The organism is Streptomyces sp. NPDC006393 (assembly GCF_040628575.1).
Lineage (GTDB): Bacteria > Actinomycetota > Actinomycetes > Streptomycetales > Streptomycetaceae > Streptomyces.
In genome coordinates this window covers 57,672-113,023 of the sequence record NZ_JBEXZD010000011.1, presented here as the reverse complement: position 1 = coordinate 113,023, position 55,352 = coordinate 57,672, and the positions used below count along the sequence as shown (strand labels likewise).

The window sequence follows — 55,352 nt, the reverse complement described above, 5'->3', positions numbered from 1 at the left end:
CCGGGTTCCCCCTCCGGGCGAATTGCCGACGCGGGTCCGGGTCGTCGGTGTGCGTGCCGGTGGTGCGGGCGTGCGGCGGGGTTCAGCGCCCGGGCCATCCGGAGCCCTGCCGGAGGACGTCCAGCCGGCGCCGGTACTCGTCCTCGTCGATCTCGCCGCGGGCGAAACGTTCGGCCAGCACCTGTTCGGGGGTGGGGCGTCCGGTACCGCCGTGCGCCCGCGACTGTCCGCCGCCGCGGTTCAGTGTGCGGAAGAGGAGCACACCGACGGCGATCAGCAGCACCCAGAACAACAGCATCCCCAGGCTCATGGCGAACCAGCCCCAACCGGGCGCGCCGTGCGGGAACCAGAACATCGTCACCACCCACTTCCTGGCGCACTCCCACCGCCTGGCGCACTCCCACCGCCTGGCGCCCGGCCGCCGCCTCGCGCGGCAGAAGTCCCCACTGCCACGGTCGCACCGCCCACGGTGCCGCGCGAGTGGCCGCGGCGGATCGAACGGAGGGAGGCTGGAGGAAGGCGACCGAGGTGGTCCGGCAGCTGGTCCCGATCGCCGAGAGGGCCGTGAGCAGACCGGCTGGCCGACGGAGAGGAGGCAGCTCATGAAGGTCGGAGTGCTGACCGGCGGCGGTGACTGTCCCGGCCTGAACGCCGTGATCCGCAGTGTCGTCCGCAAGGGCGTCCAGGAATACGCCTTCGACTTCGTCGGGGTGCGGGACGGCTGGCTGGGCCTGCTCCAGAACGCCGTGGTTCCGCTGGACATCCCCGCCGTGCGCGGCATTCTCCCCCGCGGCGGGACCATCCTCGGCTCCTCCCGCACCAACCCGTTCAAACACGAGGACGGGCTGCGACGCGTACGGGACACCCTGGCCGCGCACGACGTCGACGCGCTGGTGGTGATCGGCGGTGAGGACACGCTCGGCGTGGCGACCGAGCTGAACGCGCGGGGAGTCCCACTGGTCGGCGTACCGAAGACCATCGACAACGACGTCTCCGGCACCGACTACACCTTCGGCTTCAACACCGCCGTGGGTATCGCGACCGAGGCCATCGACCGCCTGCACACCACCGCCGAGTCGCACATGCGCACGCTGGTGGTGGAGGTGATGGGGCGGCACTCGGGCTGGATCGCCCTGCACGCCGGGATCGCGGGCGGCGCCAATGTGATCCTCGTCCCGGAGCGGCCGTTCGACCTCGACCAGGTCTGTGAACAGGTCAGGAGCCGATTCGAGATCAACTACGCGCCGATCGTCGTGGTCGCCGAGGGCGCCGTCCCCAAGGAGGGGCAGATGGTCCTCAAGGACCAGTCGCTGGACGAGTTCGGGCATGTGCGGCTGTCCGGCATCGGCGAGTGGCTGGCCCGGCAGATCTCGGACCGCACCGGGAAGGAGGCCCGGACCACGGTCCTGGGCCACGTCCAGCGCGGCGGCACACCGAGCGCCTTCGACCGATGGCTGGCCACACGCTACGGGTTGCACGCCATCGAGGCGGTCAAGGACGGTGACTTCGGCGTCATGGTCGCCCTGCGCGGCACCCGGATCGTCCGCATCCCCCTGGCCGAGGCCACCGCGCAGGCCAAAGTGGTCGATCCGTCGCTGTACGACGAGTTCGAGGTGTTCTTCGGCTGACGCGGCCCCCGCTGCGGCTCCCACCTGCGAGGCGCCTGCGAGGCGTCTGCGAGGCGTCTGCGAAGAGTCTGGGAGGCGCCTGTGAGGTGCGACCGCTCGGCTGTCATCCGGCATGCGGTACGACCGCCACCGGGCAGCGGGCGTGGTGCAGCACGGCGTGCGTGATGGGGCCCAGCCGGCCTTCACCCGCACGCGCCCGCGGGTCGGTGCTTCGGCCGACGACGAGCAGAGCCGCGCCCTGGGACGCGTTGAGGAGCGCCTGAGCCGGATGCAGCAGCAGGACATCGGCGCGGGCCGCGACGTGCGGGTACTTCTCGCGCCAGGGGCGCAGCGCGTCGGTGAGCCGCAGGACCTCCTGGTCCTCCCAGGTGGCGCGGTCCTCCTCGGTCACCACCAGGGTCTGCGCGGAGACGGCCTCGGCGGGCAACGCCCATGCCCGGACCACCCGCAGGCCCGCTCCCCGGGCCTCGGCGGCCGAGAACGCGAAGTCCGCCACCTCACCGACCGGGCGGTGCGCGTCGAACCCCATCACGACCTGGTCCGCGCCATGTGCCGCCCGGGGCCCTTCCCCGTAGACGCCGGGCTGTTCGGGAACCAGCACGACAGGGCAGGGGGCCGCCGCCGCGACGCGCAGCGCGACCCGGCCGACCGCCAGACCGTCGAACCCGCCCGTGCCGCGCGTCCCGACGACGAGGAGCCCGGCATCACGGGCCGCGGCGAGAAGGGCCGCGGCCGGGTCGTCATCGGTCTGCTCGCACAGCACCTCCACGTCCGGACAGCGGTCGCCGAAGTCGGCGGCCACCCGCCGGAGCATCCGCGCACCCAGGTCATGCAGTCGGTCAGCGGCCGTGGCCGGTAGGGCAGGGCCGGGCAGCGGTGGGGACGCATGCAGCAGGCGGAGCGGAACACCGCGCGACGCGGCCTCCCGCGCCGCCCAGCACGCGGCCGCCAGACCGCGTTCGGACCCGTCGACACCCGCCAGCACCGGCTGACTCATCACGTCCTCCTTCGCCCTGCCGGAGCCCTGGCCGGCCACACGCCCGTGTCCCTCGCGTCGCCACTGTTCGGCCCTTGCCCCCGGCCTCACCGGTCGGCGGCTGTGATCCGGCGCCCTGTCAGACGGGTGAGAGGCACTTTCACCCAGATCAGGCGCGAGCCGCCCGCCCATGGTTCGGAGTAGGCCCGCTCCTCCAGCCGGCGGACCATGTCCGGGTCGTCGACGACCTCGGCACGGCCCACCGCGAGCACGCTCCAGCCCTGGCTCATCGCCTCGTCGAGGTGGTCGACCTCGAAGGCGACGTCGGAGCCGACGGCCCTGGCGGGGGCGGAGCCGGGCACGCTGCGGAAGAAGAGGGCCTCGCCCAGCACGTCGTAGTTGACGGGGAACGCGACGGGCCCGTCCGGACCGGTGAACGCGATACGTCCCACTCCGTGCGTGGACAGCAGCGCCCGGCACTCGTCCCGGCTCAGATCCGTCAGCCGTGGGTGCAGCAGCGCCCGTCCCTGTCCCGGCGGGTACTCCTGGTCGCCGCCCCGCAGCGACAGGAGTGTGGTGCCGAGCGCGTCGGCCAGTCGCAGGATGGTGGTGATGCCCGGCTCCGACGGGTGCTGTTCGAGATAGGAGAGGTAGTGCGGCGACATACGGGCACGGCCGGCCGTCTCCTCCAGGCTGAGTCCCTGACGCCGGCGGGCCGCCGCCAGACGCCGTCCGAAGTCCCCCGGCCTCCCTGCCGGACCGACGGCGGGTGCCGCGGGAGCCGGCCCACTGGCCAGGGCCCCTTCCGGGCCCGCGCGCCGGGCCTCCCCCTCCCGGCCCCTGTCCCGGGCGTCCCCCTCCCGGCCCAGGTGCTGGACGTCCCCCTCCCGGCTCAGGTGCTGGACGTCCCCCTCCCGGCTCAGGTGCCGGACGTCCCCCTCCCGGCTCAGGTGCCGGACGTCCCCCTCCCGGCTCAGGTGCCGGACGTCCCCTTCGTGGCCCAGGTGCTGGACGTGGGCGTCCGGTCCCGGAAAGACCAGCGAGACCTCGCCCGTGTCCGACCAGCGCACGTCGTAGGGCGGTGTGCCGTCGTCGTGGTGCAGGCCGACGATCTCGCCGTCGCGCCGGGTGACCCCGGTGACCGGGCTTTCCACGACCAGTCGATCACCTAGCTGAGCACGCATGGTCATGCCTTCCCTCAGGCGTCCGTCTCCCAGAATCACCCGCGCCCGTCGCCCGCACCAACGGACCCCGGATCACCAGGCCCTCCGGACCACCTGGGTACCGCCGTGCCGTCAGCGTCCGACGGCGGCGAGCGCCGCGGCGTACTGCTCGTCGGTGACCGGTTCCAGCCAGGTGGTGCCGTCGCCGGCGCCGTCACCGACGACCATGGCGATGTGGGCCATGAGGTGGGTGTCGGTGGCGCCGTGCCAGTGCTCCTCGCCGGCCGGGCACCTGACGGTCTCGCCGGCGCTCACCCGGACGACGTCGCCGTCGCGGGTGCCGACCAGGCCGACACCGTCGGTGATCCGCAGGACCTGGCCCAGGGCGTGGGAGTGCCAGTGGGTGCGGGCGCCGGGGGTGAAGCGCACGAGACCCGCGGCCAGGCGGGCCGGCTCGGTGGGAACCGAGATCAGGTCGAGGTAGACGTCGCCGGTGAAGCGTTCCGCCGGGGCCTTGAGGGTGGGGGTGTCGGTGAGGTGTTCCACGTCTGAGATTCCTTGATCGAGCTTGGGCGGTGGGCGCGGTGCGGTGCCGTAGTGCGGTGCCGGGGTGCCCGGGTGCCGGGGTGGAGGTGGTGCGAGGGTGGCGGTGGCGCCGAGGCGGCGGTGGTGCCGAGGTCGCGGTGGCGCCGGTCAGGCGCCGCGCTCGTCGGCGATCTGCTTCAGCCGGGTGATCGCGGTCATGGCGTTGGGCCAGCCCGCGTAGAAGGCCAGGTGCGTGATCGCCTCGGACAGCTCCTCGACGGTCAGCCCGTTGTCCAGGGCCACCCAGAGGTGGTGGCCGAGTTGCTCGCCGCGGTACAGGGCGGCCAGCGCGCTCACGGTCACCAGGCTCCGGTCCCGCGGCGACAGCCCCGGCCGCTGCCAGACGTCACCGAAGAGAACCTCGTCGGTGACCTCGACGAGCCTGGGCGCGATCCCGGCCAGCTCCCGGGGTGCGGACTGCTGCGGCATACGAACGACTCCTTGGTCATGGATCACATCGGGACGGGCCGCCACGACCACTGTGCGGCGGGGGCGGCCTTCCGGCAGCCGCCGGCGCCCGTGTCCCGGGCTCTCCGGTGGGCACGGCCGCTGCCGCTATCGACAAAACCGCAGGTCGATGCGGCGAAGAAGGGTCTGCCGTGCCAGGTACTGACAGGACCCCCCAGAGGTGGACCGTCCGGCCTAGCCTGGAATCCGTGACCACGCAGAGCGACATCCGAGCGTTCCTGGCCTCCCGCCGCGCCAGGATCACCCCACGGCAGGCGGGTCTGCCGGCCTACGGCGGCAACCGGCGCGTGCCGGGCCTGCGCCGCGAGGAAGTCGCCCTGCTCGCCGGTGTCAGCATCGACTACTACGTACGCCTGGAACGCGGGCATCTCGCCGGCGCCTCCGAGGAGGTACTCGACGCCGTCGCGAACGCCCTCCAGCTCGACGACGCCGAACGCGCCCACCTCCACGACCTGGCCCGCGCCGCCGCCAGGCGCCCGGTCCGCCGTACCAGACGGGTCCACGGGCCGCTGCCGGACAGCGTGCTGCGCGTGCTGCGCTCCATGACCGACTCCCCGGCCTTCATCCGCAACGGCCGCCTGGACATCCTGGCCACCAACACCCTCGGCCGCGCGCTGTACGACCCGCTGTTCCCCGACGGCACCGCTCAGACGGTCAACATCGCCCGCTCGCAGTTCCTCGTGCCGGGCGGCCGTGACTTCTTCCCCGACTGGGAGGAGTCCGTGAACACCACCGTCTCGCTGCTGCGCACCGAGGCCGGCCGCGCCCCGCACGACACGGAGCTGACGGGACTCATCGGCGAACTCGTCACCCGCAGCGAGGAGTTCCGCGTCGCCTGGGCCCGGCACAACGTCCGTCTGCACCACACCGGCCGCAAGTCCTTCAGGCACCCCGCCGTCGGCGTCCTCACCCTCGACTTCGACGCCATGGAGCTGCCCGCCCGGCCCGGCCTGACCCTCACCGCCTACAGCGCCGCCCCCGGCACACCCGACCACGACGCCCTGCGGCTCCTGGCCGCCTGGGCCGCGACCGAGGGCACCCGGCCCACCGGCAGTCCCGCCGCGTCCGGCCCGCGCGACCGGCCTGCCGCCGGTCCGCGCGGCCGCGGCAAGTGAGACTCCCCGTGCGGGAGTTCGGTGTGATGTTGGCCCCCGCGTGGTCCGCCGTCCCGGGACCGGCGGACCAACGCCTCGGTGGGCGCTGCCGCGGGGTAAACGGAACCTAACCCTCCGGCCGCCGGAACGGAACCCCCATAGATGTGTGGCGCAGCTCATATCGATCGGCCGGGCCGGCGAGGAGAAGGTTCCTCGATCATCGCCTTTAGGTCAGGACCTGACCGCTTGTACGGCTAGCGTCTTCCTCACCAGAGCAACCCACTCCCGGAAGGCGACGACGATGACCGAGACCACGCCCGTCCATGAGCACGCCACCCGCGACCTCGGCGAGGCACAGCCCGTCACCGGCGAGCGTGCCGACCTGCTGGAGACGCTGGCCAAGCACCGGCAGTTCCTGCGTTTCACCACCCGTGACCTCGACGACGAGCAGGCCGGGCGCCGGACCACCGCCAGTGAGCTGTGTCTGGGCGGCCTGATCAAGCACGTCACCGCGGTCGAGCGGAACTGGGCGCGGTTCATCGTGGAGGGCCCTTCGGCGATGGGCGACTTCACCGCCATGACCGAGGCCGACTGGGCCCGGCGGGTCGACGAGTTCCGGATGCTGCCCGGCGAGACGCTGGCCGGCGTTCTGGACGACTACGCCGAGGTGGCCGGCCGGACCGATGAACTGGTCCGCACCCTGCCCGACCTGAACGCCGCGCACCCGCTGCCGAAGGCCCCGTGGTTCGAGCCGGACGCGCGGTGGTCGGCCCGCCGGGTGCTGATGCACATCATCGCGGAGACCGCGCAGCACGCCGGCCACGCCGACATCATCCGCGAGTCCCTGGACGGCGCCAAGAGCATGGGGTGACGTCCGCTCGCCGCCGGGAAGGACCGCCGGCCGGTCATCCCTGCGTGAAGCGTACGGGCGTCCCCGCGCGGGCCTGCGCCGCCTGGGCGAGGGCGGCTTCCACGACCACTGCGATCACCGGGTAGCCGCCCGTCGTGGGGTGGTCGTGGAGGAACACCACGGGGCGCCCGTCCGGGGGTACCTGGACCGCGCCGAGGACCATGCCCTCGCTGGGCAGTTCGCCCGTCGTCCGGCGTTCCAGCGCCGGCCCCTCGGTGCGCAGGCCGATGCGGTTGCTGTGCGGGGACACACGGTAGGTCGCCGAGGTGAGGGTGCGCAGCGCCGCCGGGGTGAACCAGTCGGCGCGGGGACCGGGCCGGAGCGGCAGCACCAGTGCGGCGGGCGGCGCGGACCAGGGGGCGGCGGAGGGGAGCGCCGGCTGCCGGACGGGGGCGCCCAGCGGGAGGACGTCCCCGTCGCGCACGGGCGCCGGGCCGAGCCCGGAGAGCAGGTCGGTCGAGCGGCTGCCGAGGACCGGCTCGGTGGCGATGCCCCCGGCGACCGCCACGTACGAGCGCACCCCGGCGGTCACCGTACCCACGTTGAGCACCGCCCCCGCGGGCACCCGTACCGGCGCGCCCCAGGCCACCGGGCGGCCGTCGACGGTCACCGGGCAGGGCGCACCGCCGACCACGACGGTGACGCCGTGGTCGGGTCGCAGGGCGCAGCCGGTCAGGGTGGTTTCCAGGACGGCGGCGCCGGGGTCGTTGCCGAGCAGCCGGTTGGCGAGCGCCATCGCGGGTGCGTCCAGGGAGCCGGAGCGCGGAACGCCCAGGTGGGCGTGCCCGTGGCGGCCGGAGTCCTGGACCGTGGTGAGGGCGCCGGAGCGTACGACGGTGAGTTCTGCGCTCACGCCGCACCGTCCTCGGGGACGAACCGCACGCGTGTTCCCGGTGTGAGAAGGGCGGGTTCGTCGCGGGTGAGGTCCCACAGGGGTGCCGGGTCCGGCATGGTGCCGATGAGCTGCCAGCCGCCGGGCGTGGCGCGGGGGTACACCGCGCTGTAGGGACCCGCGAGTGCCACCGCTCCGGCCGGCACCCGGGTCCGCGGTGTGTCGCGGCGCGGGACGTGCAGGTGCGGGGGCAGTCCGGTGAGGTAGCCGAAGCCGGGCGCGAAACCGCAGAACGCGACCCGGTACGTGTACGAGGAGTGCCGGGCGGCGACCTCCTCGGGGCCGATCCCCCACAGGGCGGCCACGCGGGTCAGGTCGGGGCCGTCGTAGCGCACGTGTATCTCCACCGCTCCCCCGTCGTCGGGGAGGCGGGGCGGCACGTGCCAGTCGGCGAGGCGGCGGGCCAGGTCCCCGGGGTCGGGCACTCCGTCCAGCAGGACGGTGCGCGCCCCCGGCACGATCTCCGCGACCGGCGGCAGGGTTCCCGCGGCGCGGCGGCGCAGCAGTTCGGCGTGGAAGGCCGCGGTGCGCTCGGCGTCGGGCAGTTGGACGAGCAGCGCGTGCCGCCCGGCGGGCCGCAGTTGGAGCGACCGGTCCTCCGTCATGCGAAGGCCTCCACGCCCACCCCCGCCGTCCGGAGCGCCTCGCGCACGCGGGCGGCGATCCGGGCCGCGCCGGGGGTGTCGCCGTGCAGACACAGCGAGCGGGCGGCGACCTCGACGGTCGTACCGTCCATGGCCTCGACCGAGCCCTTCACCGCGAACTCCAGCGCGCGCCGGACGACCGTGTCGCCGTCGCTGATCACGGAGTTCGCCTCACGGCGTGGTACGAGCGTGCCGTGCGGGGTGTAGGCGCGGTCGGCGAAGGCCTCGGGTACGCCGGTGAGTCCCGCCTCCTCGGCGGCGGCGAGCAGATGCGATCCGGGCAGCCCGAGCACGGGCAGTCGCCCGCCCGCCAGTTGGACGCCGGCCACCACGGCGGCGGCCTGCTCGGCGTCGTGGACGGTGCGGTTGTAGAGGGCGCCGTGCGGTTTGACGTAGGCGACCTCGGCGCCGGCGGCCTCGGCGAACACCCGCAACGCCCCGATCTGGTAGGCCGTCTCGGCCGCCAGTTCGTCGCCGGGTACGTCCATGGCGCGTCGGCCGAAGCCGGCCAGGTCGCGGTAGGACACCTGCGCTCCGATCCGTACGCCCCGCTCGGCGGCGAGATCGCAGACGCGGCGCATCACCGAGGGGTCGCCCGCGTGGAAGCCGCAGGCGACGTTGGCGCTGGTGACGACGGAGAGCAGGGCGTCGTCGTCGGTGAGGCTCCAGCGGCCGAAGCCCTCACCGAGGTCTGCGTTGAGGTCGATCACGATCCTGAACGTAGACGATTGTTGAACGATCCGACAAGACCTCGATTCCGTGTTCCGTGACACCGTCGCGAACTCACCCCTTGTCCGGCCATCCGGCGATCCCCGTGGCGGCGCTCGACCCGCGAGAGGAATCGCCCAGGACCGCACAGGATCTTCGTGGCTTCTGCCACTGAGACGGCCTGCCGGGGTGCGGCAAGACTGCCCGTCAGGGGCCGCGGCGTGTCCGGTGAGCGGGCGCCGGGGCCGAGGACATGACGACGTACAGGGAAGGACCGCACGGTGAGCGTGCAGCAGTACGACGAGATCGGTGAGGCGTTCGAGGGCTTCAAGTCCCTGCCGCTGGCGCACTACGCCGAGGTACCCGGCTTCCTGGCCATGGTCGGGGACGTACGCGGCAAGTCGGTGCTCGACCTGGCCTCCGGCACCGGGTTCTACAGCAGGGAGTTCAAGCGGCGCGGTGCCGCGGACGTGCTCGGCGTCGACATCTCCGGTGGAATGGTCGCCGCGGCACGGGAGTCGGAGGAACGCGATCCGCTGGGGGTGCGCTACGAGGTGGGCGACGTGGCGGAACTGCGGCCCCTCGGGCGGCGCTTCGACGTCGCCACGGCCGTCCAGCTGCTCAACTACGCCGAGGGCACGGCCGCCATGGAGCGGATGTGCCGTCACGTGCACCGGAGCCTGGTGCCCGGCGCCGAGTTCTTCGTGCTCGCCCAGACACCCGACTACCGCTTCGACGGGCCGCCCCTGGACAAGTACGGGTTCCGCTGTGAGCCGACCGGCGAGGAGGCCGAGACCGGACCGCGGGTCCGCGTCACGGCGCTGCTCGACCCGCCGATCGAGTTCGTCACCACCTGCCCGCGCCGCGAGGTCTACGAACACTGTCTGCGGACGGCCGGATTCGGCGAGGTGACCTGGGTCCCCCCTCACGGTGTCCGACGCCGGCATGCGCGCCTTCGGCCCGGAATTCTGGGCGGACCTCCTCGCCAACCCTCCGCTGGAGATGCTGCGCTGCCGCGCCTGAGGCCCACCCGGACGTGACCGGCGCGTGCCCATGGCGCCGGTCACGGAGTGACCTGCGAGAACGTCCGCTGACCACATGTCAAGCAGCGACTCGCCGTCCGTTGCGATGCCCCGACCGTCGCGAGGGGTGAGGCGGCGTCAGAAGATCACCTCTAAGGGCTAATTGTCATTCAATCTGCCAGGTCAGCCACGAGTTTGATCCTCAGTCAGCTCTTCCCGGGGTCCCTCCAGGTACCCCGATCGGCCCTCTGGGGCCGGGACTCCGGATGCGCCCGATATGACAGGTATGAGTGGTGTTAGTACGTTCAATCTCGCGTCGGCTGCACAGCCGATCCCTCTCTCTGAGTTGAGACAGGAGAAGCGACATGATCATGACCCGCTCCAACGCCATCACCGCGGCCGTCGCCGCCGCAGCGGCCCTGGCCGCCACCGGCATCACCTACGCGGCAGCCGCCCCCGCGCCGGAGGCCGCCCCCGCCGCCGCCGTCCAGCAGGTGCCCGTCCAGGCACCCATGGGCGGCGAGACCGGAAACAACAACAACAGCAAGGGCAACGAGGGCAACAACGACCACGGCGACCGCGGCGGCAACCGCCACCGTGACTACGGGTGGATCCACATCAACGAGCGGTCCTACTCCGCCCACCCGAGCGGCTGCGTCACCGTGGTCAGCGGTCTCGGCTCCAACAGCCTCAACATCCGCAACGACAGCAAGAGGACCGTCGAGGTCTTCCGCGGGGTCACCTGCGACAACGGCGCCCCCATCGCCACCGTCGGCCCGCACAGCGAGAGCAACGGCGTGCGCCCCGGCTGCGTCAAGGACGGCCTGAAGGTCAAGGACGGCGTCGTGGCCAGCTTCCGGGTCGTGGAGCGCCACAAGGGTGACAGGGGCGACTACTGAGACCCGCCCCGCCACGTCCATCGCGCGGAACCCCGGCCCGCCGTAATCGGGCCGGGGCCCCGCGACAGGGCACATGACACAGAACCCCGGCCTGCCGTAATCGGGCCGGGGTTCTCGTCCGCGACTCGGCCCGGGGGCAACCCTCCTCGGGAATGCCCGGACCCGGCCGACGCCCGACGTTCTCGCGCCCGCAACGCCATCCTAGAGCCGGACAGCGGGCCCGTCGCGCCCGCTTCGGCCGTTTTCCCCACTCGTCGGCTCACCCACCCGGCGAGTTCTGCTGGAACACGCCCCGTTGGTGCTTGACAGCACCAGTCGCCACTGTCCCCCCACCGGTCATGGGCCACGCCCGATCGAGTGAGGTGAGCGACGGCCCGGTCACCGGCGGCTGAGGAGGCCGCTGCCCAGGGCGACGGTAGCGCGGACGCGCATCGGCCCGTCTTCCCGGCGGGAGAGCAGCACCACCTCGGTGACCTCGGCGGACAGCGTGCCCAGCCGGGCGGTGCACTCGGCGGCGAGCTGCCTGGGCTGCCGGGTCCGGCCCAGGGACAGATGCGGGGTGAACTCGGCGAAGCGGCCCGCGCAGCGCGGGAACCGCTCGACGAGGCCCTGATGGAGGCGGGCCCACGGCGCCGTGCCGGCCGCGGCCGGGTCGAGCCAGACGGTGGCGTACGCCCGGTGGCGGAAGAATCGCACCCCGGCCAGCCGCGCGGCGAACGGCGGGATCTCCGCCACGGCCGCGGACAGCAGCGGTGCCGCCCGCCCGAACTCCTCCTCGGGGACGAATCCGAACAGCACGTTGACGTGGGGCGGCCAGCGTCGCACCTGCGGGTCGTGCTCCCGGCGGATGTCCTGGATCGGGGCCCACAGTTCCGGCGGCGGGAGCCACGCCACCGCCGTCCGCGGCGTCGGCGCGACATCCAGGGCCAGGGTGGTCGCACCGGGCTGCCTTCCCATACCGTCATCCTCCGCCGCCGACGTCTTCCAGCGTCGCCCAGGGCCTTTCGTTCGGCCGGATCCAAACGCAAGGCCCTAGAGCAGGACCAGATCCGCGACATCCCGGTAGCGCAGCACGACGCCGACCCCGTCGGCCAGGGGCGTGTCGTCGTCGGCCGGCAGCACGACCAGTTCGGCTCCGGTGCGCAGGGCGGCGTGCAGCAGTGCCGTGTCGGCCGGTTCCTCTCGCAGCCCGCTCGCCCCGAACACCTCCAGCTCCGCTGCCGACAAGGCGATCTGGTTCGGCTCCGTGGCCGTCCAGAGCCGCTCGGGCAGGGCCGTGGGCGGCCGGACGAGCACTGCTCGGGCCTGGCCTCGCCGCAAGGCGCTGACGACGGCTCCGGTGCCCTCCGACCTCGCGGGGTGCCGGGCCCGCTGGGCGTGGAAGACGTCCATGTGACGCCGGTCGGCCTTGCTCAGCCGCCCGTGCAGCACATCGGCCACGTGTTCTTCGACGAGAGCGCGGCCGTCACCGCCGCGGATCCCGGTGTCCGGATCGTCCTCGACCACGGTGAGGCTGTTCTGGAGGTCGATGGGCAGCCGGTTGACGAGGACGCCGGACAGCCATGCGTCACCGGTGTCCCGGCGCAGTACGACGGTCTCGGCCTGGTTCCGCTCGGCCAGGTCCGCCAGCTCGGCGGCGTGGCGGCGGGCCGCGTGCTGCCACTCCTCCAGCGGCACCAGATGCGTCGTGCGCGGTCCCGGGGTGGTCCTGCTCGTGGGCCAGCGCCCGGCCTCGTAGGCGATCAGGACCTGGTCCACCGGGCCCTGCCCGTTCTCCTGGCCGGTGCTGCGGGGCTGGACGGTGCGGGTCACCGCGACGGCCAGGTACGCGATGTCCGGCGCGTGCTGGAGGGCGAGGGGCATGGCGTCGGGCAGTCCGCCGTACCGGGCGGTGTCCCGTGCGGGCGGTACGGGCAGTTCGTCGGTCAGGGCGATGTGCCCACGGGTGGCGAAGAGGGCCTGTCCGTGCGGGCCGGGAAGATCACGGTCCGTTGCGACCGCGGCCTCGAGCGCGGCGACGGTGGCCGGGTCGGCGCCCTGGGCTCGCAGGACGTCGCGCTGGTGCCGCCAGCGCAGGCCGATGGCCCGGTCGGGGTCGTCGATGTCCCGGGAGGTGTCCAGGTAGGCGCTGGCCCAGGGACCGGGCTCCTCGGCCAGCGGATGCAGGAACGACAGTTTCATGTCGCACCACCGTCGGTCGGCTCTCCGTCCGTCGCCGTGTGACACCCGTGCGGGTACCCGGCCCGCACGGGTGTCACCCACCCCACTGACGGGCGAAACGGCTGCTCGGGGGCCGTTTCGGGTGCGGTACGGCGGGAACCCGGCGGGGACTTAGCGGAAGGGGAGACGCCGTGCCCGACACCTATCCGGCCCGCATCAGAGACCAGGCGCTGCCCCTGACGGACGAGGCGTCCCTGGACCCGCTGATGGAGCGCATCGGCGACGCCCGCTACGTGCTGCTCGGCGAGGCGTCCCACGGCACCGCCGACTACTACCAGGTGCGTGACGTGCTGACCCGCCGGCTCATCGAGGAGAAGGACTTCTCCTTCGTCGCGGTCGAGGGCGACTGGCCGGACTGCCAGGCCGTGCACCGTTCCGTGGTCGCCGCGCCGGGCGCGCCCGAGGATCCCGTCGAGGTGCTGGAGGGTTTCGGGCGCTGGCCGACGTGGATGTGGGGCAACACCGACGTGGCGGCCTTCACCCGGTGGCTGCGCCGGCACAACGAACAGCGGCCGGAGGGACGGCGCGTGGGCTTCTTCGGGCTGGACGTGTACAGCCTGTGGGAGTCGCTGGACGCGGTGCTCACGCATCTGCGCGAGCACGACCCCGACCGGGTGGAACACGCCCTGGAGGCGTACCGCTGCTTCGAGCCGTACACCGAGGACCCGCAGTCCTACGCGCTGGCCACCCGCTATGTGCCCGAGGGCTGTGAACCGCAGGTCGTCTCACTGCTGACGGAGCTGCGGCGGCGGTCCACGCGGGCGGTCACCGCGGACGGTGCGCTCACGGAGTTCGCCGCCCGGCAGAACGCCGAGGTGCTGGCCGGTGCCGAGCGCTACTACCGGGCCATGCTCGACAGCGGGCCGGAGTCCTGGAACATCCGCGACCACCACATGGCCGACACCCTGGACCGGCTCATGGAGCACCACGGCCCCGACGCCAAGGCGGTGGTGTGGGAGCACAACACCCACATCGGCGACGCCCGCGCCACGGACATGGCCGACACCGGCCTGGTCAACGTCGGTCAACTGGTGCGGGAACGCCATATGGGCAGGGGCGTGGTACTGGTCGGCTTCGGCTCTCACTCCGGCACCGTGATCGCCGCGGACACATGGGGCGGTGCGCCCAGGATCATGGAGGTGCCGCCGGCCCACGCCGGAAGCCTGGAGGATCTGCTGCACCGGGCGCTGCCCGGTGGGCGGGCGCTGTTCGTCTTCCCGCACGTGCAGTTCCAGCGGCCGCCGGCCGGCGGCCGGGGCGAGTGGTTCCATGAAGAGCACGGGCACCGCGCGATCGGCGTGGTCTACCGGCCGCGGTTCGAGCAGGTGGGCAACTACGTCCCCACCGTGCTGGCCCAGCGCTACGACGCCTTCTGCTACCTCGACCGCACCCACGCGCTCACGCCGCTGCACCCCGTGGCCGCCGAGAGCCGGGAGGAGCAGACCTGGCCCGTGGGCGTCTGACGCCGGATCCCGGCGAGCATCGGGCATCCGCGTTCCACACTTTGCAGGCATACCGGAAGGGAAGATCCATGCCCCCCTCTACCCGCCCACCCGACTTCGAGCACGCCATCCACAGCGCGAACATCTGGCTCAAAGCGGTGTCGGAGGCCCTGGGAACGGAGGACCGCCACCTCGCCCACCGGATTCTGCGCGCCTGGCTGCACACCTTCCGTGACCGGCTCACCGTCGACGTGGCCGCGCACTTCGCCGCCCAGCTCCCCGAGCTGCTGCGAGGCGGCTACTACGACGGCTGGGATCCCAGCGTCGTACCGGTCAAGTACGGCCGCGAGGGCTATGTGGACCGTTTCGCGCAGGAGGCCAAGGTCTCCGCCGAGGACGTCTCCCGGTTCGCCCCCGCGATCACCATGGTCGTACGCGATCACGTCTCGCCCGGGCACCTGGAATCGGCGTTGGAGCAAGTCCCGCACGACATTCGCGCGTTGCTGCTCCAGCCGGCCTGACCGACCGCCGGCACGACGGGCGCGCATCGCGAGGTGTGCGGCATCGACACCGGCGTGCGGACGTGGGACCGAGCCGGTCCTCCGGGCGGGGCCGAGGCCGACGGGCAGGCGAGGTGCGGGACCACAACTCAGGTTGGACACTGACGTCAGAGCAGTGGCTGTCGGTGCACGAGACCAGGGCGCGATGACCATGAACCACGGCACGACACACTCCTTCGGCGGTGCGGACGTCGTCTACACGGATTCCGTGTTCGGCGCGCCCTGCTGGGTGAGCCTGACCAGTCGCGACCTCAGCGCCACGCAGGACTTCTACAGCGCCGTTCTGGGCTGGCAGTGGCGCGGCGCCGGACTGGGCGACCGCTTCCGGACCGCGCTGGTGGACGGGGTGCCCGTCGCGGGGGTCGCCGGGGTGGCCAGCATGTGGCAGATGGCCGTTGCCTGGATGCCGTACTTCGCCGTGAGCGACGCCGATGTGGCCGTGGCCCGCGTCCGGGAGCGCGGCGCGACCGCGGCGGTGGGGCCCATCTCCCTGCCTCCGGGAAGGGCGGCGCTGCTCGCGGACCGCGACGGGGCCGCGTTCGGCATCTGGCAGGGAAAGCTCGTCACCGAGTGGGAGGCGTGGCGGCAGGCGGCCTTGACATTCATCAGCCTGCACACCCGTGACGCCTTCGAGGCCGCCATCTTCTACGGCGAGATCCTCGACTGGGCCTCGGGACTGCCCGGCTGCTGCGAGGTCGAGTACGCCGGGGGCCAGGTGTTGTTGCGCAGCCGGGGCGACGTCGTGGCCCGCATCGAGTCGGGAGCGGTGGACATGCCGCCCGACCCCTCGGTCCGGCCGCACTGGCAGGTCCACTTCACGGTGGCCGACGTGGAACCGTGCGTCCGGGCCGCGGAGAAGCACGGCGGCAGCGTCCTGGAGGAGGGCGAGGGCGAGGCCGTGCTGCGCGATCCCGACGGCGCCCAGTTCACGGTGGCCTCGCGTCGGCAGCGCTGAGCACCCCGGGTACGTGGCCGTCCGCCGGGTGCCCATGCACGGGCGACGAAGGAGATGTCGGCCGTGGGCGCGACCGTCCGGCCCGGCCGGGTGGCGGGCGTCCACGTCGGGGTGCACTGAAGTGTCCTGGACGTCTTCGCGCTGACCAGCCGCTCCTCGGGCGGGTGCGGCAGTCCTCGCCGGCCGGTGCAGCAGGAGCTGCGCTGCTGCACCGGGGGCGGGCGTGCGGCCGGGACCTGTGCGGTGTCGTACGACCAGGATGTGCATTCGGTGTCGTACGACCAGGACCTGTGCGGCGTCAGTCCGTGCCGGACTCCATCGCGGCGCGGTCCAGCATCGTCTCCTCGGCCGCGGCCTCGCCGCGCGAGGCGATCACTTCGGCGCCGCCCTCGGGCATGGCGCCGATCAGGCCGGTCGAGGCGGCCTGCGCGGCGCCGATCGGAGTGGGGTGGCCGGTGCCGACCATGCCCAGGCCCGCGTACTGCTCCAGCCGTGCGCGGGAGTCGGCGATGTCCAGGTTCCGCATGGTGAGCTGACCGATCCGGTCCACCGGACCGAACGCCGAGTCCTCTGTGCGCTCCATGGACAGCTTGTCCGGGTGGTAGCTGAGCGCCGGGCCACGGGTGTCGAGGATCGAGTAGTCCTCGCCGCGCCGCAGCCGCAGGGTCACCTCGCCGGTGATCGCCGCGCCGACCCAGCGCTGGAGGGACTCGCGCACCATCAGCGCCTGCGGGTCCAGCCAGCGGCCCTCGTAGAGGAGGCGGCCCAGGCGGCGGCCCTCGGTGTGGTAGGCGGCCACGGTGTCCTCGTTGTGGATCGCGTTGACCAGGCGCTCGTAGGCGATGTGCAGCAGGGCCATGCCGGGCGCCTCGTAGATGCCGCGGCTCTTGGCCTCGATGATCCGGTTCTCGATCTGGTCGGACATGCCGAGCCCGTGCCGGCCGCCGATGGCGTTGGCCTCCAGGACGAGGTCGACCGGGGTGGCGAACTCCTTGCCGTTGACGGTGACCGGGCGTCCCTGGTCGAAGCCGATCGTCACGTCCTCGGTGGCGATCTCCACCGCCGGGTCCCAGAACCGCACGCCCATGATCGGGTCGACCGTCTCGATGCCGGTGTCGAGGTGCTCCAGGGTCTTGGCCTCGTGGGTGGCGCCCCAGATGTTGGCGTCCGTCGAGTACGCCTTCTCGGTCGGGTCCCGGTACGGCAGCCCGTGCTCGAGCAGCCACTCCGACATCTCCTTGCGGCCGCCCAGCTCGGTCACGAAGTCGGCGTCCAGCCAGGGCTTGTAGATCCGCAGGTGCGGGTTGGCGAGCAGGCCGTACCGGTAGAACCGCTCGATGTCGTTGCCCTTGAACGTGGAGCCGTCGCCCCAGATCTGCACCCCGTCCTCCAGCATCGCCCGCACCAGCAGCGTGCCGGTCACGGCGCGCCCCAGCGGGGTGGTGTTGAAGTACGGCCGCCCGCCGGACTTGATGTGGAACGCGCCGCAGGCGAGCGCCGCCAGTCCTTCCTCGACCAGCGCGGCCCGGCAGTCGACGAGCCGGGCGATCTCGGCGCCGTACGTCGTGGCACGCCCGGGCACGGAGGCGATGTCGGGCTCGTCGTACTGGCCGATGTCGGCGGTGTACGTGCAGGGGACGGCGCCCTTGTCACGCATCCAGGCGACGGCGACCGAGGTGTCGAGACCACCGGAGAAGGCGATGCCGACGCGCTCGCCGACGGGGAGGGAAGTGAGGACCTTGGACATAGCAAGACTATGCACCAGTTCGCATTTTCATGCAACACCGTCGAGGGGAGGACGTCACTCGTTCGACCGCACCGGAGTGCGGCGCCCGTCGGCGAGCGGTCGACTGTAGGCAGTCCTCCGCACCCGTGAAGGCAGCCCCATGCACGAAGGTCCCGCACCGTCCCGGCGCGCGTTCCTGCGCGACGCGGCCACCGCCGGACTGATCGCCGCCGTGCCCGGCCTCGTGGTCGCGGCGTGCACACCGCCCACCCGGACGGAGGCCGCTCCGGAATCGACCGGGTCGGGCAGGACCCGCGCCGCAGGCGATCTCACCTCCAACGCCTACGGCCACACCAACGCCGACCACGCCCGGGGGAACCTCAGGCGCGACGTGGTCGAGGCGTGGGAGGACGGGTTCCGCACCGTCGCCGGCAACGACGATCCGAACGTCTTCGAGGCGTGGCACTCCGCCTTCACCGGGGAGGACGGCACCACCGTGTCCTTCGCCCTGAGCACCCGGCTCGACGACGGTTTCGTCCCCGATCCGGGCGAGGCGGGCCGCAGGCCCAAGTCCGCCGTCACCGTCACCGACCCCGACGGCACCACGCACGGAGGAGTGCACACCTGGTCCTGGAAGGAGTTCGCCGGCGCCAAGGACCGCTGCGACGTACGGCTCGGCCCCTTCACCTGCGCCGGCGACCTGAAGACGTACCGCATGAGGGGCCGGTCGGGCGACGTCGGAGTCGACCTGACGCTGACCGGTCTGGCGCCGCCGTTCCGGCCGGGCACCGGCATCGTCTACCTCGGCGACACGGAGGACCACTTCGGCTGGCTGTGCGCGGTGCCGTCCGGGACCGCCACCGGGACGGTCACCGTCGGCGGAAAGAACCGGCCCTTCACCGGCCACGGCTACCACGACCACATCTGGGGCAACCGGCCCTTCCCGTACGCCGTGGAGCACTGGCGCTGGGCGCGCGGGAGCGTCGGGCCGTACTCGGTGATCGGCGCCGACCTCCATCTGCGCACGGAGTACGACTCCGCCGTCGTCCCGGTCTTCCTCGTCGACGACACCAGGACCCGGCGGCGTCTGGTCGGGGCGTTCGACCCCAGGACGGTGACGGCCACGGAGTCCGATCCCCGGCCGCACCCCGACGACACGTACTCCAAGGACTACTACAGCAAGGTCCACTGGATGTACCGGGACGGCGACGACCGGGCCGACTTCACCTTCACCGACACCGACCACCTGATCTTCACCAGGCAGTACGTCGCCGACCCCGCCCAGGCCCAGCGGGCGGCCCTGGACAGGCTCGGCATCGACGAGACCTGGTACACCCGCTACGCCACCACGAACGACCTCCACCTCTCCGTGGCCGCCACCCGTGTCTCGGGCACGGGCACAGGCGCCCTCGAAGCGGCGCAGTTCGGCCTGGCCACCGCGCCGCCGAAGAGCGGGCGGACGCCCACCGGTCCCTCCCCCACGTCCCGCACGCCGGCCCCTCAGGGGCCGTCGGCGCCGGCCGGGCGCCGCGGTTGACCGGACCGGGTCCTCAGCCCGACGTCACGGATCCTCAGCCCGACGTCACGGATCCTCAGCCCGACGTCACGGCGCACTTGCCCCGGTCGGCGCTCTTCGGGCCCTCCGCCGTGGGGCGGACGTCGAACTCGAAGATCCCCGTGGGGACGTAGAGGGTGCAGCAGGCGTTGGGGATGTCCACGATGCCGCTGATACGTCCCTCCACGGGGGCGGAACCGAGGATGAGGTACGCCTGCTCACCGGAGTAGCCGAACCGCTTGAGGTACTCGATGGCGTTGAGGCAGGCCCGGCGATAGGCCAGCGTCGCGTCCATGTAGTAGTTCGTGTCGGTGTCGTGGTCGACGGAGACGCCCACGAAGCTCATGAACTCCGAGTACCGGGGCTCGACGTTGCCCGGCATGAACACCGGGTTGGTGGAGATGCCGTACTTCTCCATGCCGCCTTTGATCAGGTCGACGTGGAGGTCGATGAAGCCGCCCATCTCGATGGCGCCGCAGAAGGTGATCTCCCCGTCGCCCTGGCTGAAGTGAAGGTCACCGGCCGAGAGCTTGGCGTCCTTGGCGTAGACGGGGAAGAAGACCCTGCCCCCGCGGGTGAAGTTCTTGATGTCCTGGTTGCCGCCGTTCTCGCGTCCGGGCACGGTACGGGCGCCTTCCGCGCAGATGCGCTGGGCGTCCTGTCCGGTGGCCTGGCCGGCGAGCGCGTGCTCGGCGGTCGGTGGCAGGCCGAGCGGGGGGACACGGTCGGGGTCGGTGTCGATCAGCGCCTGCTCGCGGCGGTTCCACCGGGCGAGCATGTCCGCGGACGGAGCGGTGCCGATGAGTCCGGGGTGGGTGATGCCGGTGTAGCGGACCCCGGGCAGGTGACGGGACGTCACCTGCTGGCCGTGCATGTCCCAGATCGCCTTGTAGGCGTCCGGGTAGTAGTCGGTGAGGAAGCCGCCGGCGTTGTTCTTGGCGAAGATGCCGGTGTAGCCCCACCCCTGTCCCGGGGCGTCGCCTACCTGCTGCGGGACGGGGCCGATGTCGAGGATGTCCACGACGAGGAGGTCGCCGGGTTCGGCCCCTTCGACGCCTACGGGCCCGCTGAGCATGTGGGCGTGGGTGAGGTCCACGTCCCGCACGTCGTTGGCGGAGTCGTTGTTGCCGATCTGGGCGTCGGTCCAGTCCCGGGTCTCCAGACGGAACTCGTCGCCGGGCCGGACCATGGCGACGGCGGGTACGTCCGGATGCCACCTGTTGTGCCCGGGAACCCTCTGCTCGCGCATGGACTTCGACTGGTCGACGCTGAAGATGACTTCTGGCATGACAGCTACCTTTCGTGACGGCTCGCGGCTCGGCTGACGGCTCGCGGCCCGGCTGACGGTTGGCGGCTCCACGGTTGGCGGCTCGACGGTTGGCGGCTCGGCTGTCGGATCGAGGCTCGGCGGTCGGACACGCGGCGGTGACACGGCCTCGGCCGCGTTCAGCCGCCGTACGCGTCCGCGGTGTTCTCGGCTTCCGGAGGCCGGCCGGCGGGGCCGCTCCGGCCGGTGAGCGGCCACAGGCCCCCGAAGACGAGCACGGCGAAGACCCCGAGCGCGATGGCGATCTCGGTGGTGTGCTTCCAGTAACCGGACAGCAGCAGGAACCCCGGGATGACTCCGGTGACCCAGCCCTCGATGGTGGTCACCCAGCCCGTGTACGAGGTCAGGGCTTCCCGTTTGAGCCCGAGCAGCAGGAAGAACAGGAACCAGAGGAAGGCCCAGTAGAGCCAGATGGCGCCGAAGGAAGGGTCCCGGACGAGATGGAAGTTCACGAAGGAGTAGCCGAGCGCGGCGATGGCGACGAGCAGGGAGAACCAGCCGACGCCGGTGGTGTCGAGCCCGGCGAGCAGGCCGATCCCCACGTAGAGGTAAGTGAATCCGAACAGGTAGAGGCCCGAGGCCGTGAGGATCTGACGCGTGTCGCCCTGAGCCGTCATGACCAGATACGTCGGAGTGACCACTTGCAGGACACCGACGAAGAGGTTGAACACTCCCCCGGCCTTCGCCTCGACCTTGCCGAGGAGGATCAACCCGTTCATGTAGAGGACGGCCCCCACATACAGCAGTCCGACGTTGCCCATGCTGACGCACACCTCCTGGTGGGTGTGATGTATGCCGGGCCGTTCTCGCGGCGTTGGGGGCGACTCAGGGCCGCGGCAGGTGTGCGAGGGCAGGATGAGGCGATCGCGACGCGCGTGCGGCCGGCGCCCCGCCTCGGACGACCACCTCCGGCGCCTCGCGGCTCCGCTCCTCCCGCTCACGCGACGCGACGAGGGAGGCCGGCGTGAAGGCCAGGCCGGGCGGCGAGTACACGCGTTTCGCGTCGCCGCCGCAGGTCGGGCAGTCGCGTGTGCCGGGGGCGCTTCCCATGGCCAGCCGTTCCTCGAACCGTCCGCAACGGGCGCAGGAGTATTCGTACACCGCCATCAGCCACCTCCGGTCCCCCGACGCGCTCGGGCACCGAGAACTCCCCTACTTCGACGGAACGCCTCAACAGAGACTTCCGCAACCCGAGCCCCTTGGGCACCGGGTGAGGACGTGTTCTTCCGCGGCTGCGACCTGCGTCTTCGGTGCTCCCGCGCCGTGACCGCCCCCGCGCCGTGACCGCGCGCGGGGGGGGCCGGCCCTACGCCGCGGGTTCCCCGGCGATGCCGCACGCCCGGCACGGCGGCCGGCCGCAGATGCACTGCATGAGGGCGTCCAGGACCTCGTGGTCGTGGTAGAGGCAGGTGTCCCGACAGGTGTGCCGGGGAACGAAGCCCGGCTGGATCTCGTCGGGCCACGGTTCCTCGCCCTCGCGGCTGCGCACGAAGCGCTCCGGGTCGGAGGAGTGCAGTTCTTGCAGGTTCGCCCGCGCCTCGTTCTCGAGGGCGCGCGCCTGTGAGAGCAGTTCGATCGTCTGGGCGCGCAGGGCGGAGTACCGCTCGTCGCCCGTCCGCACGAAGGCGGCCCGCATGGCCATCGCCGCATTGCTCAGGAAGCGACCGGCATCCTGAAGGTCCGTGACGTGATGCAGTTGGATTCCCGTGACACCGCGGACGTATACGGCATCCATGCTCATTGGTTCCACCTTCCATGGCCCGTGGCGGACCCGTCCCGAGGACTGGGCCATCGTGCCCGGCACGCGGACACGTCCGATGTCCGGAGAATACGACATCGCCTGGTCAGCGCCTATGTAAGATTCCCCACCCCGGAGCCCGCGAGGACCTTGGGGGACTCACGCCAGTTCCTCGAGGCGTGCCGTCAGGAACTCTCGCTCGGCGGGTGGCGGGCCGAGGGCGAGGGCCGTCCGGTAGGCGTCGGCGGCCTCGTCACGGCGGCCGAGGCGCCGCAGCAGGTCGGCCCGGGCGGCATGCAGGGGGTGCCAGCCGCGGACGCGCCGGTCGGCGGTCAGCCGGTCGAGCACGGCGAGCCCGGCGGCGGGCCCGTGGGTCTCGGCCACGGCGACCGCGCGGTTGGCCTGGATCACGGGGGACGAATCGTACTGGGCGAGCGTCTCGTACAGTTCCGCGATCCGGGCCCAGTCGGTGTCCGCCGCGGTCGGGGCCGTCGTATGGCAGGCGGCGATGGCGGCCTGCAACTGGTACGGGCCCGGCCGCCGCCGCGCCACCGCCTCGCCCAGCACGCGGACGCCTTCGCCGGTCCGCTGCCTGTCCCACAGCGCGCGGTCCTGCTCCGCCAGCGGCACGACGCGGCCGTCCGCGGTGGTCCTGGCCGCGCGGCGCGCGTCGGTGAGCAGGAGCAGCGCGAGCAGGCCCAGCGCCTCCGGGTCGTCGGGGCTCAGCCGGGTCAGCAGCCGGGCGAGCCGGATCGCCTCGTCGCACAGCTCGTCGCGGACCACGCGTTCGCCGACGCCGGCCCGGTGCCCCTCGGTGAACACGAGGTAGACCACGCGCAGCACCGCCGGCATCCGGTCGGGCAGTTCGTGGTCCTCGGGCACCCGGTACGGGATCGCGGCGTCACGGATCTTGCGTTTGGCCCGCACCAGCCGCTGGGCCATGGCCGGCTCGCTCACCAGGAACATGGCGGCGATCTCGGCGGTGGTCAGCCCGCACAGGGTGCGCAGCGTCAACGCGATGCGCACCCCGGGCTCCAGTGCGGGGTGACAGCAGGTGAAGACGAGACGGAGCCGGTCGTCGGCGACCATACCGGTCGGCCGCGGAGGTCCCGACTCGCCGAGCAGCCGCACGGCCTCCCCCTCCTTCGCGCTGCGCCGGGCCTCCCGGCGCAGCTGGTCGAGCGCGCGGTTCCTGGCCACGGTGATCAGCCAGGCCCGGGGCTCGTCGGGCGGCGGCCCCGTCGACCAGCGCTCCAGCGCCTGCGTGAACGCCTCCTGCACGGCGTCCTCCGCCGCGCCGAGGTCCCCGGTGACACGGGTGACCACGGCGACGGCGCGCCCCCACTCCCGCCGGAAGACGAGCTCGAGCTCACTCGTCATCGCGGTGTCATCGGGGCCCGGCCTGCGCCATCAGCGGACGCACCTCCACCGCTCCACCGGCGCGGACCAGCGGAATGGTCGCCGCCCACCGCAGCGCCTCGTCCAGATCCGCGCACTCGAGCAGGTAGAAGCCGCAGACCTCCTCCTTGAGCTCCGCGAACGGCCCGTCCGTCAGGACGGTCTCCTCGCCCGAGGCCCGGACCGTGGTCGCCGACGACTCGGACTGGAGCCGGCCGAGCTCGATCAGCACCCCGGCATCGGCCATGGCCCGGTTCGCGGTCTCGAACGCGTCCATCGTCGCCGTGAACTCCGGCGTGCCGGGCTCCGGCACCACCGCGTCCGCGCCCTTGGTCAGCAGACACAGGTAACGCATCGCGTGCCCCTTTCTTTCGCGCCGGCGCCCTTCGCCGGCCTTCACCCCTGGACGAACGGGGACGGCCCGGATCGACAAGCTCCGGTCCATCGCAGGGTATGACTCACGTCACAGTGGTGTCCCCCGGCGGGACAGGACGACGGGGCACGGCGTCGTCGACGACGCGGCTGACGGTGGGAGGCGGATGGCAGCCGAACGGCCACGGTGCGCGCAGGGACGCACCGTGGCCGTATGCCGCATGCCGCATGCCGCATGCCGCGGCCGGTCTCCGCCTACGCCGCCAGGCGCTCGGCGAGGGCCTTCGCCTTGGTGGCCGCATCCTGGAAGGCACGCTCGCGGGATGCCTCGAAGAGCGGCACCAGCTCCGACATCGCCGGGTTCTGCGGGGCCATGGTCAGCTCCGGGACGATGAAGTCGACATCGAGCGCGAGGGCGTCGGCGAGGACCGCCGTCAGGTAGTTCTGGACGTACTCGTACGACTCGCGCGGGGTGCCCGGGGCGTAGGAGCCGCCGCGGCTGGCCACGACGGTGACCGGGGTGCCCTTGGCGGAGGGGGTCTCGCCCGCGGTGCGGCCGAACAGGATCACGTTGTCCAGCCACGCCTTGAGGGTCGAGGGGATCGTGTAGTTGTACATCGGCGCCCCGATGAGCACCGCGTCCGCCTGCTCCAGTTCCTCGATCAGCCGCACGCGCTCGGCGAAGGCCGTGGCCTGCCCGGGCGTGTGCGAGGCCGGATCCGCGAAGCCGGCGGTGTGGGCGTCGGCGGTGATGTGCGGGACGGGGTTCACCGCCAGGTCCCGGTAGATCACCGCACCGCCGGGGTGCTGCTCCTGCCACGTCCGGCGAAAGGCGTCCGTCACGGCGCGGGAGGAGGACGCGGCGCCGGGGAAGAGGGAGGAGTCGATGTGGAGGAGGGTGGCCATGGCTGTCTCCAGACAGGACGAGCCCGTGGACAACGGGCTAAGGATTCGTACATCGCTATTTCTAACACAGGGACTTACTTTTTTTCACCCCCCTACAGCCGGGTAGTATCATGGGCGCATGGCGGTGGAGCAGACCCATGACGCGGCGGCATGCAAACGCGTGGACGACGGCATCACGCGCGTCTTCCAACTGCTCGGAAAGCGCTGGAACGGCCCGATCCTGTCGGTGCTCCAGGAGCAGTCCGCCTACTTCACCGACCTGCGGCGGGCCATCCCCGGCATCAGCGAGCGCATGCTCTCCGACCGGCTCGCCGAACTCGGCGCCGCGGGCCTGGTACTGCGCGAGGTCGACGAGGGACCGCCACTGCGGGTCTCCTACCGGCTGACCGGGGCGGGAGCCGCCCTGGAGCCCGCCCTGAGGGAACTGGGCGACTGGGCCAAGCACCACCTGCCGGACGCGCCGGGCTGCCCGAACAACGCATAGCGGCACCGCGCGACCCAAGACACGGACACCGGCGACCGGCCGGCCCGAAGAACGAGCAGCGGTGACCGGGCCGGCCGATGATCACAAAGCGGCGGCGCCGTGACGCGACCGCCGATGTCCGGGCACATCCGCATCCGTCCAGGGCATCTCCCGCCCCTCCCCTCCCTCCAGACACCCCCGGCCTGGCGGACTCAACTGCCGTGCCGGATCGCTGACTTCGTCGCGCGGGAACAGCGGGCCGGCCGGCCGAGTCCACGGCGACGGCAGTCGCCCCACCCCCTTGACGGGATCCCCGTAGCGGATAAGGTCTAGACCAACGGATCCGGCCCCGAGGCGTCCCTCGGTGGCCGGCTCCCAGTCGACGGCGCGCGAGGTGAACGCGGGGGCCTCACCCACCCCTGCCGCCGACATGCGTGCGCTCGACCTTGTCCCCACCGAGGAGGCCGCGGGAGCAGCACCGGCACGGGTTGCGCGTGGGCCGACCGCAACCGCCCTGCTCCGCGACGGCCTCCAGCGAAGGAGTTGACATGCACACGAAACGAAGACTGGCCGCCGTGATCGGGGCAGGGCTCGCTCCCTTCCTCGCGGTGAGCCTCCCGGCCGCCACGGCCAGCGCGCACGGCTACGTTTCCGCACCCATGAGCCGGCAGGCCCAGTGCGCCGCGGGAATCGTCGACTGCGGTCCCATCAAGTACGAGCCCCAGAGCGTCGAGGGGCCGAAGGGCCTGCACAGTTGCAGTGGAGGCAACGCGGACTTCGCCGAACTCGACGACGACAGCAAGCCGTGGCGCGCCACCGATGTCGGCAGCTCGACCACCTTCACCTGGAACTTCACGGCCCGTCACGCCACCAGCAACTGGCAGTACTTCATCGGCGGCACCAAGGTGGCGCAGTTCGACGGCGGCGGAGCCCAGCCCCCCTCGACCGTCAGCCACCAGGTGAACTTCGGCGGCTTCACCGGCCGGCAGAAGGTGCTCGCGGTCTGGAACATCGCCGACACCGCCAACGCGTTCTACGCCTGTATCGACGTGAACATCGGCGGCTCGGGCAACCCCGGTGACCCGGGCAACCCGGGCAACCCGGGCGACCCGGACCAGTGCACGGCGTCGACGTGGGACTCCGCCGCCGTCTACACGGGCGGCGAGGAGGTCACCTGGAAGGGCCACACCTGGCGGGCGAAGTGGTGGGTTCAGGGCCAGGAGCCCGGGGCCTCCGACCAGTGGGGCCCCTGGGACGATCTCGGCACCTGCACGACGGCGTAACGCCGCCGGGACCGCCCGCGCTCACCGCGCGCCCCGCCCGGCGGCAACCTGCTGCGGCGGGGCGCGCTCCAGAGGTCCTGGTGCGCGTCCGCGAACCGGCGCAGCGACGCTCGGGAGCCGGCTCGCGAGCCGGGCGGAGTGACCCTCGCGAGCTGTCGGGTGACCTGGGGTGACGGTCGGCGGCCCATGGGTCCCCCGGTCGTCGCCCTGTCCGCTCGAGGTGCAATCCTGGAAGGAGCACCCAAAGGACTCAACCATGATCCCTGCACGAATTCGCGATGCCCAGTGCAAACGGCGGGGGGGTCAAGAGCCATGGTGGGAGACGCACGGCAACACGCTCGACCGACTGCTCGCACGTTCGCCGGTCGCGGCGGCCGTGTTCGACACCCAGCTGCGCTACGTCTGGGTCAATGACCTTCTGCTCCTCCTGGGCGGCGGCACCCGCGAGGAGCGGCTCGGCCGACGCGTGACGGACGTGCAGCCCGGCCTCGACGGCGAGGCCCTCGAGGCCGCGATGCGGCAGGTGCTCAGAACCGGCCGGCCTGTGCTCGACCTGCGCCTGCGGGGCCGCCTGAAGTCCGATCCCGGCCGGGAGCGCGTCTGCTCCAACTCCGTCTTCCGGCTGTGCGACGCCTCGGACCGGCCGGTCGGTGTCTGCTGTCTGTTCCTCAATGTCACCGAGCGCGTCCGGGACCAGGAGCGGCTGGAGCTGCTCGACGCGGCCGAGACGAGCATCGGCAGCAGTGCGGACCTGAGCCGCACCGCCCAGGAACTGGCGGACTTCGCCGTCCCCCAGCTCGCCGACTTCGCCGCCGTCGATCTGCTGGAGCCGGTTCTGCGCGGGGACCAGGCGCTGCCGGGACCGGTCGGGGACACTCCACCGCTGCGTCGCGCCGCCGAGCGATCCACGCGTCGCGACCGTCCCGAGTCGGTGGCCGGGATCGGGCAGCGGATCGAGTTCACCGACCGATGGCCGGGCGCCCGGTGTGTCGCCGACGGCGTCTCCCTGCGGTGTCCCGTCGTCGCCACCGCCGACGCCCGCCCGTGGTTCCGCCTCGACCGGAGCCGGGCGGAGCGGATCCGGAAGCTGGGGCACGTCTCCCTGATGTGGGTGCCGATCCGCTCCCAGCAGGTCACTCTGGGCCTGCTGACCCTTCTCCGGCACCGGGAATCCGCCGCCTTCGGCCCCGAGGACCTCCTCCTGGCCGAGGACGTGGTCAGCCGGGCGGCGCCACGTCTCGACAACGCGCGCCGCGACACCCTCGCCCGCTCCCTGGCGCTGGCCCTTCAGCGCAAGCTCCTGCCGCCGGATCCGGGCGGCGGCACCGAGTTCGAGGTGGCGTCGCGTTATGTACCCGCCGACGACCGGGACGGCGCCGGAGGTGACTGGTTCGACGTCATCCCGCTGTCGGGCACCAGGGTGGCGCTCACGGTCGGCGACGTGGCGGGCCGTGGTGTCGACGCGGCCGCGAGCATGGGGATGCTGCGGGCCGCGGTGCGCACCTTGGCTAATCTGGAACTGCCGCCCGAGGAGCTGCTCGCACGCCTCGACGATCTCGTGATCCGCGCGATCGAGGAGGCCTCGGCGACCGACGGCGAGTCGGTCGCCGGCGAACTGCTGGGGGCGCGCTGTCTCTATCTCGTGCACGACCAGTTCACCCAGCGGTGCGTCGCGGCGCGGGCGGGACACCCGCCGCCTGCCGTGGTGGCCCCCGACGGCGACGTCGTCTTCCCCGATCTGCCCGCCGGACCGCCGCTGGGACTGGGCACGCTCCCCTTCGAGTCCGCGGAGTTCGACGTGGCCGACGGCGGCATCCTGGCGCTGTACACCGACGGACTGCTGCGGTCCGTCCACGGCGACCCCGACCTCGCAGGGGCGCGGATGAGAGCCGCCTTCGCCCGGCCCGACCGGCCGCTGGAGGAGTTGTCCGACCGTGTCCTGGGCACGTTCCTCAGTGGCCCGCCCCCGGACGACGTGGCGCTGCTGCTGGCCCGGGCCCAGCCCCTCGGCCCGGAGCGCGAGGTCTGCTGGGAGGTGTCCAGGGACCCGGCCGCCGTCGGCGAGTACCGGGCGAGGGTGGCCGACGTGCTGGCCGGCTGGGGCCTGGAGGAACTGCTGTTCACGACCGAGCTGATCGTCAGCGAGCTGGTCACCAACGCCATCCGGCACGCCACCGGCCCCATCGGCCTGCGCCTGATCAGGAACTCCACCCTGACGTGCGAGGTCTCGGACGGGAGCAGCGCCTCGCCCCGTGTGCGGCACGCCCGCACCACCGACGAGGGCGGCCGGGGCGTGTACCTGGTGGCTCAGCTCTCCCGCCGCTGGGGCAGCCGCCAGGCCGCCGAGGGCAAGACCATCTGGGCCGAACAGAACCTTCCGGCGGAGCACCGCGGCTGACGCGGGATCGCATGCGGGCTTCCGAACGCACAAGGGTGGGCGCTCACTTGACCTGGTCCTGGCGTCCCAGGAAGCGGAACGCGTTCCCCTTCGCCTGGAACAGGAAGTACGACCCGCCCAGTTCGGCGGTGCTGGTGTCGCCGGACGCGAAACGGAGGGTCTTGGCGAGCCCCCGGTACGTGACGTCACGGAGGCGCTCGGCCACGGCCCCCGGGGCGACGTCGGACGTTCCGCCCAGTGTCTCCAGGGTGCGCGCGACCAGGCCCACCGCGTCGTAGGCCTCCGGGGACCAGCGCCCCGGGGCGGCTCCGTATCGGGCGTGGTAGGCGGTCCGGAAGGTGCGGGACACACTGCCGGGGTCGGTGAAGGGGGCGCCGAACAGCCAGTCCTGGCCCGCGGCTTCGGCCTGCTGGAGGAACGCCGGGCGCATGATGTGCCAGGTGCCCAGGCGGGGTCCGGTGAAGCCAGCGCCGGCGAGTGCGCGGGCGCAGCGTGCGGCGCGCTCGGGCGACGTGCCGCTGAAGACGACGGCCTGCGCCTTGGCGGCGAGAGCGGCGCGGGCGGCGGAGGCGAAGTCGTCGCTGCCGGCTGCCACGGAGTGGACACTCGTCGTGCCCTGGTGGGGCGGCGTCCGCGACAGCGCGTTGGTGAGGTCCGATCCCGTCCGGCCCGCCGCCCGGTCGTCGATGACGGCGGTACGGTCGACCGGTCGTACGGAGGTCAGGTACGAGGTCAGCGGCAGCGCCAGGAAGGACTCGGGCGCCCGGGTGACGCAGAGGGTGCGCGCATGCGACGGGGTGAGGCTGCCGTCGTCGACGGAGATCAGCACCATGGCCGTGCGGGCGTCCTGGTAGACGGGAGCGGCGGCGAGCGCGGTGGTGGCCGAGCCGGGGCCGAGGACGGCGCTCACCCCGGCCGCGACGAGGTGCCGGGCCGCCTGCCGGGCGCGGGCCGCCTCGCCCCCGTCGTCGACGGTGTTCAGGGCGAGACGGAAGGTGATGCCCGAGCGCGCGTTGTGCTGCTCGACCGCGAGCCGCGCCGCGCGCTCCTGCGCCGTGCCGTCCGCCTTGCCCGGGCCGCTGAGGTCGGACTGGAAACCGAGGGTGTGCACGGGAAGGGCGCCGCGCGCACCGCCTCGCCCGGCCGTCAGATAGGCGGTGATCCCGCCGCCGGCGGCGATCGCGGAGGCCGCCGCGCCCCCCATCAGCAGCACGCGCCGTCGGGTCACGGGGCGGGCGTCCCGCGGGCGCGGTGGCCCGGGGTCGGTGGCCGGGCCGTCGCCCGCGGGCTGCCGTGGGGGGCGTCGGGGGGTGGGCACGTCCAGCGCCCGCGCGGAGCGTTCGGCGACCACGCGCAGGACCGCGGGCGGCAGCCACCGCTGCCCCTCGCGGGCCTCGGCAGCGCCCCGCGCGAGTGGGATCCGCGGGTCGCCGAGCGCCGCCGCGACCTCGGCGGCCGTCGGCCGCCGGGCCGGGTCCTTGGCCAGGCAGGCTCCGATCGGAGCCCGTAGCTCGCGGGGGACGTCCGTCAGGTCCGGCTCCTCGTGCACCGTGCGGAACAGGACGCCCGCCGCGTGTCCGGTGCCGAACGGGCGCCGGCCCGAGGCCGCGTACGCGAGAACGCAGCCCAGCGCGAACACGTCGCTGGGTGGGCCGACCTCCCCGGCGCGGGCCTGTGCCTGTTCCGGCGCGAGGAAGCCGGGCGTGCCGACGACGGCGTCCGGTGCCGTGAGCGCGGTGGCACCCGCGGCCCGGGCGACGCCGAAGTCGATGAGGCGCGGGCCGTCCAGGGCGAGCAGGACGTTGCCGGGCTTCACGTCGCGGTGCACCACGCCCGCCGCGTGTACGGCTTCGAGCGCGTCGGCCAGCCGGGACCCCAGGGTCCGCACGGAGGCGGCGGGCAGCGCGCCGAAGCCGTCGACGGCCTCGACGAGCGACGGTCCGGGGACGAACTCCGTGGCCAGCCAGGGTTCCCGGGCCTCCGTGTCGGCGGCCACGACCGGCACCAGCCATGTCCCGGTCAGCCCGCGCACGGCCGTCACCTCGCGCCGGAACCGGGTGCGGAAGGCCGGGTCCGCCGCGTGTTCGGCGCGGATCGTCTTGAGCGCGACGAGCGCCCCGCCCGGCGTACGGGCGAGGTAGACGACGCCCATGCCGCCCGCGCCGAGCCGGGCCAGCAGCAGGTGCCCGCCGATGTCCTCGGGGTCGTCGCCGGTCAGCGGCCGCATCAGAAGTCGACCTTGCCCGCGTAGGAGTACCGGCCGCCCTTCACCTCGTAGCGGAAGACCTCGTACCCCTTCAGCCACCCCTGGTTCCGCTCGTCGAACGCGTACGTCCGGACGAGTCCCTTGTACGTGCCCTTCGCCAGCAGGTCGTAGAGCCTGTTCCTGGAGGGCCGGCCGCCGGCCTCGGCGAGGCGGGTGATGACCATGCGGGCCACGTCGTACGCCTCGGCCGCCCAGTACGGGGGCGGCGCGCCGTAGCGCTTCCGGTACGCGGAGGCGAAGGCGCGGACTGGGGCGGCCGACGGGTCGATGTACGGAGCGAAGACCTGCCAGCCGTCGGCGGCCGTGCCCGCCGCGGTCAGGAACTCCGGGCCGGCGGCCGGGTAGCCGAGCACGCGCAGGCCGTCGTAGCCGCTCTGCGCCAGGGCCCGGGCGACGGCCGCGGCGCGGGCGGGGCTGCCCGTGCAGACGAACCCGTCCGGCCGGTGCGTGAGCATCTCGGCGACCACCGCCGCGAGGTTCCCGCTCAGCCGCGGCACGACACGCGGCTCACCGGCGATCTTGAGGCCACCCAGGCTCTGGAACATCGTACGGCCGAGCTGCCAGGCGGGGATGCCTCCGTCACGGTCGATCAGCACGCCCACGCGCCGGGCGCCCTGCCCACGCAGGGAAACAGCGGCCGTGACGGGCAGGCTCGTGTAGCCGGGGACGGCCTGGAGGAAGTGGCGGGGCTGCGCGGTCCCGTACACGGACTGCGCCGAGGAGGCCGTGAGCTGGGGGACGAGCTGTGCGTCGTAGCTCTCCAGGCTCGCCCCGGTGGTCTCGTCACCGGTGGAGCCGATGACGGCGAGCAGATCGCGGTCGGCCGCCAGGGCGCGGGCCACCTGGACGGCGCGGGCGGTGTCGCCCCGGTCGTCGACGGTCCTCAGGGTGAGGGTGAAGGGTTTGTCCGCACGGGAGTTGAACTGCTCGACGGCCAGCCGTATCCCGCGTTCCTGGGCCTGTCCGACGGTTTTCCGCGGGCCCGTCAGGTCGGCCTGGACCCCGAGGATCCAGCGGCGGGCACGGGAGGACGCGGTGGGCCGGGTGCCGTCGTCGCGCCGGGCGGCCCAGAGGGCGGCGCCGCCACCGCCCGCGAGCAGCGCCGCGCCGCCGAGCAGCAGGAAGCGGCGGCGGCCGGAGGTCCGTGACGTCACCGGTGCGGCTGCCGGGGCCTGTGCCGGCCGACCGCCCGTTGCCGGCTGCCCGTCCGTCGTCCCGTCGACGGCCGTCGCCTCGATGTCCGGCAGGGCGAGCATCGCGGCGGAGGTGTCCGCGATGAGCCGTACGACGGAGTCGGGCAGCCAGTCGGCGCTGTCCTCGGGCGTGTCGCCGGCCAGTGTCCCGGCCACCTCGCGGGCGGTGGGCCGGGCGGCCGGATCCTTGGCCAGACAGCGCTCCAGCAGTTCGCGCGTGTCGCCGGGGACACCGTCGAGGTCGGGCTCGTCGTGCACCGTGCGGTACAGGAGGGCGTCGACGGCACCGGTGCCGAAGGGCGGGCGGCCGGTGGCGGCGTAGGCGAGGAGACAGCCCAGGGAGAAGACGTCGCTCGCCGGCGAGGCGGGCCGCGCCCGGGCCTGCTCGGGGGCGAGGAATCCAGGTGTGCCGACGACCATGTCGGCCGAGGTGAGCGCCGTCTCCTCGGTGGCACGGGCGATGCCGAAGTCGATGAGGCGCGGGCCGTCGACGGCGAGGAGTACGTTGCCGGGCTTGACGTCGCGGTGGACGAGTCCCGCGTCGTGCACGGCGGTCAGGGCCCGGGCCAGCATGCGGCCCAGGACGCGCACCCCGCGCGGCGGCAGCGGGCCGCAGGCGGCGACGGCCTCGGCGAGCGAGGGGCCGGGGACGAACGAGGTGGCGAGCCAGGGCGCGGGCGCGTCGGGGTCGGCGCCCGTGACCGGCACCGCCCAGGGGCTGTCCACGCGCCGGGCGGCGGCGACCTCACGGCGGAAGCGTGCGCGGAACTCGGGTTGGTCGGCGTACTCGGGCAGGATCACCTTGACCGCGGCCAGCTCCCCCGACTCGGCGCGGCCGAGATAGACGACGCCCATGCCGCCGGAACCGAGCCTGGCCAGCAGACGGTGACCGCCGATCCGGGCCGGGTCGGAGGGGGTGAGCTTCTCGGTCATCGGCGCTCGCCCTTCGTGCCGGCACTCGGCCCCGGCGTGTCCCGCTCCATCACGGCTCTGAGGCGGGCGCGCATGCCCGCGTGGGGATCGCGCAGCCGGTCGAACAGGTCTGTGCGGGTCCAGCCCTTGGAGCCCTTCGCGGAGACGGCGAGGGTGAACCGGCCGATACGGGTCTGCTCCCAGATGTACGGGTGGGGGCCGCCGGTTTCGGCGCCCGTGTAGCTGCCGAGTTCGGTCAGGACGTCGTCGGCGTAGTCGTTCCCGGACTCACCGGGGGAGTTCGGCACGTCGTTGAGGGAGGTGACCACCTCGTCCGGGCGCAGCCGCTGCGCGGGGCAGCGCATCATCTCCTCCAGCACCTCGGCGTTCTCCCAGTCGGCCTGCTCGGCGGTGCGGTGCACCGTGACGACCGCGCTCAGCCGGAGCGGGCCCCTGGCGGCACTCGCCGGGATCTCGTAGGAGCGTGTCAGGGTCGCGAGGACGTCCTTCGGGAGCGCCTCCTGGCGCCAGACGCAGTCGTCGCCGAGGACCGGCCAGCGCCCCGGGTCGCTCTCGTACGGGCTCCGGCGGACGGCTCCGGGTCCGAAGGCGGAGGGTTCCGGGATGACGTCCCGGATCAACGCGGCGGCCTGGGCCCTCGTCGTGGGCGCGTCGGCGGGATCGATGTCCACGGCGGCGGTCGGCGAGGGGCCTTGGGTCGTCCTGGCACCGGCCGTCCCGGCCGGGGTCGGCCCGGGCGGCTCGCCGCCGGCCGAGGTGCAGCCGGCCAGTACCAGGCCGCACACCACGACGGCGCCGACGAGGCGTACCGCGTCCCTGATCACGACCACCCATCCCCCTGGCAGACCGGCTCACCCCTGCGTCCGCCGTGATGCTAAGCGGTAACCGGGCTTCCACGACAGCCGGTTGGGGATCAGGTCGACAGGCCGTGCCACACCTGTCACACGCCCGGTACGAACCGGCGGCACGACCTCGAGACGCCGGGAGCGGGACACGGCGCCCCTCGGGCCGCCGCGGGCCCGGCGAGGGCCACACCCGTCGGTCACCTCCGCGTCACCCGATCAAGGGGTCCTGGCAACTCCCCCGTGCCGCACCGGACATGTACGCTCACGAAACTCGGCGGTCGTGCGGTGCGCCGGCAGACGCACGGACCGGGAGGAACCGATGTCTCATCCGAGAAGGGCGATCGCCGCGGCCACCGCTGCGGTGGCCACCGCCGCGGCGCTGTCGCTGACCGGAAGCGGCGGCTCGGCGGGTGCCGCCGAGCCGGCCCGCCACGGCGTGGGGCCCGCGCTCACGGCGCGCCCCGACGCCTACGCCGCCCACACGGGGCGGACCCTGACCGTGCGGGGGCACGGTGTCCTGGGCAACGACAGCGGACGACCGGTCACCCTCGTCTCGCACACCAGGACGGCCCACGGGTCCCTGACGGTGCATCAGGACGGCTCGTTCAGCTACACCCCGGACGCGGGTTTCCGGGGCACCGACCGATTCACCTACAAGGTCAGCGACGCCGTCCGCCTGTACCGGACCCACCTGCCCCCGCTCGCCACCATCGGCGGAGTGAAGCTCTCCGCGGGGGCCTACGGTTCCTCGCTGTACCCGGTACCGGGCTCGAAGGACGAGTTCTACGGGATCACCGATCGCGGCCCCAACGTGGACACCCCGGACGGCAGGAAGGCCCTGCCGCTGCCGGACTTCGTCCCGGTCATCGCCAGGATCCGGCTCGTCGGCACGAAGGCCGAGATCCTCGGGACGATCCCGCTGCGCGCCGCCGACGGCACCCCCTACGACGGGCATGTCAGCACGCAGGCGGACACCGGTGAGTCCCTGATCGACCTCGCCGGCGACGCGCTGCCCGCCTCCCCCTACGGCTACGACCCCGAGGGGCTGGTCGCCCTGCCGGACGGCACCTTCTGGGTGTCCGACGAGTACGGGCCGTACCTCACGCACTTCTCCCGCGACGGCCGGGCGATCGAGCGCCTGTCGCCCTTCGACGGCTCGCTCCCGGCCGAGCTGGCCGCCCGGGTGCCGAACAAGGGCATGGAGGGCCTGACGATCACACCGGACGGGAGCACGCTCGTCGGCATGATGCAGTCCGCGCTCCAGGAGCCCGACCTGCCCGCAGACGTCAAGACCAAGAACGTCACCACGCTGCGCATCGTGACGTACCACCTGCGCACGCACGCCACACACGAGTACGTCTACCTGCTCGACGACCCGAAGAAGAACAGCGGCGCGGTCAGCGAGATCACCGCGCTGAGCGACACCACCTTCCTCGTCGACGAGCGGGACGGCGCCATGGAACCCGGCGCGTACAAGAAGCTGTTCCGGATCGACATCAAGGACGCGACCGACGTGGGCCCCTCGGCGCGCGTGCCGGGAAGCGTGTACGACGGGGCCAGGGGCGGGCTGCTCATCGGTGCGGACCGGCGGAGTGTCGACGCGTACGTCGGCCAGGACGACACAGCGACGGCAGCGGCCGCCCTGAGGGCGGCCGGCGTCACCCCGGTCGCCAAGAGCACGTATCTGGACCTGGGCGCCCTGGTGACCGGCCTCGACCCGGCGGGCGGCTTCTTCGGCCACGACAAGATCGAGGGCGTCGCCACCACCGACGGCGGACGCACGATCGTGCTCGGCAACGACAGCGACTTCGGCGTCGACGGCGTCTCCGGCGAGGCGGCACCCTACGGTCTGCACTCCAAGATCCTGCCCGACGGCCGGCAGGACGACGGCGAGTACCTGGCCGTGGACACCACCAAGCTGCCCGCCGCGACCGGCACGGCCACCGTCACCATCACCGTGCGCTGAGGGCACCGGGCACCGGCGGGCGCTCACGTTAGCCCGTGGGAATGATTCCCCTGCGCCGCGGGGTGAACCGTGCGTCGTGGCTCCGCGCCGACGAAAGCAGTCGGCGCGGGGCCGTTAGCGTCGGCTTCCGTGCCCCTGAGCTATGCATTCGTGAACCTCAAGCCCGGAGTGGGGAAAACGACCAGCGCCGTCTGGTTGGCCCACGCACTGCACGCATCGGGCTTCGCGCCGTTGCTCGTGGACAGTGATCCCGCGTCCTCGGCGCTGCGCTGGAGCGAACTGGCGGGCGGTTTCCCGTTTCCCGTGCTCGCCCTTCCGGTGGGCGACGTGCATCGGCGGGTGAACGACTTCCTCGACAACCGGCGGGCCGTGGTGTTCGACGCGCCGCAGCTGGAGGACCACGCCCCCATCGCCCGGAGCATCATGAGGTACGCGAACGAGTGGATCGTGCCCGTGACGCCGGCCCCCATCGAGCTGGACCGCATGGCACCCATCGACCGCGAGATGGACGACATGCAGTCCCTGCGTGCCCACCAGGCCCGCGCCGCCGTCCTGCTGAACCGCACGAACCGTCCCGACGCCACGCGCACCGGCCCCGACGCCGACGCCCGCGAGGCCCTCACCGAGCGGGGCTTCGACGTGCTGTCGACGCACATTCCGCGGCTCGACCTGTACGCCCAGTCGTTCGGCAGCCCCGTCGAGGCCAAGGGCACGGCGTACATGGACCTCGCCGAGGAACTCATCAACCGTCAGGACACGGTGTGAACCAGCGCAAGAACACCTACCGTGCCGCACTCCAGCGCCGGCCGGACACCACTGCCTCCGCCCCGGCCGGGGCCTCCGCCCCCGCCTCGACGCCCACCACTCTCACGCCGCTGACCACCCGCTATGTCAAGGTGGTCATCGAACTGGACCCCGCCCTGCCACGTGACCTCGGCCAATGGGTCGGCCGGCCCCTGTACGCACTCGTGCGCGCAGGGGCCGCCGTCCTGCGGCCCCTGCGACAGAACGACTGAAGACGCGGCCACGGGCGTCCTCGGCGGCAACCGGGCCGGGCAGGCGCGTGAAGCGGCCTCAGCCGATGCGGGCGCAGAGGTCGTCCGTGGTGCCGCGCACCAGGTTCACGGCCTTGTACCCGTCGGCGCCGAAGCTCATCGTGTACACCCCGTCGACGACATACAGGCCACGGGGCAGGTTGCCCTTGCCCTCACCGACGCCGATCAGCACCGGGCCGTGCACGGCCCAGAACTGGGAGCCGTCGGTCCGGTACTCGACGAGGGCCGAGCCGCTCGCGTCGGCGTCGTAGAAGGCGCCTGTCCCGGTGTTGGTGACCCGGACGACCAAGTCGCCCTTGTACACCACCCGCTTGACGGAACCGTCCGGATAGGTGTCCAGCACATGCTGCACGACCCGGTCGATGACGGGCTCGCCGTGAACGGGGAAGTCGCAGCGGAGCCCGGCGCCGATGTCGAACGGAGCGGTGGGTGCCGGTTCCCATCCGGCACCTGGACGGGGTCCCGCATGGGTGCCGTCGTTGGGACCGGCGGACGCGGGCGCGGCCACCGCCGGCTGTACTCCCAGGAGCACGGCGAGCAGCGACAGCGGCGCGAGAACGGTTCGTCGCATGATTCTCCCTGGTCGGAGGAGTGAACGAGGGTGTGCCGAAGAGGCGTGGCCGAGTGTCTCCCCTGCCGCTGACCAAACCCTCACCACCACGGCGTGGTCCTCGGGCTCCGCGCCCCGCTAGGGTGGCGAGCAGCCATGGACTTCCAGTTGCTCGGTCCGTTCGCCGCCCGCCACGAGGGACGGCAGGTGCCGGTGGGCAGTCGCCGCCAGGAACGGTGCCTGCTGTCGGTGCTGCTGCTGGAGGCGGGCCGCGCCGTGACGACCGAACGCCTCATCGACCTGCTGTGGGACGGCGATCCGCCCGCGTCGGCCCGCGCCACCGTCCACACCTACATCGGTCGGCTGCGCGCCGCTCTCTCACCGTACGGTGTGCTGGTCGAGACCCGGCACGACGGTTACGCCGTCGTACAGGGCCCCCACACCATCGACGCGCAGGAGTTCTCCCTCCTGGTCCGGCGGGCCGCCGACGCCCATGACCCCGCGGAGCGCGTCGGCCTCCACGACCGGGCCCTCGGGCTGTGGCGGGGCCCGCTGCTCGCCGACGTGGCCGACGACCGGCTCCGCGGCCGCCTCGGCGGCACCCTCGACGAGCTGCGCCTGTCCGCCGCGGAGCAGCGAGCGGAGGCGCAGCTCACCATGGGTCTGCACGACCGCGTCGTGGCCGATCTGACACCGCTGGTGGCGGAGCACCCCGGGCGGGAACGGCTCGTCGCCGCCCAGATGACCGCGTTGTACCGCGGCGGCCGTCAGGCCGAGGCCCTGGAGCTGTACCGCACCACGCGCACGGCGCTGGTGGCGGAGTTCGGCATCGAACCGGGCGCAGCCCTTCAGACGCTGCACGACCGTATGCTGCGGGGTGACCACCGGCTGGACCGGCCGCCCGGCCCCGTCTACGCGGTGCGGGTCGGCGACGAGTGGCTGCCGTGGAGCACCGGCGGGCACCCCGCGCTGGAGTTCTGCAACACCTACGCGGGCTGGGGCGGGAGACGGCTGCCCGGATCGGAGTGGCTGCGCGGATACGCCACGCTCGCCGTCTGGGCCGGCCATATGGACCTGGTCGACGACCCGATGGTCGGTCGACTGCGTGAGCAGGCGCGGCGGCAGCCGGAGGAGGCCGCCGCGGCGCTCGCCGAGGCCCGGGAGTTCCGTGCGGATCTGTACGCCTGCCTGACCGACCCGGCGGACCCCCGGGCCTTCGAAGCGGTGGCCGGTGTGGTGGAGGACGCCGCCGGGCTCTCGGTCTTCACGCGCGGCGACGACGGCCTCGGGCGCTGGCAGCCCTCCCCCGCCGCCGGTCTGCGGCTGCCCGTGTGCGCGGTGGCCCGCAGTGCCGGCGAACTCCTGGCGGATCCGCGCCGCTTCACGATCCGCAGCTGCCCCAGCGAGGACTGCGGCTGGTTGTTCCTGGACGCGAGCGGGCGGCGCAGATGGTGCAGCCTGGCGACCTGCGGCGCCAGGCGCGGCGCCGGCCGGCACTGTGCGGCGTCGGCCGGGTGGTGAGTGCCGCGCTCCGGGACTACTTGAGCTGCGCCTCGATCCACTGGACCGCGTCCGGCGTCACAGGGTCTGTGATGTCCGCGAACTCGTCGTGTTTTTCCAGGAATCCCTTGACGTAGGGGCAGACGGGGACGACCCGCCTGCCCGCACGGCGTACGTCGTCGAGGGCCCCACGCACGAGCCGCGACGCCAGCCCCTGTCCGGCGAACTGTTCGAAGACCTTGGTGTGGTAGAAGACCCGTTGACGCTCGCCGCGATCGCGGTAGGCGGTGAATCCGGCGGTCGTGCCGTCCACCTCGATCTCGTACCGGGAGCGGTCCGGGACGTGTCTGACGGTCGGGGCGGCCTGGTTCGTCATCGTGAGCCTTTCGCAGCGGGGCCGGGGTTCTTGCGCGGGGTGAGGACGGAGTGGGGAAGCACGGGGGCCGGGAGGCGGTCCCCGGGGTAGCCCTCGACGGTGCCGAAACGGTCCGTGGCGTTCTGCCAGGCGTCGCGGGCCTGGACGATGTCCTCGTGGGTGCGGCCGATGAAGTTCCACCACATGACGATCTCCTCCTCGAAGGGAGGCCCGCCCAGCAGCACCGTTCGCGCGGCTTCCGGCCCCTCGTTCGCGAGGGTGAGCGTCCTGTGCCCGGGGGCGGCGTATCCGAGTTCCGACGGCGCGAGGGCCGTACCGCTCATGCGGACGTCGCCGGTGTCCACGAGGACCCCGTGCTCGAACTCCGGATCCACGTCGAAGGTCACGGCCGCGCCGGGATCCACCGACACCTCGGCGCCGAGGAGGGGCGTGAAGGTACGTACGGGAGAGGTGTCGCCGGCCAGTGCGCCGAGGAAGACCCGTGCACGGCCCCCGCGCAGCGGCACCGGGGCCGGTACGTAGTGCTGGAAGTCCCGTTCGGCGTTCCGGTGGGCCTCGGGCAGCGCCACCCACAGCTGTACGCCGTGGAGCGTCGTCGTACGGGCCGTGGACACCTCCGAGTGGCTGATCCCGAAGCCGCCCGTCATGAGATTGAGCTCGCCGGGCCGGACGTAGGCGTGGCTGCCCAGGCTGTCACGGTGCTCGATCTCCCCGCTGAAGAGCCAGCTCACCGTCTGGAGCCCGGTGTGCGGGTGCGGGGCCACGTCCATGCCCCCCGTACGGGAGACGTCGTCCGGGCCGTAGTGGTCGGCGAAACACCAGGCTCCGATGAGGGTCCGGGCCCGCTGGGGCAGCGTGCGCCGTACCGTCATCGCCCGGGGGCCGCCGAGCGGGACCTTCCGGGCCGTGAGCACCTCGACGGCGGCGGGACGGTCGCCGGTGGACCGCCCGCCCGGTCTCGAATCGGCGGGACGGGCTTCAGTGCTGCTCACCGTTCCGGTCCTCCCCACGAGGAAATGTTCGACATTCAACATTCACTCGTCGATGATAGGCCGGAGAACAAGTGATCGCTCGACCAAGGAGATCATGTGACAGAGACGACAGCGGTGGGCCCCGGCAGCCGGGTCTTCGTCGACAAGCAGAGCCCGGAGGCGTACCGGGCGCTGGCCGCCACCGCGGAGACCGTGAAGGGCGTGGCGGCGGCGGCAGGGCTGGACCGCATCACCGTCGAACTGATCAACCTGCGCGTGTCCCAGCTCAACGCCTGTGCGTACTGTCTCAGTCTGCACACCCATGCGGCGCTGCGGGCGGGCGAGACCACCCAGCGGCTGGGAGTCCTGGCGGCCTGGCGCGACACCGGACTGTTCAGCCCCCGGGAACGCGCTGCCCTCGCCCTCGCGGAGGCCACCACACATCCCGCCGATGCCGCCGCCCAGGCCGCGGCGTACGCGGAGGCCCGGGCGGTGCTGTCCGACGACGAGATCTCCGCGGTGATCTGGGTCGCGATCACCATCAACGCCTTCAACCGGGTCTCGGTGATGAGCAAGCACCCGGTGCGGAGCAGACCCGTGGTCGTTCCGCAGTGACGCACCCCGGCCACGGCCGCACCCGACAGGCACGGCGACCGGGCTTCTCCGGCCCCGCCGGCCGGCAACCGCACTACAACCCCAGGTCGCTCAGCCCCGGATGGTCGTCGGGACGACGCCCGAGGGGCCAGTGGTACTTGCGTTCCTCTTCCCTGATGGGGAAGTCGTTGATGGATGCCAGGCGGACCCGCATCAGGCCCTCGTCGTCGAACTCCCAGTTCTCGTTCCCGTAGGAGCGGAACCAGTTGCCCGAGTCGTCGTGGCACTCGTAGGCGAAGCGCACGGCGATGCGGTTCCCGTCGAACGCCCACAACTCCTTGACGAGCCGGTAGTCCAGCTCTCTGGCCCACTTCCGGGTGAGGAAGGAGACGATCTCCTCGCGTCCGTCGATGAATTCGGCGCGGTTGCGCCAGTGGCTGTCGACCGTGTAGGCGAGGGCCACCCGCTCGGGGTCCCGGGTGTTCCACGCGTCCTCGGCGAGGCGGACCTTCTCGATCGCGCTCTCCCGGGTGAAGGGGGGAACAGGAGGCTTGGCGGCCATGAATTCTCCCGGAGCATCGCAGTGTCAAGAACCGGCGTCCGCCTCAAGCTATACACCGGACACACGGGCCGTGCGGGCAGGCGCGAGCGAGCTGGAGCATACCGCCGGGACCCGCATGCGCCATGCCCGCGGCCAGGGCAGCGACTCCCGGCTCCGTCATCGGCCCGCCCTGCCGTCGCGCCCTACTGCTTCGGCGGCGGAACCGGCCGACGAGTTCTTCATACTTTGCGGCAACGCCCCGCTGCTCCGCGGTCTTACCGTGCCGCTCACATATTCTGCGCCGCATGGTTTCTCAACGGGTCCATGAAGTGCTTCCCGAGTGGGAGGCATTCGTTCGCGCCGTGCAGGCTCGGCGGCCCGACTCGGGTACGTGGTGCGAGGCCTGGACCGCCCGGGACGTTCTGATCCATCAGGCCGGCAACGCCGAGGAACTCGCGCGGGTTCTCGCGGGCCGGCTGGCCGGGAATCCCGTCGAGACGCGTGGTTTTGAACGGGAGGACCCGTACCGGCGGCTGTCCGACGCGGAACTGTGGGCGGCGTTCACGGCTCGCTGCGAGGAGCTCACAGAGGTCGCGCAGACCGCTGCCACCGACCTGCCCGCCGACACCGAGATCGAGTGGACGGGCAGGACCGTGAAGGTTCCCTTTTTCGCGGAGCACATGCGGGAAGAGCTCATCCTGCACCGCTGGGACCTCACGGGGGACGACTCGACGGCCCGTGACGCTCTGTCCCACTCCTGGATGACGGAGCACAGTGTCCGCGAGGTGGGCAAGCCCCTTCTGCGGCTCGGCGCCTCCCTTCTGGGCCTCGGGCCGGACGAACGGATCGAGGGGCGGCTCCGCTCGCCCGGAACCGATGACATCGTCGTCGCGGCCGACCGGACCGGCGTCCACATCGGATTTGACGCGCCGACAGGCCCGGCCACGATCGAGAGCGATCCCGCCACCCGAAATCTGCTGCTGTGGGGCCGGCGCCCTGCCGACCCGTCACGTTGGCACAGCGACGCGGGCCCCGGAGAGCTGAACAGGGTGCGGAATCTGCTCGTCGGTTACCGACCCGAGCTGCTGGGCTCCCCGAAATAGGGCATCCGGGAGCCCGGAACCACAGGCCTGCAACGCTCCGCCAAGGGTCGTGGTCCGCATGTCAAGCAGCGACTCGCCGTCAATCTCCGGGATGCGGCTGCCGCGAAGAGTGAGCGGGCGTCAGAAGATCACCTTTAAGGGCTAATTGCCATTCAATACGACTGGAAAACAGGGGGACTTGACGAGTGATCGGCCCGTCGGGCGTCCCGTCCGAGGGCTTGCCGGGTACCCCGATCGGCCCCCGGAACCAGCCCGCCCGATACGCCCGATATGACAGCCATGTGAGGTGTCAGTACGTTCGATCATGCGTCGGCTGCACAGCCGATCCCTCTCTCTGAGTTGAGACAGGAGAAGCGACATGATCATGACCCGCTCCAACGCCATCACCGCGGCCGTCGCCGCCGCGGCGGCCCTGGCCGCGACCGGCATCACCTACGCCACCGCGGCTCCCGGGCCCCAGGCCGCCCCGGCCGCCGCCATCCAGCAGGCCCCCGCACAGGCCCCCATGGACGGTGGCACCCAGAACGGCAACGGGGGCAAGGGCAACGAGGGCAACGACCACGGCGGCAACGACCACGACCGCGGCGGCCGGGACTTCGACAAGGGCTGGATCCACATCAACGAGCGGTCCTTCTCCGCCCACACGCGGGGCTGCGCCGTCATCGTCAGCGGCCTGGGCTCCACGAGCCTGAACATCCGCAACGACAGCCGCAAGACCATCGAGGTCTTCCGCGGACTCACCTGCGACAACGGCGCCCCCATCGCCACCGTCGGCCCGCACAGCACCAGCTTCGGCGTGATCCCGAAGCGCACCAAGGGTGTGAAGGTCAAGAACGGAGTGGTCGGCAGCTTCCGGGTCGTCGACCGCCACGACGACGACTACGGCGACCGCGGCGGTGACAAGGGCGGCTACTGATCGCACCGCACCTCGCCGACGACGCAGAACCCCGGCCCGCCGTAATCGGGCCGGGGCCCTGCAACCAGGCACATGACACGGAATCCCGGCCTGCCGTAATCGGGCCGGGATTCCTGTCCGGGCCTCGGCCCACGAGCAACCCGTTCACCATGCCCGCGACCGGCCGCGGCCCGACAGCTCACGCGCCCGCGAACGCCATCCTAGAACCGGACCGTGGGCACGGCGCACCATCCCCGACGGCCGGGCCACCGCCGCACCGGCTCAACGGCCGGCCGATTCCTGCTGGAAAACGCCCCGTTGGCCCTTGACCCGGGCGGCGGCAGCCGTCCCTCACCGGCCGGCGAGCACACCCGGACGAGTGACGGGGCGGGTGCCACATGCGGCACCGTCGCCACCGCCCCGGGCGCCCGGAAGCCGGCTCGTCCCCGCCGCCTCATGATCCCGTCGGCCGCTGTTCGTGGCTGCCGTAGGGCCGTGTGATGATCTCCATCCCGTGTCCGGCCGGGTCCATGAAGTACAGACCGCGCCCGCCGTGGTGGTGGTTGATCTCCCCGGGCTGCTTCAGTCGCGGATCGGCGTAGTACGTGATCCCGGCCTCCCGCAGCCGCGCGAAGGCAGCGTCGAACTCCTCGTCCGAGACGAGGAACGCGTAGTGCTGCATGACGATCGACTCCGCCGGGACGGCCGCGAAGTCCAGGGTGACCCCGTTGCCGGTGGCCACGGGAATGAACGGGCCCCACTCGGCCCCGACCTCGAGCCCCAGGACGTGCGCCAGGAACTCGGCCGACTCCCGGTTGTCCCGGGCATGGATGATGGTGTGATTCAACTCGACTGACATGTGTGGATTGCCTCCGCAAGGCAAACTCACGGGCACCTCCATGCCTCACCCGGCCGGTGACCGACACGCGATGCCGTACCGGTGATCCTACGCCGGCATCAGCTCACGGCGTCCGGGACCGCTCACGCGGCCTTGTACAGCTGCCCCGCGTCGGGCCGGGGAGCCGGCCGGTGCCGGGCGGCGGGGCCTTCGGCGAAGGCACGGAGCAGGTTCTCGGTGGTGCGGGTGACGAAGGCGCGGGTGCGGCCGTCCATGCCGTGGTCGCGGCCCCCGTCGGACGTCCCGGCCTTCAGCGCCTCCACCCACCGCATCGTGCCCGTCGCGAAGACCCCGGCCCCGCCGGGTGCCGTGTAGTAGGCCGAGTCGCTGTGGCTGCGGGTGCCGGAGCACACCAGCGGCGAGTGCGCGGTGACCTCCAGGGGGCCGGGTCCGGGGACGGGCGCGCCGGGGGTGACCCGGTCGTACTCCACCCCGACCAGGTGGTCGAAGCTCTCCCCGGGGCGGACTCCCGTGCCCTCGTACAGCCAGTGGTCCGCGGCGTGCACCACATAGGGGGCGTCCACCGGGTAGCCCTCGTACAGCACTCCGGTCAGCGACGACTCCGGGTCGGCGCCCGGGGCCCGCCGGAAGTCGGTGGTGACCAGGTCCGGGCGGGACGGATAGCAGGGGTCGGTGCGGTAGGAGGACTTGTAGCAGACCACGGTGCGGTCCGGCCCCGTCTCACCGGTCTCCAGGCGGACCCGGCGGAAGCAGGTGTTGGCGCCGAGGAACGCCACGTTGGTGCCCGCGTCCCGGGCCGCGGTGACGTACCGGCGCTGCTCGGGCGTCCAGTACTCGTCGTGTCCCAGGCAGACCACCGCGGTGGCGCCGTGCAGCACCCCGGGGTCGTGGTGCACGTCGGTCCCGGTGGTGTACGCCAGGGGTATGCCCAGGCGTTCGGCCAGGACCACCGCGGCCCATTCGTACACCAGGAACTTCTCGGCGCCGTTCGCGTCGTAGGGCCGGTCGAAGCCGACGGCGAGCGAGCGGGTCTCGTACGCGCCGGAGGCGCCGGCGTAGAGGCTGTAGCCGCCCCACCGGTTGTACGCCTGCCAGGTGGCCGGGGCATGCAGCAGCACGGTGCGGCCGGTGCCGTGTGTGGAGCGCACGATCAGCGGAACGTACCGCTGGTGGCCGCTGTCGGCGTCGAGTCGGATCAGGTAGGCGCCCTCGGGCCAGCCCTCCGTGGACAGGGTGAGCGTGCGCGGCCAGTCAGCGCGGACCGTGCGGGTGGCGGACGCCGGCCGGCCGCCGGGCCGGGCGTGTCCCGCGACGGGTCCGGAGCGCCATACGAGCCGGGCGAGCGCGCCGCCGTACCAGCCGACGCGGAACGCCGACGCGCGGAAGGCCGACGCGGTGGTGGACACGTGCAGGCCGCACTCCTGACCGGGCGTGACACTGACTCGGTCGGTGTAGCCGGCCACCGCGTCCGGTGGGCCGAGTGAGCCGATCCGCCAGTCACGGGTCCCCGGCAGGTCCCGTTCCGCCTCCGGGCGGTGGCTCTGCTGTCCGGGGCGCCGGTGGCTCGTGGCGGGGCCGTCGCAGGCGGTCGCGGCGGCCAGTCCGGCCCCGGCGCACAGACCGAGGAATCGCCTGCGCGCCGGCCCGTGTGCGTTTCCCGGCGCGGTGTGCTCCTGCGTCTCCCGTGGGCTCACATCGCCTCCCTGGGGGTGGCCTGCCCTCCCCGTGGTGTCGACGCGCCTTCGACGACGGTAGCCGCCTCGGCGGTGGACCGCATGGCGACGGCCGCAGGGGGGCGTCACCACCTGCCGCGCACGGCGCCCCCAAAGGAGGCCGGCGCGCCCGGCCGGTGTGTCAGCGTCCCGTCGCCAGGGTCACCCCGCCCGTCGCCTCCAGGACCACCCGGGTCACGAAGCCGTTGGCCGCGAACATGTGGATCGCGCGGGCGATGTCCTCGGGTCGGCCGACCCGGCCCACGGGGGTGACGGCCGCGAAGCCGTCGAACAGGGTCTTGCGCTGCTCGGCAGGCACGGAGTCCCACCAGGGCGTGTCGATGATGCCCGGGGAGACCGCGTTGACCCGCAGGGGCGCCAGTTCCACCGCGAGCGGCGGGACCATCGCCTCCAGTGCGCCGTTGATCGCCGCGAGGCCGGCCGTGCCGGGCAGGGCGGCGCGGGCGGAGCCGGCGGTGACGAGTGTGACCGAGCCGTCGCCGCGCAGGGCGGGCAGGGCCGCCTGGAGGGCGTGCGTGTGCGGCCAGAACTTGCCGTCGAAGCCCTCCGCCAGCTCCGCCAGGTCCAGTTCGGCGAAGGGGCCGCCGCCCTTGGCGCCGCTGAGCGCGATCACCAGGTGGTCGATGCGGCCGGAGTCGGCGAAGAAGGCGTCCAACGCCGGGCGGTCGGACGCGTCCAGGCGATACGTCGTCACCTTGCCGCCGATGCGGGACGCGGCCGCGTCGAGACGGTCCTGGCGGCGACCCGTGATGATCACCTCCGCGTCGTCCGCCGCGAAGAAGGCGGCGGACGCCTCGCCGATGCCGGAGCTGCCGCCCATGACGACGACGCGCTGTCCGGCCAGGGCGTTCAAAGGGGCGTTCGGGGTGCTCATGAGTGGCTTCTCTCCTGATGCGTCACCGGGTTCCGACCCATTGCCGAGAACGCTGGTCTCGTCAAATGATTGCCGAGACCGTTAGTCTCGTCAAGCGTCTTTTCCCATGGAGGACCACCGAAGACGGACGGAACCCGGCCGGAAGACCTGAGCCCGAACTGAGAGAGGATGTGCCTGTGGACACCAAGGAACCGCGCCCGCACACCGGCCGGCGGCGCAACGAGGCCGCCCGCCGGGCGATCCTCGACGCCGCCCTGGACCTGCTCGCCGACGCCGACGGCGCCCCGGTGAGCGTGGAGACCATCGCACGCGCCGCCGGAGTCGGGAAGCAGACGCTGTACCGGTGGTGGCCGTCCAAGGGCGCCGTCCTGCTGGAAGCGCTCACCGACCGCGCCGCGCAGGACGTACCCGCGCCGGACACCGGCAGTCTGCGCGGCGACCTGCGCGCGCTGGCCACGGCCACGTTCGAGGCGGCCCAGCGCCCGCCGTCCGCGCCCGCCCTGCGCACCCTCGTCCGGGAGGCGGCCCGCGACCCTCATCTGGCCGATCTGATGCGGAGGTTCACGGAGTCCCGCCGGGCCGCCGTGCACCAGGTCCTCGCACGCGGCCGGGACCGCCGCGAACTTCCGGCCGACCGCGACATCGACCTCCTCGTCGACCAGTTCTACGGCTTCTTCTGGTATCGCTTCCTGCTGGGCCACGCACCGTTGGACGCGACGACCGCGGAGAAGATCACGGACTCACTGCTCCGCTAGACCGGGCCGCAGGAGCAACCGGGACGACCGGTCCACGAGGTCGCGCAGGACGGGCAGGTACGGCTCGTGGCCGCCGAGTTCGTCCAGGATGCGGTGGGCCCGGTCGCGGAACTCGTCGATGTCCTTCTCGAAGCGCCGCAGGACCGCGGGCGTCCGCAGCAGCCCGGAGAGCTCCGCCCGGGCGGGCGCGGACGTCCTCGCCTCGCGGTGCAGCGCCTTGACATGCTCCGTGGCATCGGGAGCCGCCTCTTCGAGGGCGCAGGCGAACAGGTGCGTCACGGTGCCGTTCAGGAGGTCCTCGTCGCGGCCGGAGAGGATGTCCTCCTGGTCGTTGAAGAGCTGCCACAGCACGCCGAACACGTCGCCGAACTCGCGCCACAGCTCCACGCGCGGCTCGTCCGCGCCCGCCAGTCGCGCCGCCATGACGGTGACCATGCTGAACGGGGCGCCCGACTTGCCGAGGTAGGTCTCGATCACCGAGGCGCGGGTGGCGGTGGCCGCCCGTCCGTGGAGGTCCTTCAACTGGCCCTCCGTCGCGCTGACACAGCACTTGAGGATCTCGGCCGACAGGGTGGGGCGCAGTGCCGGCGGAATCTGTTCCGACTGCACGGCGAGAAGGGGCAGGGAGCTTCCCGCGACGAAGGCGGCGAGCAGCGCCGAGCTCTCGTCGAGGTCGCCGGCGGTGCCGGTGCCCTGCGAGTCGGCCCGGTCGTCCAGGCAGCAGGCCGCGGTCCACCACAGCTCGTGGACGACGGCCAGCGGGACGGCCGGCCGAACGGTGCCCGTCTCGGCGGCGTGCACGATCAACGGCAGAACGGACAGCGGGTACTTGAAGGTCCGCTGCTCCAGGAGGCGGGCGACCGCGGCGCGAACCGAGGGCGCCGCCGGACCGAGCAGGTCGAGTACGGCGTTCCGCTCCGCCTCGATCCGCGCGGCCGTCCGCCGATGCAGTTCCGTGTACGACACCGCGGTCACACAAGCTCCCCCCTGTGGCTGCCCTCGAGCACCGATTCGATCACCCGGTTCGGGGAGGGGCTAGACGAGTTTGCGCCACGGCCGGTGCGTGCGGGACGTGCCGGTTCCGGTTCCCGGCCCGGCAGCCGCCCCTGGCGCGGGGCGGCGGGACCGGTCAGCGGGTGGCGATGCTGCGGGTGGTTCCGTCGGCGACGGCCTGGAGTTTGTCCGGGTTGGCGATGTTGTGGATCGCGGTGATGCGGCCCTCGGGGTCGATGTCGAAGGTGACGGTGGCGATCACACGGTCCGGGCCGCTGAACACGATGCCCGGTCCGCCGTTGATCTCGGCGAGCGCGGCGCTCATGTCGGCGGGCTCGATGCCCTGGTAGGTGACGGTGCCGATGGCCGCGAACCAGCCGGCCACGGTGACGGCGCCGACGACCGGGCGCAGGGCCTGGCGGACCTTGCCGCCGCCGTCCGTCCACAGGGTGACGTCCGGGGACAGCAGTTCCATCAGGGTGTTGACGTCACCGCCCGTCGCGGCGGCGAAGAACCGTTCGGTGACCTCGCGCTGCCGCGAGCGGTCCGCGGTGTAGCGGGGGCGCCGGGCCCGTACGTGGGCGCGGGCGCGGTGCGCGGCCTGCCGTACGGCGGGTTCGGAGCGTTCCACCGCCTGCGCGATCTCGGCGTGGCTGAAGTCGAACACCTCCTTCAGGACGAACACCGCCCTCTCGAGCGGGCTGAGCGTCTCCAGCACCACGAGCATCGCCATCGACACCGACTCCGCGTCCGTGACGGCGTCGGCGGTGTCCTCGCCGGTGAGGATGGGTTCCGGGAGCCAGGGGCCGACGTAGGTCTCGCGTCGGTGGCGGGTGGAGCGCAGTCGCTCCATGGCCAGGTTCGTCACGATCCGTGTCAGGTACGCCTTGGGGTCGGCCACGTGCGAGCGGTCGGCGGCCGACCACTTCAGCCAGGCGTCCTGGACGGCGTCCTCGGCGTCGGCCGCGGTGCCCAGGACGCGGTAGGCCACCGAGAAGAGCAGGTTGCGGTGCCGGGTGAAGACCTGCTGGTCCGCGTCGGTGCCGGCGTTCCGGGGCTGCTGGGCCGGGGTCATCGTGCCGTCCGGTTCCGGGTGAGGCGTCCGCCGCGCGGCCAGACGGCGCCGGCGGCGGGCAGCGCCTTCATACGGCCCCACGTGGGCCAGGGAGAAGCGGTCACCGTCTCCTTGTACCGGACGGCCGCGCGGCCGGTCAGGTACATCCGGCGAGGACTGCCGTCGGGGCGGGTGAACTGCACCACGGCGTCGTTCCGTCCCAGGCTGACCGGCGTGTGGTAGTAGCCGAAGCGGAACGGCTTGGGCTGCTTGCCCCGCAGCGCACGGACGATCGACACCGCGGCGTGCACACCGGTCGGCATGCCCGACTGGCAGGTGCCGTGCATGACCCCGTAGCCCTGACGGACCGCGGCGGCGTCGCCCACGGCGTACACCTCCGGGTGGGACACCGACCGCAGGGCCGCGTCGGTGACGATACGGCCGCGCTCGTCCACGGTCACTCCGGAGGATGCCGCCGGCGGCGCCCCCCGGGTGCCGCTCGCCCACACGACCACATCGGCGTCGACGCTCTGTCCGTCCGCCAGGCCGACCGTCGTGGGCAGCACCTTCACCACCTCCGTCCCGCAGCGCACCCGCACGCCCAGGCGTTCGAGAGCGGCGTGCAGGTACGCCCTGGCCTTCGGGTGCATGTCCGCGCCGGGCTCCGCCCGGCCCAGCAGGACGACGTGCAGCCCGGGGTGGCGTTCGGCGATCTCCGCGGCGGTCTCGACGCCGGTCAGTCCGCTGCCGGCGACCACCACGGTGCCGCTGCCCAGCCGGGTCAGCCGGTCGGCGAGCGCCTCGGCGTGCCGGGCGCTGTCCAGGGTGTGGGCGTGCTCCGCCACGCCCGGTACCGCCGCCGTGTCGGCGACGCCGCCCAGCCCGTACACCAGGGTGTCGTAGGGCAGCACCCGCTCGTCGTCGACGCGGACGGTCCTCGTCCGCGCGTCCACCGCCGTGACCCGGCCGCACACGAACCGCGCGCCCGTGCCCCCCAGCAACCTGGGGATGCTGAGCTCGGCGAGGGGCTGCCCGGTCGCCGCCATGTGCAGCCGCATCCGTTCGGTGAACCGCTCCCGCGCGTTCACCACGGTCACCTCGACGTTCCCGCCGCGCTTGACCCGGGCGGCGAGCTGGACGGCCGCGGACATGCCCGCGTAGCCGGCTCCCAGGATCACCACGCGGTGTGGGGGGACGGCCGTCGTCGCGTCCGCCGCCTGCTGTGCGCTCATCGCTGTGCCTTCCTGCTCGGGCTGTTGACGACCACCAGACGCATGCAGGCCCCGCGTCCGTGACCTACGGCGGATGTGATGCCCGCCACACACCGAGCGCACGATCAAGGCCTGGCCGGACGGCCGTCGCAACCCGTCGCGGGCGAACGTGGAGAAGACCGAGACCGCATAGCGGACGGTGCGCCGGCACCATCGGCTTCGCCGCCCGAACCGTCATGGCTCAGGCGGGACCCGGGCCGGTGCCGATGGTGTACGTGTCCTTGACCTTCACCTCGGTGACCCCGCGCCCCTCCGGAAAGACACCGCGCCAGTCGCCGATCACATGGAGCTCGTCGGTGCCCATCGCACGGACCACCATCAGGCCCTCGTCGTAGCACCGGTGGGCCTTCCACCACAGGTTCACGAAGGCCTGGCTGCGGATCAGGTGCATCCAGTCGGTGCGGTAGATCTCCCGGTTGTAGTTGGACTCCCCGAGCGTGGAGACGAACTTGGAGTACATCGCCTTCACATAGGCCAGCATCACCTCGTCGCTCTCGGAGATCGCCCTGTCCCGGGCGTCCTTGAGCGCCACGCGGAACTTCTCCAGCAGGTTCTCCGTGGCCCCGGAGGTCCACGACTCGTGGATCTCCGGAGGGTCGCACAACCCGTACTTCGGTCCTGACAGGCGCAGCAGCAGGCGCAGCGTCGGCTCCGTCACCCACAGGGGGCCGGGTTCGTCCCGGTTGCCGATGGGGTTGGGCAGGACCTCGTCGTGCGGCCAGTCGGGCGGGGTGATCAGGTGCACGCCGGCGCGGCGGCGATCGTGGTGGTCACCGGTGGAGTGCTCCAGCTGGCCGATCGGCAAATGGGTCTTGAGCGCGCTGAGATAGGCGCCGTTGACGTCGAGTGCCGTCACCTCGTGCGTACCGGGCGGCAGTTCGGGCCGGGTCCACTTGGGGCGGGCCTCCCAGATCTGGTCGGCGCCGCGCGCGGTCGGCTTGCGCAGGACATCGGGCAGCCACGGGTGGGCCACGACGTCGTAGCGGCCGCCCTTGCGGGTGTGGTCCAGCAGCGCCATGGCGTCCGGGATCGCCCTCTTGACCAGGGCCGCGCCGGCGGCTTCCACATCACCGGCGTGCTCGGTCAGGGCCCGTGTCACGGCCTGGCCGATCAGGTCCGGATCGGCGGAGGCCGCCGGCTGCGCCCGGCGGCCGGCGGGGACGATTCTGACGCCGGGGGCGGAGCGCACGCCCCTGGAGGCGGGGGCGGAGCCTGCGGTCCCGGAGGCGGAGGCGGAGCGTACGGTCCCGGAGGCGGGGGCGGATGCGTCCGTGGAGACGGCGGGGTGGGACGGAGTGGCCGTCGCGGCGGCGCAGTCCGCCGGGTCCAGGTGCTGCGGGAACCCGGCGACCTGGTGGCGGGCCGGCCCGCCGCACAGGACGCAGGCACGGGCCTCGGTGAGCGCCTCCACCTCTTCGCCGCCGTTGTCGCCGTTGTCGTCGCCGTCGCCGTCATTGTCGTTGTCGTCGATGTCGCCGTCGTTGTCGTTGACGGCGTCGTCGCGGTCGTCGGCCCGGTCCCGGTCCTGGTCCCGGAGTTGCCGGGCCTCGAGTCTGCCGCGTGCTCCGGAGAGGAAGTACGCGTACTTCTCCCGGACTTCGCCGCTCGGGTCCCGGCCCGACTCCCAGCCTCCGACCGTGGACGGACTGACTCCGAGAGCCCGCGCCACCTGCGCGCGCGACAGGTTCAGCGCCTCGCGCAGGGCGCGCCGCTCCCCCGCCGCCGGCAGCGGCACCTCCTGCCTGGCCCCGGCCAGCAGGGCGTCGATCGCGTCGAAGTCCGTCATCGCCCGGCCTCCTCCCGCACTGCCGGACCGGGCGCCGAGACGCGCCGGCCGGACGCCCGGCGGCGGGCGTCCGGCAGCGCCTCGGCGGCCCGGGTCGGCCCGGCCATCAGATCCAGCACATCGATCCCGAAGTGCGCCGCCACCGCGTCGCAGTCGTCGAGACCCCATGCGGCACCGCCCGACTGGCGGCGGCTCACCTGCGCCTGGCTCACCCCCAGGGCGGCCGCGAGGTCGGTCTGCGACTCACCGGTGGCGTGCAGCAGCGCTGCCACCGCTGATCGGACACGATCCGACAGCGTCATCCTCATGACGCCGAATTTAGCATCCGGAACACATGCACCATGCGCATCATGAATACCGGCGAGGTGGCGGCCCACTCCTTTCACGGCCGGCGCTCCTTTCGCGGCTGAAGCTCCTCTTCGCGGTCAATGCTCCTTTCGCGCCCTACAACCTTTCCGAGCCGTGAACGGTCAGGAAAGTCAGCGTTCAGATGGTGGCCATAGGCCGTTGCCTTCTGAAGGGGGGCTTGTGAAAGCACGAACGGTCCGAACCGGTGCGCCGGCCATGCGGAACCCCGAGGCATCCCGATTGATCAGCGCATACCGCCGGGCGGTACCGGTCGGCGCCCGGCGGGTGATCGCCGAGCACGTCGACACCGATCTGCGGGAGCAGCTCAAGTCGGGGATCGCCGCCATGACCGAGGTGAGGGGCCGGCTGCGGCGCGGACGGGTGGCCCGCCGCCACAGGCGGCTTCTGGCGGCGCGGGACAGCCTGGTCGTCAGTGTGAACGGCAGGGTGCGCATCGCCCATGTCATGCCGGACGTCACCCCGCTTCTGGCCCGCAGATCCAATCTCGACGAGGTGGCGGCCGCGCTGCGCGCCGCGGGCGTCGACTACTTCTGCGTGCGCTCGCCGTCCGAGACCTCGGCCGCGGTCGCGGTCCGCGAGAGAGACCGGCGGGCCGTGTTCGGCGCACTGCGGGAGGCATGCAGGGTCAGGCCCGGATACGTGGTGCCGGTGCGGGGGAACGCGGCCCGGCGGGAGTCCGCCATGACCGGCCACGGTCCGGGGCAGTGGAAGCGCGTCTCCGGCTCGGACGTCTTCCGGTGCGCCTGGTACCGCACCGACCGGTCGGGCCGGCTGGTCCTGGGCCTGCGCTACGGCTGCGACATCGAGTTCTGGCGGCAGGAGGACGACCGGCTGGTATCCCCTCGACGCAACGGGGTCGCGGAGTCGGTCCCGGCCGACGAGGCGGCGGTGGAGGCCGACGAGAGCCTGTTCACCGACCTCGCTCCGCTGCCCGAGGAGCAGGGTCCGACCCCGGTGCGGACCCGCCGGGCCTTCGCCGTGGCGACCGTGGGGCGCCGCTCCTTCCCCGTCGACGCGGTCTACACATGGGTCGACGGCTCCGATCCGCACTGGCTGCGTCAGCGAGCCCGTTTCTCCGACCTGCCGTACCACGGCGAGGCGGCCAACGCCGCCCGGTATCTCAGCAGGGACGAACTGCGCTACTCCCTGCGCTCACTTCATCTGTACGCGCCCTGGATACGCACGGTCTACCTGGTGACCGCCGACCAGACTCCGCAGTGGCTGAACACGGACCACCCACACATCAAGGTGGTGAGCCACAAGCACATATTCCGTGATCCTGAAGTCCTGCCGACCTTCAACTCGCATGCCATAGAGAGCCAGCTCCACCACATCGAGGGGCTGTCGGAGCACTTCCTCTATTTCAACGACGACGTGATCCTCGGACAAGAGATCCTGCCGCAGCACTTCTTCCTGCCCAATGGCCTGGGCAAGTTCTATCTCTCACCCGCGCTGGTTCCCTTCGGCGACGTGTCCGCCGAGGACCCGCCGGTGGCGGCGGCCGGCAAGAACAACCGCAGGCTCATCGCCGAGCGTTT

The 55,352-nt window shown here is 72.4% G+C and carries 53 protein-coding genes and 1 pseudogene (1 of these 54 only partly in view); 21 read left to right on the top strand and 33 right to left on the bottom strand.

Annotation, left to right across the window (positions count from 1 at the left end; genetic code table 11):
* Positions 1 to 82 precede the first annotated feature (82 nt).
* Positions 83 to 355 (bottom strand): SHOCT domain-containing protein, encoded by a 273-nt coding sequence (locus tag ABZ484_RS08215; RefSeq protein ID WP_358865087.1) that lies wholly within the window; start codon positions 353 to 355, stop codon positions 83 to 85.
* A gap of 247 nt (positions 356 to 602) precedes the next feature.
* Here ABZ484_RS08215 and ABZ484_RS08210 point away from each other — a divergent pair, with 247 nt between their 5' ends.
* Positions 603 to 1,628: a 6-phosphofructokinase gene (locus tag ABZ484_RS08210; protein ID WP_358865077.1), complete on the top strand. Its 1,026-nt coding sequence runs from the start codon at positions 603 to 605 to the stop codon at positions 1,626 to 1,628.
* Between the two features lie 103 nt (positions 1,629 to 1,731).
* Here the strand turns inward: ABZ484_RS08210 and ABZ484_RS08205 are convergent, their stop codons facing one another.
* The 4 genes from ABZ484_RS08205 to ABZ484_RS08190 form a co-directional block, all read right to left on the bottom strand.
* The gene (locus ABZ484_RS08205; RefSeq protein WP_358865076.1) at positions 1,732 to 2,625 is read right to left on the bottom strand and encodes a universal stress protein; all 894 of its coding nucleotides are present in this window, start codon (positions 2,623 to 2,625) and stop codon (positions 1,732 to 1,734) included.
* Between the two features lie 86 nt (positions 2,626 to 2,711).
* Positions 2,712 to 3,788 (bottom strand): pyridoxamine 5'-phosphate oxidase family protein, encoded by a 1,077-nt coding sequence (locus tag ABZ484_RS08200; RefSeq protein ID WP_358865075.1) that lies wholly within the window; start codon positions 3,786 to 3,788, stop codon positions 2,712 to 2,714.
* 111 nt (positions 3,789 to 3,899) lie between these two features.
* Positions 3,900 to 4,313: a cupin domain-containing protein gene (locus ABZ484_RS08195; RefSeq protein ID WP_358865074.1), complete on the bottom strand. Its 414-nt coding sequence runs from the start codon at positions 4,311 to 4,313 to the stop codon at positions 3,900 to 3,902.
* A 147-nt stretch (positions 4,314 to 4,460) separates the two neighbouring features.
* The gene (locus ABZ484_RS08190; RefSeq protein ID WP_358865073.1) at positions 4,461 to 4,781 is read right to left on the bottom strand and encodes a carboxymuconolactone decarboxylase family protein; all 321 of its coding nucleotides are present in this window, start codon (positions 4,779 to 4,781) and stop codon (positions 4,461 to 4,463) included.
* A 227-nt stretch (positions 4,782 to 5,008) separates the two neighbouring features.
* Between ABZ484_RS08190 and ABZ484_RS08185 the strand changes: the two genes are divergently transcribed.
* Together ABZ484_RS08185 and ABZ484_RS08180 are read left to right on the top strand one after the other, a co-directional pair.
* Positions 5,009 to 5,935 carry a helix-turn-helix transcriptional regulator gene (locus ABZ484_RS08185; RefSeq protein WP_358865072.1) on the top strand — a complete coding sequence of 309 codons (927 nt, stop codon included), beginning with the start codon at positions 5,009 to 5,011 and terminating at the stop codon, positions 5,933 to 5,935.
* A 280-nt stretch (positions 5,936 to 6,215) separates the two neighbouring features.
* Complete coding sequence (locus ABZ484_RS08180; RefSeq protein ID WP_358865071.1) at positions 6,216 to 6,785, top strand: DinB family protein; 570 nt, start codon at positions 6,216 to 6,218, stop codon at positions 6,783 to 6,785.
* Positions 6,786 to 6,819: 34 nt separating this feature from the next.
* On the opposite strand, the gene ABZ484_RS08175 is transcribed toward ABZ484_RS08180, so the two are convergent.
* From ABZ484_RS08175 to ABZ484_RS08165, 3 genes are read right to left on the bottom strand one after another with little or no spacing between them, the layout of a single operon-like run.
* On the bottom strand, positions 6,820 to 7,677 hold the full coding sequence (locus ABZ484_RS08175; RefSeq protein ID WP_358865070.1) for a biotin-dependent carboxyltransferase family protein: 858 nt from the start codon (positions 7,675 to 7,677) through the stop codon (positions 6,820 to 6,822).
* Complete coding sequence (locus ABZ484_RS08170) at positions 7,674 to 8,321, bottom strand: allophanate hydrolase subunit 1 (protein ID WP_358865069.1); 648 nt, start codon at positions 8,319 to 8,321, stop codon at positions 7,674 to 7,676. Before ABZ484_RS08170 ends, ABZ484_RS08175 begins: the two co-directional genes overlap by 4 nt.
* Complete coding sequence (locus ABZ484_RS08165) at positions 8,318 to 9,070, bottom strand: 5-oxoprolinase subunit PxpA (protein WP_358865068.1); 753 nt, start codon at positions 9,068 to 9,070, stop codon at positions 8,318 to 8,320. Before ABZ484_RS08165 ends, ABZ484_RS08170 begins: the two co-directional genes overlap by 4 nt.
* Before the next feature lie 279 nt (positions 9,071 to 9,349).
* Between ABZ484_RS08165 and ABZ484_RS08160 the strand changes: the two are divergent.
* Positions 9,350 to 10,091 (top strand): annotated as a pseudogene (locus ABZ484_RS08160) (class I SAM-dependent methyltransferase).
* A 364-nt stretch (positions 10,092 to 10,455) separates the two neighbouring features.
* Complete coding sequence (locus ABZ484_RS08155) at positions 10,456 to 10,989, top strand: hypothetical protein (protein ID WP_358865067.1); 534 nt, start codon at positions 10,456 to 10,458, stop codon at positions 10,987 to 10,989.
* A 378-nt stretch (positions 10,990 to 11,367) separates the two neighbouring features.
* Here ABZ484_RS08155 and ABZ484_RS08150 read toward each other — a convergent pair whose 3' ends face one another.
* Entirely contained in the window at positions 11,368 to 11,946 is a 579-nt protein-coding gene (locus ABZ484_RS08150; RefSeq protein ID WP_358865066.1) for a 2'-5' RNA ligase family protein, read from the bottom strand.
* 75 nt (positions 11,947 to 12,021) lie between these two features.
* Complete coding sequence (locus ABZ484_RS08145; protein WP_358865065.1) at positions 12,022 to 13,170, bottom strand: hypothetical protein; 1,149 nt, start codon at positions 13,168 to 13,170, stop codon at positions 12,022 to 12,024.
* A gap of 170 nt (positions 13,171 to 13,340) precedes the next feature.
* Between ABZ484_RS08145 and ABZ484_RS08140 the strand changes: the two genes are divergently transcribed.
* The 3 genes from ABZ484_RS08140 to ABZ484_RS08130 all read left to right on the top strand — a co-directional run bounded on the left by ABZ484_RS08140 (position 13,341) and on the right by ABZ484_RS08130 (position 16,166).
* Positions 13,341 to 14,672: an erythromycin esterase family protein gene (locus ABZ484_RS08140; protein WP_358865064.1), complete on the top strand. Its 1,332-nt coding sequence runs from the start codon at positions 13,341 to 13,343 to the stop codon at positions 14,670 to 14,672.
* Between the two features lie 68 nt (positions 14,673 to 14,740).
* Positions 14,741 to 15,172 (top strand): DUF2267 domain-containing protein, encoded by a 432-nt coding sequence (locus ABZ484_RS08135; protein ID WP_358865063.1) that lies wholly within the window; start codon positions 14,741 to 14,743, stop codon positions 15,170 to 15,172.
* Between the two features lie 190 nt (positions 15,173 to 15,362).
* On the top strand, positions 15,363 to 16,166 hold the full coding sequence (locus ABZ484_RS08130; protein WP_358865086.1) for a VOC family protein: 804 nt from the start codon (positions 15,363 to 15,365) through the stop codon (positions 16,164 to 16,166).
* A 298-nt stretch (positions 16,167 to 16,464) separates the two neighbouring features.
* Here ABZ484_RS08130 and argG read toward each other — a convergent pair whose 3' ends face one another.
* Positions 16,465 to 17,913: an argininosuccinate synthase gene (argG, locus tag ABZ484_RS08125; protein ID WP_358865062.1), complete on the bottom strand. Its 1,449-nt coding sequence runs from the start codon at positions 17,911 to 17,913 to the stop codon at positions 16,465 to 16,467.
* Between the two features lie 139 nt (positions 17,914 to 18,052).
* Between argG and ABZ484_RS08120 the strand changes: the two genes are divergently transcribed.
* A complete protein-coding gene (locus ABZ484_RS08120) occupies positions 18,053 to 19,429 on the top strand; it encodes a lipocalin-like domain-containing protein (protein ID WP_358865061.1) in 1,377 nt (458 codons plus the stop codon).
* 55 nt (positions 19,430 to 19,484) lie between these two features.
* Here the strand turns inward: ABZ484_RS08120 and fmdA are convergent, their stop codons facing one another.
* The 7 genes from fmdA to ABZ484_RS08085 all read right to left on the bottom strand — a co-directional run bounded on the left by fmdA (position 19,485) and on the right by ABZ484_RS08085 (position 25,188).
* Positions 19,485 to 20,735: a formamidase gene (gene fmdA, locus ABZ484_RS08115; RefSeq protein WP_358865060.1), complete on the bottom strand. Its 1,251-nt coding sequence runs from the start codon at positions 20,733 to 20,735 to the stop codon at positions 19,485 to 19,487.
* A gap of 158 nt (positions 20,736 to 20,893) precedes the next feature.
* Positions 20,894 to 21,535, bottom strand: coding sequence for an AmiS/UreI family transporter (locus ABZ484_RS08110; protein WP_358865059.1), 642 nt, complete (start codon positions 21,533 to 21,535; stop codon positions 20,894 to 20,896).
* A 64-nt stretch (positions 21,536 to 21,599) separates the two neighbouring features.
* On the bottom strand, positions 21,600 to 21,881 hold the full coding sequence (locus ABZ484_RS08105) for a zinc ribbon domain-containing protein (RefSeq protein ID WP_358865058.1): 282 nt from the start codon (positions 21,879 to 21,881) through the stop codon (positions 21,600 to 21,602).
* Between the two features lie 199 nt (positions 21,882 to 22,080).
* Positions 22,081 to 22,515: a hypothetical protein gene (locus ABZ484_RS08100; protein ID WP_358865057.1), complete on the bottom strand. Its 435-nt coding sequence runs from the start codon at positions 22,513 to 22,515 to the stop codon at positions 22,081 to 22,083.
* Between the two features lie 156 nt (positions 22,516 to 22,671).
* Positions 22,672 to 23,892, bottom strand: coding sequence for an RNA polymerase sigma factor (locus ABZ484_RS08095; RefSeq protein ID WP_358865056.1), 1,221 nt, complete (start codon positions 23,890 to 23,892; stop codon positions 22,672 to 22,674).
* Between the two features lie 7 nt (positions 23,893 to 23,899).
* The gene (locus ABZ484_RS08090) at positions 23,900 to 24,265 is read right to left on the bottom strand and encodes a YciI family protein (protein ID WP_358865055.1); all 366 of its coding nucleotides are present in this window, start codon (positions 24,263 to 24,265) and stop codon (positions 23,900 to 23,902) included.
* A gap of 272 nt (positions 24,266 to 24,537) precedes the next feature.
* Positions 24,538 to 25,188, bottom strand: a complete 651-nt coding sequence (locus tag ABZ484_RS08085; protein ID WP_358865054.1) for an NAD(P)H-dependent oxidoreductase — start codon at positions 25,186 to 25,188, stop codon at positions 24,538 to 24,540.
* 118 nt (positions 25,189 to 25,306) lie between these two features.
* On the opposite strand from ABZ484_RS08085, the gene ABZ484_RS08080 reads away from it, so the two are divergent.
* From ABZ484_RS08080 to ABZ484_RS08070, 3 genes are all read left to right on the top strand, one after another.
* Entirely contained in the window at positions 25,307 to 25,672 is a 366-nt protein-coding gene (locus tag ABZ484_RS08080; RefSeq protein ID WP_358865053.1) for a helix-turn-helix domain-containing protein, read from the top strand.
* A gap of 527 nt (positions 25,673 to 26,199) precedes the next feature.
* Positions 26,200 to 26,934 carry a lytic polysaccharide monooxygenase gene (locus tag ABZ484_RS08075; RefSeq protein WP_358865052.1) on the top strand — a complete coding sequence of 245 codons (735 nt, stop codon included), beginning with the start codon at positions 26,200 to 26,202 and terminating at the stop codon, positions 26,932 to 26,934.
* A 256-nt stretch (positions 26,935 to 27,190) separates the two neighbouring features.
* A complete protein-coding gene (locus ABZ484_RS08070; RefSeq protein ID WP_358865051.1) occupies positions 27,191 to 29,332 on the top strand; it encodes a SpoIIE family protein phosphatase in 2,142 nt (713 codons plus the stop codon).
* A 43-nt stretch (positions 29,333 to 29,375) separates the two neighbouring features.
* On the opposite strand, the gene ABZ484_RS08065 is transcribed toward ABZ484_RS08070, so the two are convergent.
* The 3 genes from ABZ484_RS08065 to ABZ484_RS08055 are packed head-to-tail and all read right to left on the bottom strand — an operon-like array spanning position 29,376 to position 34,548.
* Positions 29,376 to 31,559, bottom strand: coding sequence for a bifunctional serine/threonine-protein kinase/ABC transporter substrate-binding protein (locus ABZ484_RS08065; RefSeq protein WP_358865050.1), 2,184 nt, complete (start codon positions 31,557 to 31,559; stop codon positions 29,376 to 29,378).
* Entirely contained in the window at positions 31,559 to 33,724 is a 2,166-nt protein-coding gene (locus ABZ484_RS08060) for a bifunctional serine/threonine-protein kinase/ABC transporter substrate-binding protein (RefSeq protein WP_358865049.1), read from the bottom strand. The genes ABZ484_RS08065 and ABZ484_RS08060 overlap by 1 nt, the downstream gene beginning before the upstream one ends.
* Complete coding sequence (locus tag ABZ484_RS08055) at positions 33,721 to 34,548, bottom strand: hypothetical protein (protein ID WP_358865048.1); 828 nt, start codon at positions 34,546 to 34,548, stop codon at positions 33,721 to 33,723. Before ABZ484_RS08055 ends, ABZ484_RS08060 begins: the two co-directional genes overlap by 4 nt.
* A gap of 340 nt (positions 34,549 to 34,888) precedes the next feature.
* Here ABZ484_RS08055 and ABZ484_RS08050 point away from each other — a divergent pair, with 340 nt between their 5' ends.
* The 3 genes from ABZ484_RS08050 (at position 34,889) to ABZ484_RS08040 (ending at position 37,551) form a co-directional block, all read left to right on the top strand.
* Entirely contained in the window at positions 34,889 to 36,535 is a 1,647-nt protein-coding gene (locus tag ABZ484_RS08050; RefSeq protein ID WP_358865047.1) for an esterase-like activity of phytase family protein, read from the top strand.
* 129 nt (positions 36,536 to 36,664) lie between these two features.
* On the top strand, positions 36,665 to 37,300 hold the full coding sequence (locus ABZ484_RS08045) for a ParA family protein (RefSeq protein ID WP_358865046.1): 636 nt from the start codon (positions 36,665 to 36,667) through the stop codon (positions 37,298 to 37,300).
* A complete protein-coding gene (locus ABZ484_RS08040) occupies positions 37,297 to 37,551 on the top strand; it encodes a hypothetical protein (protein ID WP_358865045.1) in 255 nt (84 codons plus the stop codon). The genes ABZ484_RS08045 and ABZ484_RS08040 overlap by 4 nt, the downstream gene beginning before the upstream one ends.
* Before the next feature lie 58 nt (positions 37,552 to 37,609).
* Here the strand turns inward: ABZ484_RS08040 and ABZ484_RS08035 are convergent, their stop codons facing one another.
* The gene (locus ABZ484_RS08035) at positions 37,610 to 38,161 is read right to left on the bottom strand and encodes a hypothetical protein (RefSeq protein WP_358865044.1); all 552 of its coding nucleotides are present in this window, start codon (positions 38,159 to 38,161) and stop codon (positions 37,610 to 37,612) included.
* A 135-nt stretch (positions 38,162 to 38,296) separates the two neighbouring features.
* Here ABZ484_RS08035 and ABZ484_RS08030 point away from each other — a divergent pair, with 135 nt between their 5' ends.
* Complete coding sequence (locus ABZ484_RS08030) at positions 38,297 to 39,661, top strand: BTAD domain-containing putative transcriptional regulator (protein WP_358865043.1); 1,365 nt, start codon at positions 38,297 to 38,299, stop codon at positions 39,659 to 39,661.
* Positions 39,662 to 39,677: 16 nt separating this feature from the next.
* Here the strand turns inward: ABZ484_RS08030 and ABZ484_RS08025 are convergent, their stop codons facing one another.
* Complete coding sequence (locus ABZ484_RS08025; RefSeq protein WP_358865042.1) at positions 39,678 to 40,016, bottom strand: GNAT family N-acetyltransferase; 339 nt, start codon at positions 40,014 to 40,016, stop codon at positions 39,678 to 39,680.
* Positions 40,013 to 41,008, bottom strand: coding sequence for a pirin family protein (locus tag ABZ484_RS08020; RefSeq protein ID WP_358865041.1), 996 nt, complete (start codon positions 41,006 to 41,008; stop codon positions 40,013 to 40,015). Before ABZ484_RS08020 ends, ABZ484_RS08025 begins: the two co-directional genes overlap by 4 nt.
* A 96-nt stretch (positions 41,009 to 41,104) precedes the next feature.
* Here ABZ484_RS08020 and ABZ484_RS08015 point away from each other — a divergent pair, with 96 nt between their 5' ends.
* Positions 41,105 to 41,602: a carboxymuconolactone decarboxylase family protein gene (locus ABZ484_RS08015; protein WP_358865040.1), complete on the top strand. Its 498-nt coding sequence runs from the start codon at positions 41,105 to 41,107 to the stop codon at positions 41,600 to 41,602.
* 73 nt (positions 41,603 to 41,675) lie between these two features.
* Here ABZ484_RS08015 and ABZ484_RS08010 read toward each other — a convergent pair whose 3' ends face one another.
* A complete protein-coding gene (locus ABZ484_RS08010; protein ID WP_358865039.1) occupies positions 41,676 to 42,143 on the bottom strand; it encodes a nuclear transport factor 2 family protein in 468 nt (155 codons plus the stop codon).
* Positions 42,144 to 42,427: 284 nt separating this feature from the next.
* Here ABZ484_RS08010 and ABZ484_RS08005 point away from each other — a divergent pair, with 284 nt between their 5' ends.
* Both ABZ484_RS08005 and ABZ484_RS08000 read left to right on the top strand, forming a co-directional pair.
* Positions 42,428 to 43,225, top strand: a complete 798-nt coding sequence (locus ABZ484_RS08005; protein WP_358865038.1) for a maleylpyruvate isomerase N-terminal domain-containing protein — start codon at positions 42,428 to 42,430, stop codon at positions 43,223 to 43,225.
* A gap of 358 nt (positions 43,226 to 43,583) precedes the next feature.
* On the top strand, positions 43,584 to 44,141 hold the full coding sequence (locus ABZ484_RS08000; RefSeq protein WP_358865037.1) for a hypothetical protein: 558 nt from the start codon (positions 43,584 to 43,586) through the stop codon (positions 44,139 to 44,141).
* A 433-nt stretch (positions 44,142 to 44,574) separates the two neighbouring features.
* Here the strand turns inward: ABZ484_RS08000 and ABZ484_RS07995 are convergent, their stop codons facing one another.
* From ABZ484_RS07995 to ABZ484_RS07985, 3 genes are all read right to left on the bottom strand, one after another.
* Positions 44,575 to 44,979, bottom strand: coding sequence for a VOC family protein (locus tag ABZ484_RS07995; RefSeq protein ID WP_358865036.1), 405 nt, complete (start codon positions 44,977 to 44,979; stop codon positions 44,575 to 44,577).
* A 122-nt stretch (positions 44,980 to 45,101) separates the two neighbouring features.
* On the bottom strand, positions 45,102 to 46,673 hold the full coding sequence (locus ABZ484_RS07990; RefSeq protein ID WP_358865035.1) for a N,N-dimethylformamidase beta subunit family domain-containing protein: 1,572 nt from the start codon (positions 46,671 to 46,673) through the stop codon (positions 45,102 to 45,104).
* A 160-nt stretch (positions 46,674 to 46,833) separates the two neighbouring features.
* Complete coding sequence (locus tag ABZ484_RS07985; protein ID WP_358865034.1) at positions 46,834 to 47,586, bottom strand: SDR family oxidoreductase; 753 nt, start codon at positions 47,584 to 47,586, stop codon at positions 46,834 to 46,836.
* A 176-nt stretch (positions 47,587 to 47,762) separates the two neighbouring features.
* Between ABZ484_RS07985 and ABZ484_RS07980 the strand changes: the two genes are divergently transcribed.
* Positions 47,763 to 48,341, top strand: a complete 579-nt coding sequence (locus ABZ484_RS07980; protein WP_358865033.1) for a TetR/AcrR family transcriptional regulator — start codon at positions 47,763 to 47,765, stop codon at positions 48,339 to 48,341.
* Here ABZ484_RS07980 and ABZ484_RS07975 read toward each other — a convergent pair.
* The 5 genes from ABZ484_RS07975 to ABZ484_RS07955 all read right to left on the bottom strand — a co-directional run bounded on the left by ABZ484_RS07975 (position 48,327) and on the right by ABZ484_RS07955 (position 53,753).
* On the bottom strand, positions 48,327 to 49,316 hold the full coding sequence (locus ABZ484_RS07975; protein ID WP_358865032.1) for a polyprenyl synthetase family protein: 990 nt from the start codon (positions 49,314 to 49,316) through the stop codon (positions 48,327 to 48,329). The two genes, ABZ484_RS07980 and ABZ484_RS07975, sit on opposite strands and share 15 nt — an antisense overlap.
* Positions 49,317 to 49,470: 154 nt before the next feature.
* Positions 49,471 to 50,409 (bottom strand): RNA polymerase sigma-70 factor, encoded by a 939-nt coding sequence (locus tag ABZ484_RS07970; protein ID WP_358865031.1) that lies wholly within the window; start codon positions 50,407 to 50,409, stop codon positions 49,471 to 49,473.
* Entirely contained in the window at positions 50,406 to 51,620 is a 1,215-nt protein-coding gene (locus ABZ484_RS07965; protein WP_358865030.1) for an FAD-dependent oxidoreductase, read from the bottom strand. The genes ABZ484_RS07970 and ABZ484_RS07965 overlap by 4 nt, the downstream gene beginning before the upstream one ends.
* Before the next feature lie 220 nt (positions 51,621 to 51,840).
* Positions 51,841 to 53,445, bottom strand: a complete 1,605-nt coding sequence (locus ABZ484_RS07960; protein ID WP_358865029.1) for a helix-turn-helix domain-containing protein — start codon at positions 53,443 to 53,445, stop codon at positions 51,841 to 51,843.
* Complete coding sequence (locus tag ABZ484_RS07955) at positions 53,442 to 53,753, bottom strand: helix-turn-helix transcriptional regulator (protein ID WP_358865028.1); 312 nt, start codon at positions 53,751 to 53,753, stop codon at positions 53,442 to 53,444. Before ABZ484_RS07955 ends, ABZ484_RS07960 begins: the two co-directional genes overlap by 4 nt.
* Before the next feature lie 256 nt (positions 53,754 to 54,009).
* Here ABZ484_RS07955 and ABZ484_RS07950 point away from each other — a divergent pair, with 256 nt between their 5' ends.
* Positions 54,010 to 55,352, top strand: partial view of a stealth family protein gene (locus tag ABZ484_RS07950; protein WP_358865027.1) — the 5' portion only. It continues 412 nt past the right edge of the window; only the first 1,343 of its 1,755 coding nucleotides appear in the window; its start codon is at positions 54,010 to 54,012; the stop codon falls past the right edge of the window.

Coding starts and splice junctions, on each gene's coding strand:
- ABZ484_RS08215 (WP_358865087.1), bottom strand. CDS start 355: ATGTTCTGGTTCCCGCACGGCGCGCCCGGTTGGGGCTGGTTCGCCATG.
- ABZ484_RS08210 (WP_358865077.1), top strand. CDS start 603: ATGAAGGTCGGAGTGCTGACCGGCGGCGGTGACTGTCCCGGCCTGAAC.
- ABZ484_RS08205 (WP_358865076.1), bottom strand. CDS start 2,625: ATGAGTCAGCCGGTGCTGGCGGGTGTCGACGGGTCCGAACGCGGTCTG.
- ABZ484_RS08200 (WP_358865075.1), bottom strand. CDS start 3,788: ATGCGTGCTCAGCTAGGTGATCGACTGGTCGTGGAAAGCCCGGTCACC.
- ABZ484_RS08190 (WP_358865073.1), bottom strand. CDS start 4,781: ATGCCGCAGCAGTCCGCACCCCGGGAGCTGGCCGGGATCGCGCCCAGG.
- ABZ484_RS08180 (WP_358865071.1), top strand. CDS start 6,216: ATGACCGAGACCACGCCCGTCCATGAGCACGCCACCCGCGACCTCGGC.
- ABZ484_RS08170 (WP_358865069.1), bottom strand. CDS start 8,321: ATGACGGAGGACCGGTCGCTCCAACTGCGGCCCGCCGGGCGGCACGCG.
- ABZ484_RS08155 (WP_358865067.1), top strand. CDS start 10,456: ATGATCATGACCCGCTCCAACGCCATCACCGCGGCCGTCGCCGCCGCA.
- ABZ484_RS08150 (WP_358865066.1), bottom strand. CDS start 11,946: ATGGGAAGGCAGCCCGGTGCGACCACCCTGGCCCTGGATGTCGCGCCG.
- ABZ484_RS08145 (WP_358865065.1), bottom strand. CDS start 13,170: ATGAAACTGTCGTTCCTGCATCCGCTGGCCGAGGAGCCCGGTCCCTGG.
- ABZ484_RS08135 (WP_358865063.1), top strand. CDS start 14,741: ATGCCCCCCTCTACCCGCCCACCCGACTTCGAGCACGCCATCCACAGC.
- ABZ484_RS08130 (WP_358865086.1), top strand. CDS start 15,363: ATGAACCACGGCACGACACACTCCTTCGGCGGTGCGGACGTCGTCTAC.
- argG (WP_358865062.1), bottom strand. CDS start 17,913: ATGTCCAAGGTCCTCACTTCCCTCCCCGTCGGCGAGCGCGTCGGCATC.
- ABZ484_RS08120 (WP_358865061.1), top strand. CDS start 18,053: ATGCACGAAGGTCCCGCACCGTCCCGGCGCGCGTTCCTGCGCGACGCG.
- fmdA (WP_358865060.1), bottom strand. CDS start 20,735: ATGCCAGAAGTCATCTTCAGCGTCGACCAGTCGAAGTCCATGCGCGAG.
- ABZ484_RS08110 (WP_358865059.1), bottom strand. CDS start 21,535: ATGGGCAACGTCGGACTGCTGTATGTGGGGGCCGTCCTCTACATGAAC.
- ABZ484_RS08105 (WP_358865058.1), bottom strand. CDS start 21,881: ATGGCGGTGTACGAATACTCCTGCGCCCGTTGCGGACGGTTCGAGGAA.
- ABZ484_RS08100 (WP_358865057.1), bottom strand. CDS start 22,515: ATGAGCATGGATGCCGTATACGTCCGCGGTGTCACGGGAATCCAACTG.
- ABZ484_RS08095 (WP_358865056.1), bottom strand. CDS start 23,892: ATGACGAGTGAGCTCGAGCTCGTCTTCCGGCGGGAGTGGGGGCGCGCC.
- ABZ484_RS08090 (WP_358865055.1), bottom strand. CDS start 24,265: ATGCGTTACCTGTGTCTGCTGACCAAGGGCGCGGACGCGGTGGTGCCG.
- ABZ484_RS08085 (WP_358865054.1), bottom strand. CDS start 25,188: ATGGCCACCCTCCTCCACATCGACTCCTCCCTCTTCCCCGGCGCCGCG.
- ABZ484_RS08080 (WP_358865053.1), top strand. CDS start 25,307: ATGGCGGTGGAGCAGACCCATGACGCGGCGGCATGCAAACGCGTGGAC.
- ABZ484_RS08075 (WP_358865052.1), top strand. CDS start 26,200: ATGCACACGAAACGAAGACTGGCCGCCGTGATCGGGGCAGGGCTCGCT.
- ABZ484_RS08070 (WP_358865051.1), top strand. CDS start 27,191: ATGATCCCTGCACGAATTCGCGATGCCCAGTGCAAACGGCGGGGGGGT.
- ABZ484_RS08065 (WP_358865050.1), bottom strand. CDS start 31,559: ATGCGGCCGCTGACCGGCGACGACCCCGAGGACATCGGCGGGCACCTG.
- ABZ484_RS08060 (WP_358865049.1), bottom strand. CDS start 33,724: ATGACCGAGAAGCTCACCCCCTCCGACCCGGCCCGGATCGGCGGTCAC.
- ABZ484_RS08050 (WP_358865047.1), top strand. CDS start 34,889: ATGTCTCATCCGAGAAGGGCGATCGCCGCGGCCACCGCTGCGGTGGCC.
- ABZ484_RS08035 (WP_358865044.1), bottom strand. CDS start 38,161: ATGCGACGAACCGTTCTCGCGCCGCTGTCGCTGCTCGCCGTGCTCCTG.
- ABZ484_RS08030 (WP_358865043.1), top strand. CDS start 38,297: ATGGACTTCCAGTTGCTCGGTCCGTTCGCCGCCCGCCACGAGGGACGG.
- ABZ484_RS08025 (WP_358865042.1), bottom strand. CDS start 40,016: ATGACGAACCAGGCCGCCCCGACCGTCAGACACGTCCCGGACCGCTCC.
- ABZ484_RS08010 (WP_358865039.1), bottom strand. CDS start 42,143: ATGGCCGCCAAGCCTCCTGTTCCCCCCTTCACCCGGGAGAGCGCGATC.
- ABZ484_RS08005 (WP_358865038.1), top strand. CDS start 42,428: ATGGTTTCTCAACGGGTCCATGAAGTGCTTCCCGAGTGGGAGGCATTC.
- ABZ484_RS08000 (WP_358865037.1), top strand. CDS start 43,584: ATGATCATGACCCGCTCCAACGCCATCACCGCGGCCGTCGCCGCCGCG.
- ABZ484_RS07995 (WP_358865036.1), bottom strand. CDS start 44,979: ATGTCAGTCGAGTTGAATCACACCATCATCCATGCCCGGGACAACCGG.
- ABZ484_RS07985 (WP_358865034.1), bottom strand. CDS start 47,586: ATGAGCACCCCGAACGCCCCTTTGAACGCCCTGGCCGGACAGCGCGTC.
- ABZ484_RS07970 (WP_358865031.1), bottom strand. CDS start 50,409: ATGACCCCGGCCCAGCAGCCCCGGAACGCCGGCACCGACGCGGACCAG.
- ABZ484_RS07965 (WP_358865030.1), bottom strand. CDS start 51,620: ATGAGCGCACAGCAGGCGGCGGACGCGACGACGGCCGTCCCCCCACAC.
- ABZ484_RS07960 (WP_358865029.1), bottom strand. CDS start 53,445: ATGACGGACTTCGACGCGATCGACGCCCTGCTGGCCGGGGCCAGGCAG.
- ABZ484_RS07955 (WP_358865028.1), bottom strand. CDS start 53,753: ATGAGGATGACGCTGTCGGATCGTGTCCGATCAGCGGTGGCAGCGCTG.